Origin of the sequence: uncultured Succiniclasticum sp. (genome assembly GCF_902793885.1) — a bacterium.
GTDB lineage: Bacteria > Bacillota > Negativicutes > Acidaminococcales > Acidaminococcaceae > Succiniclasticum.
In genome coordinates, this window is sequence record NZ_CADBFF010000008.1 from 1 (window position 1) to 57,671 (window position 57,671).

General features: G+C 48.6%; 55 protein-coding genes and 3 tRNA genes (1 of these 58 running past the window's edge). 20 read left to right on the forward strand and 38 right to left on the reverse strand.

Translation table 11 applies throughout. The features are described from left to right. Window positions 1-185 precede the first annotated feature (185 nt). On the forward strand, window positions 186-1,919 hold the full coding sequence (locus QZV31_RS05375) for a diguanylate cyclase (RefSeq protein WP_295358828.1): 1,734 nt from the start codon (window positions 186-188) through the stop codon (window positions 1,917-1,919). Window positions 1,920-2,024: 105 nt separating this feature from the next. On the opposite strand, the gene QZV31_RS05380 is transcribed toward QZV31_RS05375, so the two are convergent. Then, window positions 2,025-2,999 carry a peptidoglycan DD-metalloendopeptidase family protein gene (locus tag QZV31_RS05380; RefSeq protein WP_295358830.1) on the reverse strand — a complete coding sequence of 325 codons (975 nt, stop codon included), beginning with the start codon at window positions 2,997-2,999 and terminating at the stop codon, window positions 2,025-2,027. Between the two features lie 94 nt (window positions 3,000-3,093). Beyond that, window positions 3,094-4,692 (reverse strand): polysaccharide biosynthesis protein, encoded by a 1,599-nt coding sequence (locus QZV31_RS05385; protein WP_295358832.1) that lies wholly within the window; start codon window positions 4,690-4,692, stop codon window positions 3,094-3,096. 332 nt (window positions 4,693-5,024) lie between these two features. On the opposite strand from QZV31_RS05385, the gene QZV31_RS05390 reads away from it, so the two are divergent. Continuing rightward, window positions 5,025-5,567, forward strand: a complete 543-nt coding sequence (locus QZV31_RS05390; protein ID WP_093729828.1) for an NADH peroxidase — start codon at window positions 5,025-5,027, stop codon at window positions 5,565-5,567. A gap of 162 nt (window positions 5,568-5,729) precedes the next feature. Then, window positions 5,730-5,806: transfer RNA gene (locus QZV31_RS05395), tRNA-Pro, on the forward strand. 167 nt (window positions 5,807-5,973) lie between these two features. On the opposite strand, the gene QZV31_RS05400 is transcribed toward QZV31_RS05395, so the two are convergent. Next, the gene (locus QZV31_RS05400; RefSeq protein WP_093729827.1) at window positions 5,974-6,384 is read right to left on the reverse strand and encodes a C-GCAxxG-C-C family protein; all 411 of its coding nucleotides are present in this window, start codon (window positions 6,382-6,384) and stop codon (window positions 5,974-5,976) included. A 196-nt stretch (window positions 6,385-6,580) separates the two neighbouring features. On the opposite strand from QZV31_RS05400, the gene QZV31_RS05405 reads away from it, so the two are divergent. Next, a tRNA-Gly gene (locus QZV31_RS05405) sits at window positions 6,581-6,654 on the forward strand. 127 nt (window positions 6,655-6,781) lie between these two features. Here QZV31_RS05405 and QZV31_RS05410 read toward each other — a convergent pair. The 3 genes from QZV31_RS05410 to QZV31_RS05420 form a co-directional block, all read right to left on the reverse strand. Further along, the gene (locus QZV31_RS05410) at window positions 6,782-7,765 is read right to left on the reverse strand and encodes a glycosyltransferase family 2 protein (RefSeq protein ID WP_295358834.1); all 984 of its coding nucleotides are present in this window, start codon (window positions 7,763-7,765) and stop codon (window positions 6,782-6,784) included. A 24-nt stretch (window positions 7,766-7,789) separates the two neighbouring features. Further along, complete coding sequence (locus tag QZV31_RS05415; protein ID WP_295358836.1) at window positions 7,790-9,349, reverse strand: glycosyltransferase family 39 protein; 1,560 nt, start codon at window positions 9,347-9,349, stop codon at window positions 7,790-7,792. A gap of 122 nt (window positions 9,350-9,471) precedes the next feature. Then, window positions 9,472-10,275, reverse strand: coding sequence for a hypothetical protein (locus QZV31_RS05420; protein ID WP_295358838.1), 804 nt, complete (start codon window positions 10,273-10,275; stop codon window positions 9,472-9,474). Window positions 10,276-10,552: 277 nt separating this feature from the next. Here QZV31_RS05420 and QZV31_RS05425 point away from each other — a divergent pair. After that, a tRNA-Arg gene (locus QZV31_RS05425) sits at window positions 10,553-10,629 on the forward strand. A 540-nt stretch (window positions 10,630-11,169) separates the two neighbouring features. On the opposite strand, the gene QZV31_RS05430 is transcribed toward QZV31_RS05425, so the two are convergent. From QZV31_RS05430 to QZV31_RS05470, 9 genes are all read right to left on the reverse strand, one after another. Then, window positions 11,170-11,505, reverse strand: coding sequence for a hypothetical protein (locus QZV31_RS05430; RefSeq protein WP_295358840.1), 336 nt, complete (start codon window positions 11,503-11,505; stop codon window positions 11,170-11,172). 21 nt (window positions 11,506-11,526) lie between these two features. Next, window positions 11,527-11,679 (reverse strand): hypothetical protein, encoded by a 153-nt coding sequence (locus tag QZV31_RS05435; RefSeq protein WP_295358841.1) that lies wholly within the window; start codon window positions 11,677-11,679, stop codon window positions 11,527-11,529. A gap of 130 nt (window positions 11,680-11,809) precedes the next feature. Continuing rightward, a complete protein-coding gene (locus QZV31_RS05440) occupies window positions 11,810-12,025 on the reverse strand; it encodes a hypothetical protein (RefSeq protein WP_295358843.1) in 216 nt (71 codons plus the stop codon). Window positions 12,026-12,156: 131 nt separating this feature from the next. Next, window positions 12,157-12,351, reverse strand: coding sequence for a hypothetical protein (locus tag QZV31_RS05445; protein WP_295358845.1), 195 nt, complete (start codon window positions 12,349-12,351; stop codon window positions 12,157-12,159). A gap of 186 nt (window positions 12,352-12,537) precedes the next feature. Continuing rightward, the gene (locus QZV31_RS05450) at window positions 12,538-12,996 is read right to left on the reverse strand and encodes a hypothetical protein (protein ID WP_295358846.1); all 459 of its coding nucleotides are present in this window, start codon (window positions 12,994-12,996) and stop codon (window positions 12,538-12,540) included. Window positions 12,997-13,265: 269 nt separating this feature from the next. Beyond that, window positions 13,266-15,014: a VapE domain-containing protein gene (locus tag QZV31_RS05455; protein WP_295358848.1), complete on the reverse strand. Its 1,749-nt coding sequence runs from the start codon at window positions 15,012-15,014 to the stop codon at window positions 13,266-13,268. After that, window positions 15,007-15,483 carry a hypothetical protein gene (locus QZV31_RS05460; protein WP_295358850.1) on the reverse strand — a complete coding sequence of 159 codons (477 nt, stop codon included), beginning with the start codon at window positions 15,481-15,483 and terminating at the stop codon, window positions 15,007-15,009. The genes QZV31_RS05455 and QZV31_RS05460 overlap by 8 nt, the downstream gene beginning before the upstream one ends. 95 nt (window positions 15,484-15,578) lie before the next feature. After that, on the reverse strand, window positions 15,579-15,875 hold the full coding sequence (locus tag QZV31_RS05465; protein WP_295358852.1) for a hypothetical protein: 297 nt from the start codon (window positions 15,873-15,875) through the stop codon (window positions 15,579-15,581). Between the two features lie 2 nt (window positions 15,876-15,877). Then, window positions 15,878-16,075 carry a helix-turn-helix transcriptional regulator gene (locus tag QZV31_RS05470; protein ID WP_295358854.1) on the reverse strand — a complete coding sequence of 66 codons (198 nt, stop codon included), beginning with the start codon at window positions 16,073-16,075 and terminating at the stop codon, window positions 15,878-15,880. 167 nt (window positions 16,076-16,242) lie between these two features. On the opposite strand from QZV31_RS05470, the gene QZV31_RS05475 reads away from it, so the two are divergent. From QZV31_RS05475 to QZV31_RS05495, 5 genes are all read left to right on the forward strand, one after another. Next, a complete protein-coding gene (locus tag QZV31_RS05475) occupies window positions 16,243-16,872 on the forward strand; it encodes a helix-turn-helix transcriptional regulator (RefSeq protein ID WP_295358856.1) in 630 nt (209 codons plus the stop codon). After that, window positions 16,869-18,140, forward strand: coding sequence for a site-specific integrase (locus QZV31_RS05480; protein WP_295358857.1), 1,272 nt, complete (start codon window positions 16,869-16,871; stop codon window positions 18,138-18,140). Before QZV31_RS05475 ends, QZV31_RS05480 begins: the two co-directional genes overlap by 4 nt. Before the next feature lie 232 nt (window positions 18,141-18,372). Beyond that, a complete protein-coding gene (locus tag QZV31_RS05485; RefSeq protein WP_295358860.1) occupies window positions 18,373-18,591 on the forward strand; it encodes a BrnA antitoxin family protein in 219 nt (72 codons plus the stop codon). A gap of 236 nt (window positions 18,592-18,827) precedes the next feature. Continuing rightward, window positions 18,828-19,127 (forward strand): STAS domain-containing protein, encoded by a 300-nt coding sequence (locus QZV31_RS05490; RefSeq protein ID WP_295358862.1) that lies wholly within the window; start codon window positions 18,828-18,830, stop codon window positions 19,125-19,127. Between the two features lie 69 nt (window positions 19,128-19,196). Continuing rightward, window positions 19,197-21,413, forward strand: coding sequence for a SpoIIE family protein phosphatase (locus tag QZV31_RS05495; RefSeq protein ID WP_295358864.1), 2,217 nt, complete (start codon window positions 19,197-19,199; stop codon window positions 21,411-21,413). Between the two features lie 130 nt (window positions 21,414-21,543). Here QZV31_RS05495 and QZV31_RS05500 read toward each other — a convergent pair whose 3' ends face one another. After that, window positions 21,544-22,392 carry an SH3 domain-containing protein gene (locus QZV31_RS05500; protein WP_295358866.1) on the reverse strand — a complete coding sequence of 283 codons (849 nt, stop codon included), beginning with the start codon at window positions 22,390-22,392 and terminating at the stop codon, window positions 21,544-21,546. A 198-nt stretch (window positions 22,393-22,590) separates the two neighbouring features. Continuing rightward, the gene (gene alr, locus QZV31_RS05505) at window positions 22,591-23,712 is read right to left on the reverse strand and encodes an alanine racemase (RefSeq protein WP_295358868.1); all 1,122 of its coding nucleotides are present in this window, start codon (window positions 23,710-23,712) and stop codon (window positions 22,591-22,593) included. Between the two features lie 369 nt (window positions 23,713-24,081). Here alr and QZV31_RS05510 point away from each other — a divergent pair, with 369 nt between their 5' ends. Beyond that, window positions 24,082-25,032 carry an ATP-binding protein gene (locus QZV31_RS05510; RefSeq protein WP_295358870.1) on the forward strand — a complete coding sequence of 317 codons (951 nt, stop codon included), beginning with the start codon at window positions 24,082-24,084 and terminating at the stop codon, window positions 25,030-25,032. Window positions 25,033-25,189: 157 nt separating this feature from the next. Beyond that, window positions 25,190-26,065, forward strand: a complete 876-nt coding sequence (locus QZV31_RS05515) for an EamA family transporter (RefSeq protein WP_295358872.1) — start codon at window positions 25,190-25,192, stop codon at window positions 26,063-26,065. Window positions 26,066-26,360: 295 nt separating this feature from the next. Here the strand turns inward: QZV31_RS05515 and QZV31_RS05520 are convergent, their stop codons facing one another. Next, a complete protein-coding gene (locus QZV31_RS05520; RefSeq protein ID WP_295358874.1) occupies window positions 26,361-27,371 on the reverse strand; it encodes a DUF6765 family protein in 1,011 nt (336 codons plus the stop codon). A 318-nt stretch (window positions 27,372-27,689) separates the two neighbouring features. On the opposite strand from QZV31_RS05520, the gene QZV31_RS05525 reads away from it, so the two are divergent. The 3 genes from QZV31_RS05525 to thpR (QZV31_RS05535) all read left to right on the forward strand — a co-directional run bounded on the left by QZV31_RS05525 (window position 27,690) and on the right by thpR (QZV31_RS05535) (window position 29,844). Beyond that, window positions 27,690-28,670, forward strand: coding sequence for a diaminopimelate dehydrogenase (locus QZV31_RS05525; protein ID WP_295358876.1), 981 nt, complete (start codon window positions 27,690-27,692; stop codon window positions 28,668-28,670). 114 nt (window positions 28,671-28,784) lie between these two features. Continuing rightward, a complete protein-coding gene (locus QZV31_RS05530) occupies window positions 28,785-29,153 on the forward strand; it encodes a YegP family protein (protein ID WP_093729814.1) in 369 nt (122 codons plus the stop codon). A 190-nt stretch (window positions 29,154-29,343) separates the two neighbouring features. Then, window positions 29,344-29,844: an RNA 2',3'-cyclic phosphodiesterase gene (gene thpR / locus QZV31_RS05535; protein ID WP_295358879.1), complete on the forward strand. Its 501-nt coding sequence runs from the start codon at window positions 29,344-29,346 to the stop codon at window positions 29,842-29,844. 76 nt (window positions 29,845-29,920) lie between these two features. Here the strand turns inward: thpR (QZV31_RS05535) and QZV31_RS05540 are convergent, their stop codons facing one another. The 7 genes from QZV31_RS05540 to QZV31_RS05570 form a co-directional block, all read right to left on the reverse strand. Further along, complete coding sequence (locus tag QZV31_RS05540; RefSeq protein ID WP_295358881.1) at window positions 29,921-31,033, reverse strand: alkaline phosphatase family protein; 1,113 nt, start codon at window positions 31,031-31,033, stop codon at window positions 29,921-29,923. A gap of 41 nt (window positions 31,034-31,074) precedes the next feature. Beyond that, on the reverse strand, window positions 31,075-31,236 hold the full coding sequence (locus QZV31_RS05545; RefSeq protein WP_295358882.1) for a hypothetical protein: 162 nt from the start codon (window positions 31,234-31,236) through the stop codon (window positions 31,075-31,077). Between the two features lie 218 nt (window positions 31,237-31,454). Then, window positions 31,455-31,622, reverse strand: coding sequence for a YvrJ family protein (locus tag QZV31_RS05550; RefSeq protein WP_295358884.1), 168 nt, complete (start codon window positions 31,620-31,622; stop codon window positions 31,455-31,457). 18 nt (window positions 31,623-31,640) lie between these two features. Further along, window positions 31,641-31,862, reverse strand: coding sequence for a DUF2922 domain-containing protein (locus QZV31_RS05555; RefSeq protein WP_295358886.1), 222 nt, complete (start codon window positions 31,860-31,862; stop codon window positions 31,641-31,643). 178 nt (window positions 31,863-32,040) lie between these two features. Next, window positions 32,041-32,265 (reverse strand): DUF1659 domain-containing protein, encoded by a 225-nt coding sequence (locus QZV31_RS05560; RefSeq protein WP_295358888.1) that lies wholly within the window; start codon window positions 32,263-32,265, stop codon window positions 32,041-32,043. Window positions 32,266-32,488: 223 nt separating this feature from the next. Further along, window positions 32,489-33,121 carry an N-acetylmuramoyl-L-alanine amidase gene (locus tag QZV31_RS05565; protein WP_295358890.1) on the reverse strand — a complete coding sequence of 211 codons (633 nt, stop codon included), beginning with the start codon at window positions 33,119-33,121 and terminating at the stop codon, window positions 32,489-32,491. A gap of 306 nt (window positions 33,122-33,427) precedes the next feature. Next, window positions 33,428-33,757 carry a helix-turn-helix transcriptional regulator gene (locus tag QZV31_RS05570; RefSeq protein WP_295359035.1) on the reverse strand — a complete coding sequence of 110 codons (330 nt, stop codon included), beginning with the start codon at window positions 33,755-33,757 and terminating at the stop codon, window positions 33,428-33,430. 484 nt (window positions 33,758-34,241) lie between these two features. Between QZV31_RS05570 and QZV31_RS05575 the strand changes: the two genes are divergently transcribed. The 4 genes from QZV31_RS05575 (at window position 34,242) to QZV31_RS05590 (ending at window position 37,748) form a co-directional block, all read left to right on the forward strand. Continuing rightward, window positions 34,242-35,024: a sigma-70 family RNA polymerase sigma factor gene (locus tag QZV31_RS05575; protein WP_295358892.1), complete on the forward strand. Its 783-nt coding sequence runs from the start codon at window positions 34,242-34,244 to the stop codon at window positions 35,022-35,024. A gap of 49 nt (window positions 35,025-35,073) precedes the next feature. Further along, complete coding sequence (locus QZV31_RS05580) at window positions 35,074-36,111, forward strand: hypothetical protein (protein WP_295358894.1); 1,038 nt, start codon at window positions 35,074-35,076, stop codon at window positions 36,109-36,111. Window positions 36,112-36,113: 2 nt separating this feature from the next. Further along, window positions 36,114-37,307 (forward strand): ATP-binding protein, encoded by a 1,194-nt coding sequence (locus tag QZV31_RS05585; RefSeq protein ID WP_295358896.1) that lies wholly within the window; start codon window positions 36,114-36,116, stop codon window positions 37,305-37,307. 93 nt (window positions 37,308-37,400) lie between these two features. Next, window positions 37,401-37,748, forward strand: a complete 348-nt coding sequence (locus QZV31_RS05590) for a hypothetical protein (protein WP_295358898.1) — start codon at window positions 37,401-37,403, stop codon at window positions 37,746-37,748. Between the two features lie 96 nt (window positions 37,749-37,844). Here the strand turns inward: QZV31_RS05590 and QZV31_RS05595 are convergent, their stop codons facing one another. The 7 genes from QZV31_RS05595 to QZV31_RS05625 all read right to left on the reverse strand — a co-directional run bounded on the left by QZV31_RS05595 (window position 37,845) and on the right by QZV31_RS05625 (window position 48,052). Then, entirely contained in the window at window positions 37,845-38,240 is a 396-nt protein-coding gene (locus QZV31_RS05595; RefSeq protein WP_295358899.1) for a PIN domain-containing protein, read from the reverse strand. Further along, the gene (vapB, locus tag QZV31_RS05600; RefSeq protein ID WP_295358901.1) at window positions 38,240-38,470 is read right to left on the reverse strand and encodes a type II toxin-antitoxin system VapB family antitoxin; all 231 of its coding nucleotides are present in this window, start codon (window positions 38,468-38,470) and stop codon (window positions 38,240-38,242) included. The genes QZV31_RS05595 and vapB overlap by 1 nt, the downstream gene beginning before the upstream one ends. Before the next feature lie 491 nt (window positions 38,471-38,961). Beyond that, a complete protein-coding gene (locus tag QZV31_RS05605; protein WP_295358903.1) occupies window positions 38,962-39,891 on the reverse strand; it encodes a site-specific integrase in 930 nt (309 codons plus the stop codon). A gap of 24 nt (window positions 39,892-39,915) precedes the next feature. Beyond that, entirely contained in the window at window positions 39,916-40,992 is a 1,077-nt protein-coding gene (locus QZV31_RS05610; RefSeq protein WP_366508692.1) for a restriction endonuclease subunit S, read from the reverse strand. A gap of 51 nt (window positions 40,993-41,043) precedes the next feature. Next, on the reverse strand, window positions 41,044-44,205 hold the full coding sequence (locus QZV31_RS05615) for an HsdR family type I site-specific deoxyribonuclease (RefSeq protein WP_295358905.1): 3,162 nt from the start codon (window positions 44,203-44,205) through the stop codon (window positions 41,044-41,046). Window positions 44,206-44,250: 45 nt separating this feature from the next. Beyond that, a complete protein-coding gene (locus QZV31_RS05620; protein ID WP_295358907.1) occupies window positions 44,251-45,498 on the reverse strand; it encodes a restriction endonuclease subunit S in 1,248 nt (415 codons plus the stop codon). Beyond that, window positions 45,446-48,052, reverse strand: a complete 2,607-nt coding sequence (locus QZV31_RS05625; protein WP_295358909.1) for a type I restriction-modification system subunit M — start codon at window positions 48,050-48,052, stop codon at window positions 45,446-45,448. The genes QZV31_RS05620 and QZV31_RS05625 overlap by 53 nt, the downstream gene beginning before the upstream one ends. A gap of 670 nt (window positions 48,053-48,722) precedes the next feature. Here QZV31_RS05625 and thpR (QZV31_RS05630) point away from each other — a divergent pair. After that, complete coding sequence (gene thpR, locus QZV31_RS05630) at window positions 48,723-49,223, forward strand: RNA 2',3'-cyclic phosphodiesterase (RefSeq protein WP_295358910.1); 501 nt, start codon at window positions 48,723-48,725, stop codon at window positions 49,221-49,223. 458 nt (window positions 49,224-49,681) lie between these two features. On the opposite strand, the gene QZV31_RS05635 is transcribed toward thpR (QZV31_RS05630), so the two are convergent. The 6 genes from QZV31_RS05635 to QZV31_RS05660 all read right to left on the reverse strand — a co-directional run. Beyond that, entirely contained in the window at window positions 49,682-50,848 is a 1,167-nt protein-coding gene (locus QZV31_RS05635) for an acetylornithine/succinylornithine family transaminase (RefSeq protein WP_295358912.1), read from the reverse strand. Window positions 50,849-50,852: 4 nt separating this feature from the next. Continuing rightward, on the reverse strand, window positions 50,853-51,716 hold the full coding sequence (gene argB, locus QZV31_RS05640; protein ID WP_093729797.1) for an acetylglutamate kinase: 864 nt from the start codon (window positions 51,714-51,716) through the stop codon (window positions 50,853-50,855). Between the two features lie 136 nt (window positions 51,717-51,852). Next, entirely contained in the window at window positions 51,853-53,070 is a 1,218-nt protein-coding gene (gene argJ, locus QZV31_RS05645) for a bifunctional ornithine acetyltransferase/N-acetylglutamate synthase (protein WP_295358915.1), read from the reverse strand. A gap of 88 nt (window positions 53,071-53,158) precedes the next feature. Next, complete coding sequence (argC, locus tag QZV31_RS05650) at window positions 53,159-54,082, reverse strand: N-acetyl-gamma-glutamyl-phosphate reductase (RefSeq protein ID WP_295358917.1); 924 nt, start codon at window positions 54,080-54,082, stop codon at window positions 53,159-53,161. A 286-nt stretch (window positions 54,083-54,368) separates the two neighbouring features. Continuing rightward, window positions 54,369-57,005, reverse strand: a complete 2,637-nt coding sequence (ppdK, locus tag QZV31_RS05655) for a pyruvate, phosphate dikinase (protein WP_295358919.1) — start codon at window positions 57,003-57,005, stop codon at window positions 54,369-54,371. Window positions 57,006-57,239: 234 nt separating this feature from the next. Next, window positions 57,240-57,671 carry the 3' portion of an SPFH domain-containing protein gene (locus QZV31_RS05660; protein ID WP_295358921.1) on the reverse strand. The gene runs 1,038 nt beyond the window's last position, so only the last 432 of its 1,470 coding nucleotides appear in the window; its start codon lies beyond the right edge, outside the window; its stop codon occupies window positions 57,240-57,242.

Below are 57,671 nucleotides of genomic sequence, written 5' to 3' on the forward strand. Positions count from 1 at the left end.
CACACACCAAACCAACTGTTTGAAAAAGAGTTAGACCGAATTTATATGGTTTGATGGGATTTTTTAAGAAGTGTGCAACTTCTTATTGCAATTTACGAAAATTAAAGATTTATAATGTAATAGAATAAATGTGATATAAAATTGAGTAATTTCAAACGTTACCAACCTGTCAAGGGGCAAATGAAATGCATTCCATCCGTATGAAAATTACCGCAATGACCATCGCGGCAATTCTGACCAGTCTGCTAACTTTTATCGTCATCGGCTTTTTCACCCTCGGAAAAGAAAACGACCAGAACTCGGTAGAAAAAATGAATCTGCTGAGCCAGAACGCAGCGCAAACAGCCGACGCACGTCTCCACAGCCTTAAAACAGCAGTAGATATTACCGCTCATATTGCCGAACATTCGCTGGATACCGTTAATCTGAAAAACTACGGCGTATCACTGGCGTCTCTTGATATAACCTGGCGTACGCCGGAGCAGAGAAAACAGCTGGATACTTTTATGCAAAAACACTTGCGGGAAGTGCAGCAGGCTTTCGGCAATGTCGCCGATTATACCAGCGGTATCGTCAGCTATTATTACTATATCAACCCGGAGATCGGCACATCGGAACAGGGTTTTTTCTATTCAAAGATCGGCAAGCCGTCTTTTGTAAAAAACGATTCGATGATTTCCGCCCGGCCTGACCCCGCCGACAAGGAAAACAGCGCCTGGTATTTCGAACCGGTAACAAAAGGCAGAGCCTGCTGGGTCGGTCCCTATAAGGCCCATCTTTTGGGAAAACTGCCCACGGTCTCCTATGTGATGCCGATTTATAATTACGGCGTGCTGATCGGTGTACTGGGCATGGATACCCTGTTCTACAGCATCACATCCCCGGTACAGGCCATGCGGGTCTACGATACCGGCTTCGCGTTCCTGCTGAACGACAAAGGCCGGATCATTTTCCATCCTTCCATATCGGCAGGCAAAACGCCGGAAGAAATCAGCATCGGCCTCAGTGCCAACATGTTTCAGGAACCAAACAACGGTAATCACCTGATCCGTTATAAAATGAATGGGGAGGAGCGGCAGCTTTCTTTTTCCACCCTGTCCAACGGAATGAAACTGGTGGTGACGGCGCCGGTGGCTGAAATCTTTTCTACCTGGCGGCAGACGGCCCGCTTCATCCTGCTGGCAGCCATTGCGATTCTTGCCGTGTTTATCGTGGCCACCCTGTTCATTGCCGGCGCTTTAACCAAACCGTTGCTGCAGCTTGCCCAGGCATCCCAGAAACTGGCCTCCGGCAATTTCAACGCGAAACTGGATTATGACGGCGAAGATGAACTGGGTATCCTAACCAGATCCTTCCGGCAGATGCGGGACCATCTGCAGATGTATATCAGCGACCTGAACAGCCGGGCCTATTCTGACGCCCTGACCGGAATCAAGAACAAGGGAGCCTTTGATATTTATGCCGGTCGCCTGAACAACAGCATAAAACTGAGTGCGGAACAGGACGGCCCGGAATTTGCCGTTGTCATGTTCGACTGCAATTGGCTGAAAGAGATCAACGATGCCTACGGACACGAACGGGGCGATATCTACCTGCGGGCAACCAGCCATGCAATCTGCGAGACTTTCACCCACAGCCCCGTGTTCCGGCTGGGTGGCGATGAATTTGCTACCCTGCTCCAGGGAAGCGATTATAAACACCGTGACGAACTGCTGCAGGCCTTTGACAAAAAGACGGAAGAAGTCGCCGCGACCGTTTCCCATCCCTGGGAAAAAGTGGATGTGGCCAGGGGGATCGCCGTGTTCCGACCGGGAGAGGACGCCGGTGTGGAACAGGTGCTGCGCCGCGCGGACGAGCAAATGTACGAAAACAAAAGGCAGCTTAAACTTGTGGAAACACCGACTCAACCTGCGTATTAGCCTTTTCCTGTTTCTCCGGTATACACAAACTGAATCAGCAAAGAGCCGAAGCATATCCCAACAGGATACACCCCGGCTCTTTTTATTTGTGATATTGTATCTGTTCTATTTTGCTTTCTTCAGCATATACAGCGGATCGATATTCTCCCCGTCCACGAACACTTCGAAATGCAGATGAGGACCGGTGCTGTATCCGGTGCTTCCCACAAAACCGATGATTTCGCCCTTGCGTACCTGCTGCCCCGCGGAAACGGCGATACCGCTCATATGTCCGTAAGCGCTTTCATAACCGTTACCGTGACGGATCTTCACAAACTGCCCGTACCCGCCGTTCCAGCCTGCCATATCCACTGTTCCCATGGCCGCGGCATACACCGGCGTGCCGATGTCCACCGCAATATCCAGGCCGGGATGCCAGTCGAAACCGCCGTTGATGGGACCCGTCCGGCCTCCGTAATAGGAACTGATGACACCGCCGTCGGTAGGCCAAAGATCCGGTAAGGTAGACAGACGATTGTTCCGTCCTTCAATCACTGTCAGCAGTTCATGCATGTTTTTCTTCTGCCGGTCGATTTGTGCCGTCAGGTTCTTATTCTGGGCCGCCGCCACGTCTAGCATGCTGATGTCCGCACCGGGACCGCCCTTGCCGCTGTACGACGGGTCTGTCGATTTTACGTCCGGTGTCGCCCCAATCGAATCAAGGCTGCTGGAAAATTCCCGGTCGCCGCTGTTCTGGATAACCGCACGGCGCAGTTTGGTCTCCAGCGTATGGATTTCGCTCATGTCCCGCAGCATTTTTTCATTATCTTCCAACAAAGACTGGAGCTTTGCTTCCTGCTCCGATTTATGGTCAAGATACTCCCGGTACGCCGCTTTATCAATAGGCGTGTGATGATACTGCCAGCCGTAAAACCCGGCCGCCCCTGCCAGACATACAAACACAACAGCCAAAAGACCCGCCAGCGTCATTCCTTTTTTCCGGGTTACGGAAAAAATTTTTTCCTGCCCGTTGTCCCGAGGAATGATCAGTTGAACCACCGGCTCCGTATTCATTTCTTCCAATTTGTTATTATCTTCCATGCTCTCACCAGTATGATTAAAATTATGCAGCGTTTCCATCCATTTTCAGCAAAACCAGTATACGCCAAACCTTTGACGATTTTATGTCAAAGAATCATTCCTTAAACGCGCCCAGCCTCTGCCCGATACGCAGGATACGGCTGCCCAGATACGGCAGGCTCTCCAGGTCTTCTTTCGTGAGGCCGCCGATGAACGTTAAGACTACGCCGTAAACAATGGCTGCAACAGGAATGCACAGCAGAAGAACCCAGCCTCCCAGTCCGGACGCCGCACACAGGACGCCCAGTATGGCAGCGCCCATGACGCCGGCCGCGACCAGCGGTTTCAGAAAAACAGGCAACGACATTTTATAACCTGTCAGCTTATAAATAAAGTACATATTAATCAGCGCCGCCACACCGAAATCCGCCACGGTAGCCATAGCGGAACCGCGAATACCCAGCCAGGGAATGGCGGTCAGCGTCCAGTTCAGCAGGACCTTTACCACGCAGGCAGCGACCATATTGAGAACCGGAATACTGGTACGCCCCATGCCCTGCAGTACCGCCGTACTGACCTGGTGCATACCCAGCAACACGATGCCGATGCTCATGGCCTGGATGGCCGGCGCGGCGCCGGGCGCATTGTAAATCAGCCCCGCCACCTTTTCCGCCAGAAAGAACAGCCCCATAAAACAGGGAAAGGTCACGATCATGGCAACGCGGAACGCCACGCCGGTCTTGTGGCGGATGCTTTCCTGCAGGCCCAGGGCGCGTGCTTCCGAAATGGCAGGCACCAGACTGATGGCCAGCGCCGCCGTAAAAATTGTAGACAAATTCACCAACGGTACGGCCATGCCGGTCAGGTAACCGAACAACTCTGTGGCGTGGCGCACATCAAAGCCGGCCACTTCCAGCCGCTGGGGCACAATAAGCAGATCCAGGTTGGCCACGATGGGCAGCATCAGGCTGGTAAGGGAAACCGGCAGCGCCAGCTTCAGGAGACGTGAAATAATGGACGAAGACGTTTCCGGAACCGCATCCATATTTTGCAGGGTCTGCTTTGCTTTCAGGTCTTTTTTCAGCCGCTGGTAGAAAAACATCAGCACCAGCAACGCGCAGAACGCGCCGGCGCCCGCCCCCATACTGGCCCCGCCTGCCGCTGCAGCCAACCCCTTGGGCAGGAAATAGGAAGCAAAAAACAGCATGGTGACAACCCGTACCAGCTGTTCCGTAATTTCGGAACAGGCGGTAGGCGTCATAATCTGCCAGCCCTGCAGATACCCGCGGAAGCTGGCCAGAAAAGTTACGAAAAATACCGCCGGCGCCAGGGCAATGATCGAGTAATAGGCCCGGGCGTCCCGTATAAACTGCCAGTCGATCAGTTTCTGGGCGCCAAAGAACAGCGCCAGCGAAAAGACCAGTCCGGTTACAAACAGCAGGCGCAGGGTAACGTGGAAAACCCGTTCCGCGCCTTTAAAATCATTTTTGGCTACCTTTTCCGCCGTCACGATGGAAATCGCCACCGGTATGCCCGCCGAGGAAACCGTGATCGCCATCAGATAAATAGGAAAACCCATCTGGTACAGACCGATGCCTTCCCCGCCCAGCACACGGCTCAACAATATCCAGTTCAGCGCGCCGATGACCTTCACCACGATACTGGATACGGTGAGGATCAGCGTGCCTTTCAGAAAACTGTTATCGCTTTTCATCAGCTTCTCCTTAAAAATACAAACAAAGATACATGATAATATTATCCTTTTTATCCGCTTTTGACAAGCATTTCATGGGGTTTTTTATAATTCGTTACCAAATTTGCCTGCGATACCGATGAAAAAACCGTGTACTTCTTTCGATGTACCGGGAACGATCCCCCTCTTTCTTTGGCATAATCCATCTGCAAAATACTACTTTGGTACAGATTAATTCACAAATTGTTTCGTTGACAGGGTTTCCCCGCAATGCTATACTTTTTTTACGAGGAACGGTAGTATCCGTACCATAGAGATATTTAATGTATTAAAAAGATACGGAGGTAATCATCATGAAAAAATTCGTTTGTTCTGTTTGCGGCTATGTGTATGAAGGAGCCGAACCCCCGGCAAAATGCCCCCAGTGCGGCGCTCCTGCTTCCAAATTTGTAGAGCAGGCCGGCGATATGACCTGGGCTGCTGAACATGTTGTAGGCGTAGCCGCTGATGTTCCCGAAGATATTAAAGCCGACCTGCGCGCCAACTTCAACGGCGAATGCACCGAAGTAGGCATGTACCTGGCCATGGCCCGCGTCGCATTCCGGGAAGGCTATCCGGAAATCGGCCTGTACTGGGAAAAAGCTGCGTACGAAGAAGCAGAACATGCCGCTAAGTTTGCGGAACTGCTGGGCGAAGTTATTACCGACAGCACCAAAAAGAATCTGGAAATGCGCGTAGAAGCTGAAAACGGCGCAACCGCCGGCAAGACCGACCTGGCAAAACGCGCCAAAGCGCTGAACCTGGACGCGATTCATGACACCGTTCATGAAATGGCGCGGGACGAAGCCCGTCACGGCAAAGCATTCAAGGGCCTGCTGGAAAGATATTTTAAATAATCCATAAGAGAATTTAATTACATTAGAGCGCAAAACCGGCTTTCTTTTTATAGGAAGCCGGTTTCTTCCGCTTGACAACAGTGTTGCAACTCATATATAATAGCAGTGCTGTAAAGCTATACGGAACGCTTCAGCATTATCGGAAACAGTTCCGGATCACGTCGGGGCATAGCGCAGGTTGGTAGCGCACCTGCCTTGGGAGCAGGGGGTCGCAGGTTCAAATCCTGCTGCTCCGACCATTTTATTTGTAAGAAAAATCTGATTGCAGAAAAATCGGTTCTGCACAACCGCACAATGACCGCACAATGAAACAGCAACAGCCGGATACGTTTTTGTACCCGGCTGCTTTGTTTTATAACACAATTCTTTTCCAATATACTCTCCGCACAGCGGCATAACAGGCAAATTATGCTTTCAGGTCCAGCACTTCTTCCGCGATGCGGGCCGCATTCATGATGCAGTCCGGACAAGGCGTTAATACCTTCCCAGTATCCAGGCCTTTCAGTTCTTTGCAAACCAGGGAATGGCACTGCTCCTGGAATTTATTCACGATTTCTTCCGCCAGCTTGTAGGTTTCCAGCTTGCTGTCCGGTGCTTCCAAATTCCCCGTGCTGCGTTTCATGCCGGCCAGTACGCAGGCCCCGCTTAATGCGCCGCAGGTCGCCAGCGTGCCGCCCATGCCTTTCCCCAGGCCTTCCGTCACTTTAAACATGGTAGCTTCATCCAGACCTACCAGGTCGGCATAGGTGCAGGCTACAGACTGGGCGCAGTTGTACCCTTTGTCGTGGCGTGCGATGGTCTCTTTTACTCTTGTCATGATACCCCTCCTCAAATACGTTAATACTATAATTTTGTCCCCTTTTTTGTCCCATAATCAGATTTAGCGCAAAAAATTTGACAAATCATCATATATCAATTATAATGTTTTTGTCGCAAAAAAGGACTATTTACAGTCCTGAAGCACTGCGACCGCAAGGTTATGCGATAACTGAAAACAGTTCAAACGTTAAAATGCGGGTGTAGTTTAGTGGTAAAACTCCAGCCTTCCAAGCTGATGTTGTGGGTTCGATTCCCATCGCCCGCTCCATTTTTTTGTCTAAAAAGACTTTCTGTAACGCAGGATGTAAATCTGGCGATTCCGACGCAGAAGGTCTTTTTTATTTTGCATACAGGCGTTTTCCTTTTTAAAGCGGGACAGTTCCCTGCCTTCCTGCTTAATTTTTCAGCACGCCGCTGTTTTTCTGATTTGCGTCTATAAACTCCTGCACCAGATACCGGGGACGGCGCTTCACTTCCAGATAAATCTTTCCCACATATTCGCCGATGATGCCGATGGCCAGCAGAATCAGCCCGCCCAGCAGCCACAGGGAAATAATCAGACTGGTCCAGCCCGCGATGGTCTGGCCGGTAAAATGCCGGAACAGCGACCAGAGCAATACCAGCCCGCTGATCACCGAGATACCAAGTCCCAAATTCACAATAAATTTAATCGGCTTGGACGACAGAGAGGTAATGCCCTGCCAGGCAAAGGCAAACATTTTTTTCAGGGGATATTTGCTCTCCCCCGCCAGCCGTTCTTTACGCTTATAGTACACACAGTCGTGTTTCAGCCCGATCATGGGAACGATGCCGCGGAGGAACAGGTTGACTTCCTGATATTCCCCGAAAGCCGCCAGGGCCTTTTTGTCCATGAGGCGGAAATCCGCATGGTTAAAAATCACTTCGGCCCCCATGCTCTTCATAAAACGGTAGAAACCTTCCGCCGTAAAACGCTTAAACCATGTATCCGATTCCCGGTTATCCCGGACGCCGTACACGATATTGCAGCCTTCGTCATATTTGTCCACCATGGCGTCTATGGCATCAATGTCGTCCTGCAAATCCGCATCGATGCTGATGGCCGCGTCACAGTAGGGCTGCACCGTCATAAGGCCGGCCAGCACCGCATTCTGATGCCCTTCGTTGTGAGCTAGGCAAATGCCGGAATATACCGGATCCTTTTGACAAAGCTCCTGGATCATTTCCCATGTACGGTCCCGGCTTCCGTCATTCACAAAACAGATTTTACTGTTTTTGCCGATCTTTTTCCGCGCAATTAAATCTGAAATTTTATTCTTTAGTTTTTCCGCCGAATCCGGCAACACTTCCTGCTCATTGTAACAGGGGATCACCATATACAGCACAGTTTCTGAAAACATACTCCGACCTGACCTCACCGTAAACTATCTGCTTCTGTAAATGCAGATTCCCGACTTATTTTCCAGCAGCTCCCAGTTTTCGCCGCCCATCTTTTCTTTCATTTTCTCATACATGTGCTCGCGCATGACGATGTATTTCTGACGCGGATCCTGTTTCACCGCATCCAGGGATTTTTCACTGTTGACATCCGCCTCAATGCCCGGGATATCTGTGTAAAGCATAAAGCCCGGACGCAGGAATCTGTCCACATACAGCACGCGCGACGCGTCATTTTCCGCAGCCATATAGGCCGCGGCAATAGTCTTCACACTGAAGCGGTCCTGGATCTGCGGCATCAGCACGCCGAAGGCCATGACCATCGTCACCAGTCCGGTTACCACATGGAGCCAGGCAGCGCTTTCCACATTGCAGTACTTTTTCAGCGCCAAAAGATTCAGCGCGCCCAGCACAAGAGTGGCAACGCCCAGAATCATACCGCCCATGGCCAGTTCCGGCATCTGGCGTCCGCCGACGATCCAGCCCACGCCCATCAGCAAATACATGACGAAGGTGCCTATCACCCAGCCCGTCTGGCATTTCCCGTTTTCGCAGGTCATCCGCTCAATGTTCCAGCCGATGATCATGGACAGGGCCGGCAGCAGTACCAGCATGTAAGAAACCTGTTTCGTTTTGGCAATGGAAAAGAAAATGAATACAAAAATCCACCAGATCTGCAGGAACAGCAGCCGGGTACTTTCCCTGCCCACGCTTTTCGTAACAGCGTCTTTAATGGATTTCAGCAACACGCCGGTCCAGGGGAACAGGCCCAGGATAATGACAGGGAGATAAAACCACCAGTGTACCCTGTTGGGATGCAGCGGCGCGGAAAAACGGCTTATGTTATGGAAGCCGATAAACTCATAGATAAAATCCATGCCGTGATTCTGGTACATAAACACATACCAGGGCATTCCCACCGCCGCCACCAGAATCAGGCCGGGAATCACGTGCATACGAAGCATCCGGCCCAGATTGCGGGTTACCAGCAGGTACAGGAACACGATGGCGCCGGGAAAGACAACTCCGATGGGGCCTTTCGTCATTACCGCAAACCCGCAGAACAGATACATCAGCCAGTATTTTTCATGCATAAAGCAAAGCAGCGCGCCTGTCATAAAAAACAGCAGCGTCGTGTCCGTCACCGAAGCCTTGCCCATATACATGATCATAACCGTGGTGCCCATGACCAGACCGGACCAGAACCCTGCCCTGGCGCTAAACTGCCGGGCAGCGGAAACCGTTGTCATCAGAACCGCGCCGATAGCCATCAGGGACGCCGGCAGACGGGCGGCCAGTTCGGAAAAACCGCCGAACAGTTTCAGCGAGCCTACCAGCAGCCAGTAAAAAATCGGTGGCTTGTCATACCAGTATTCATTGTAAATACGGGGGGAAAGATATTCGTTAAAACGGATCATTTCCTTGGCCGTTTCCGCGTATACCGGTTCGTCCGGGTCCAACAGCGCCACCCCGTCGATACCGAACAAAATATTAAAGCCTACAATAACCAGTAACAGAACGATTGCTTTGACAGGTAATTGATTCATTGCAGCATCTCCAACTATTTCCGAACATTATTATAGTACGTCAGCATATTTGATTTATTATAACACATAAGGGCGTAGAAAACACAGGTTTTCCTATGTTTTCCCTCCATGCATCCGCCTGCTTATTTTTTATAGGTGTAAATCATCTTCAGCGCTTCCACTGCATCTGCGCACTTCAGGTAAGGCGGGTACGTTTTCTGTTCACCGGAAGCACTGCGCAGAGAGTTGTTATAATAATAGTAACCGGCTTTATCTTTTGCCTGCGTTTCTTCTGCAGAAAGGCTGTAATATGTTCCGTATTTAAATAGAAGGGCATGACTGACAATATGCTCCGGGTCGGAATAGACCGCCAGCCGGAACGCATTTTTCTTTGCTATATCGAATTCAATTTCAACGGTTTCTGCATTTACATCCTGCTTACCCAGCGTAATGTCCGTGGTTTTGGCTATTTTATAATAGTTGATGTTGGCCGTATCGGAGTTCACTGCTTTATCTATCCGGAAAAAGTGCAATTTGTGCTTTTGCGCTAACGCTTCTACGTTTTGCGGTGTCATGTCAGGATGCAGTTCTGTAAAAAACCGGTGCAAATCTGTTTTCGGTACGATGTCCCGGGGGGCTTCTTTATCGAAAAAGAAATTAAAGGCCAGCCCTATAATAAGGAACAGGGCTACAATCAAAAAGTCACGGGAACCGGATTTCTTTTGTCGTTTCGAATCACCGGCGGTGCCGACTTCTTCGGCTGTGCGCTCCGTCAGCACAGTCGGAGTTTTCTTGCCCTCCTCCTGATTATCAAGGCCGGCAGACGTTTCCGTTTCGTCGGAAATATGAAATTCGTTGCCGCAGTATTCACACCGGGCATGATGGCTTTTTACATCGGTTGTCAGCGTAGCGCCGCAGTTTGGGCATTTAAAATTATATAGTCTCAAGGGATGCTCCTTTGTCTTATGTCAATATCAGAATCGAAAAAATAACTTTATCTTGTTTTCGCTTTTGATGAAAATATTATACCAAAAAAATCAGACCTGGCACAATCGCCGTCTTTTCTTTTTAGGTATTGCAAGTGATATTTTGTTGTGGTATAATGTATTGTCAGTTTGAGAAGGATTGCCACAGGTTTCATTTACTGCGGACAGTGTTCATTCAGAATTAAATGGTACAGCAACCACCCCGGTAAACGACTGTCACCCTTCGCAAACCCTATATGGTCCAGTAGCCCAGTTGGATAGAGCAACGGCCTTCTAAGCCGTGGGTCGGGGGTTCGAATCCCTCCTGGATCACCAAAAAAACAAGCCCTGAAAGCCAGTATTTAAGCGGTTTTCAGGGCTTTCTTTTTATAATCTCTCACTTTAGTTTGTAAAAGAGAAAACGCCCGAAAAACACCTTAATTTCACACAAACAAGGCAAACAACAAGGCAAACAAACCGGCCCAAAAACCGCATAAAACCTGCATCCCTAAAAGTCGCTAAAGACAAAACAAGGCAAACACTAAAAACTACCTAAAAAAAAAACAGAACCCACCCCCGCCAGGCGTCCGCCGTGGCTCGGGAAGGCCCCTATCTGTTCCGGCACGATAAATTATATAGGCCCGGCCATTTAAATTGATTCTGAGCCATTTTACGGCCTCGAATTTTATAGACCGTCAACCTGTAGGCATTTTTCGGCCTGATTTCCCCCTTTTTTTATAGAGGGTCGAAAAATGGCCCCCTGGACGCTGCCAGGCTTCCGGAAAAGTGAAAAATGCCTTGCGGATTATAAAAGGGTATGCCCTCCGATTCGTTTTCGTTTTCCCTGATCAGCAACACCTGGGGGGAAGGGTAAAGTCACCATCCCTGCTCCCTGAGTTTAATTTCCCGGCGCTTCAGTTCCAGCATATCTTTCTGCAGCTGATACCTCGGACTCTCTCCGAGAATATCCAGCAGCAGCATGATAGCCTTCAGGTTACCATGTTCGGCCATCTGTATGAGGCGCTTGGCGATAGCCTCAAGCGCATCCGGTGTGCATAACTCCGCCACATTTTCTCTAATCGTTTTGTTAAAAGCCCTTGCCCTGCCTGAGGCTATACCAGCTTTGCGGCAGAGTTCTCTTTGTTCTTTCTTTGTTCGCCTGGTCACCGGTATTAAATTTGCCCTGCTGTTCGGGTTGTCACCACGTGGCATAAATATCACCCCAGTTAATGTTTAGACACGGTGGTCACCTATAAAGTCCTCAACATCCTGCACCAGCCGAGCCATCTCCAGCCGATCATATTCCATTGCATCCTTCACGGCGTTCTCGACTTCCTGCCGGATAAACTCCTGCAGCTCTTCCTTTTCCTTTTTCGTCAGCGCCATACCTTTTCCCTCCATTCGCTCCTTTTTATATAACACCGCAAAACTATCCACCGAAACGAGTATACCATGCCCACAGGTAAAAGAAAAGGCCACCAGTTTACGCTGGCAGCCTTGTGGTCATTACCGGTTGTTATTCCTGATGGCCGCTATCCATACTTAGAATTTCGGTGAAAGCATCTGCCACAGCTGGATATGAAGGACGCAATTCAACCAGGAGCCTTGACTTTTGTTCCGGTGTCATTTCATCGAATAGATCCAGCATTTCCTTTAAGCGCTTTACTTTCTGCAGCAGTGCCGGATCCTCCTGCAACATGATAGCAATTTCATTTTCCTTCTTTTCAAACATGATTTATCCCTCCTGTGAATATTGATATTTTTCAGCAGGGCATGTACAATAATGTTGGTGGAGCATCGTGCATGCACATGCCCGGCCAGGGCCGCTTGTCAGGACCGGTGACAGGTGGCCCTCCTTTAATCTCATTTACGAAGTGCAGCCGCTTTCCGTTCCAGCTCCTGCTGTTGCCTGTGCAGCTCCAGCAGTTCTGCCCGGCGTTCTGCCTCATCCTGCACCAGCGCCGCAAACAGTTCCGTCTTATTCATTTTCCGGGCGCTGGCCAGTTCTGCAAACAATTTGCTGATGCTATCACTGACAACAAAGTTTTCTCTGCCCATCTTTTCACCTCCCACTTTACAAGATTCCAAAAATATGATAACATAAAACCATGGATTTTGCAATTATATTTTCTTTGTATGTAAATTAAATGATTTTACATAATGTGTATTATCGGACGTAAAATAATTATTATTACGCAAAGTGTCGGAAAGCCCGTAAAGACAGGGCCTCCGGCACTTTTATTTTTAGTCCGGGTTCTGCTGCATGACGTTACTGTATTCCTTCAGTTTCTTTTTCGCTTTGTCGAGAACGGCATCCGCCTGGAAGGCAGTGCCCTCTTCATTCAGGGCATCCAGCAGGTCAGCAAGGTCGTCCCTTGCATAATCATAGCCGCCTCTATACAAGGCCCTGCCAATCTTTACGGCCTCGCTAAAGTATTCGATCGGTGCAGGAACCTGCAGCGTTTTTCCGGACAGGGCCGCCATCAGTCTTTCCCGGAAATCCTCTTCCATAATGGCCTTTACACGGCGATACCTGCCGGACGTTTGCTTGCCCTGATGGCGCATAACATAATCATACCCTCCGATAAACAGCTTCCGGCAAAACGCATAACACTCCGGCACATCCTTCAGATGTAAACTATCCTCAGTCGATAGAATAATAGTGATCCTATCGTCCATATCAAAAACAGTTAGTTGTCTCATATTTTTCATTACCTCCATTCAATTTCCACAGTAAGTTCCGGGGACGGCGGGACGGCGGGACGGACGGGACAGCAAAAAGCGGCAAAACTTTCAAAAACTTTTTTGTGTGTACTCGCGTATATAATATATTATTATTATTATTATTATTATTATTGATATGTATCTGTCCCATCTGTCCCCAGCGCAGTATTCATGCGTTTTTGCGCCACTTTTTGTATCTGTCCCCTGCCGTCCTCATGGTGTCCCCGTGGCATCCCCTGCTGTCCCCGTCACCATAAAAGCTTTGCAATTTCACCGTCATCTGGGCATATCTCCGGGCCGCCGTCAGCTTTTCGCGGTGGCGGCAGCAGATACATCCGCCCTCCATGATGGCCGGATGGCAGACCGATCCGTCCGTCCTTCCGCTTCATGGCCGTGACAGTCCTGCCCAGGGATGCGCTTTGATTCGCCCGTACGCCCGGCAGCTCATAACACAGGTCAGTCATTGTGACAAGCCGCCACGCCTCGACCGGCGTGTCCCAGGCCAGCTCATCCAGGAGCAGCTGTTCCATTTCGGAAACTCTCTCGTAGTTTTCGTTTTGCGCTGCCAATGTGGAAATTTCCTCGCGTGTCAGGTAAGCCGGTTCTTTTTTCTCAAAGGCCCGGTGCATCACTTCGCCCCACAACTGATCCCTGGGGAATTTGTCGTCAATATCGATCGCGTCCACAGCAATAGGCCAGTACCTTCTATTGCCAGTGTGATCCTGCAGAAAACTCAGGCCGTTCACTGTGCCAATAAAGACGGTAGTCCTGGGATATTCCCTCGTAGCCCTTGCATACGGTGGCCTGACGGCATCCTTGCTTTGCGTTATGTATTGCTTCAGGCGGTCAATACTTTGATACCTCATAGTCTCGCGAAACTCTGCCAGTTCCACAAGCCAGTAATGGGCCGCGTCCAGTACGTCGTCCTTTATGGCCGGATCGATCGTCCGGTCACAGCTCCAGGAAGGGTCCGGCAGGAGCATGTTTTTAAACCTTGTCTTTCCAATGCCCTGCTCCCCTGCCAATATCAGCAGTCCCTGTGCCGTGAATTCGCCCTTATTGAAAGCAGCGCGTGCTGCCGTAATCAGCCAAACGGTCAAAAGCTTTTTACAAAAGGCGGAATCCTGCGCCGGTGTTTTGCTTAAATGTAAACAGCTGAAAAGCCGGTCAATGTAAATCCGCTGGCCGTCCCATTCACTTTGGCAGCGCTGCAGGTAGTCACAAACCGGTGAATACGCATTAAGCTCTGCGATCAGGCCTATGAGATTTATGAAATCATCTTTACCGGTTTTCAGACCGCAGCTATCAGCAGCATCAGCCAGCGCCGCGATGGAGGCCTCGAAAGTCAGCTTATTATTTCCACACAGCAGCTTGTCCAGGCCACTGAATTCAGGCAGCTTTGATACACGGTTAAACCTGACTGTCACGCCCAGCCAGGCCAGCAAGTAATCGACATTAAGCCGCGATTTTCTGCGCGGTGTGGGTTTTCCTTTTTTGCTTGTAATTTCCGTCTCGGGCCACTGGAGGCGGCCAAAGTTTTCAGGATCGTAATATTTGCGTCCGCTTTCCTTCCATCCCTGCAGCGCCTTGTCGAGCGTAAGGTCCCGGTACTGCTTATATTTATCCTCGGTCCACTTGTCGCGCGTGGCCAGCGCGGAAAGCATGAACATGGCAAGCATACGCTCCCGGATGTCACCGCCCATGGTGTACACCCAAAACGGGATCTGATCCATCAGCGCAAGGTCCGCTTCGGACGGGGAAGGATACCCGGAAACATTGCCCCGGTCGAATAAATCAACGAATTTTTCCGCGTTCTTGCTGCACCTGGCCGCCTGGATCCGCAGCGCGAGCTCCAGCGCCTCCGCCTCCGGATCCTCCGGCCCTGCTGCCGAAGCTGCAAACCGTGGCTCCGTTCCTGGTTGTTCCGGTACCGCTGCCGGTGGCCCGAACACCTTCGCATAAAGCCGGTCAATGCGTTCCTGGTCGTCTCTAATCATGGCCTTCACCTTCCTGATCTGCACGTTCCAGCACGCTGCCCGTCATAACGAAAAACCTATTTTTATCATACATCTCGACACCATCCTTGCGGTTCCGGTCGCCGGGAACATAGCCCTTCATTATGATGTGCAGCCCGGTACCCGATGTGGATATTTCCGTATAACTGTCCAGCATTTCCACAATGTCCCGGGCTTTTTCGGTCAGCTTGCCATCAATAACGCATTTATCAATATCAATGCCAACGAGCCCGCTGTTGCTGAACATAAAGCCCACGCCTGTATAACGCGGCTTTCCGTTTCCGTCCGTCTCCTGCAACGCCTGGACAGCTTCGGCAAACGTGCACCAGGTCGCCGGAACGTTCACCTTTGCAGCCCTTCCGGTTTTGGCATCGTATGGGATTTTTCCTTTTGCTACCACCCAGTGTGGCAGCGCCTTCATTTCTTCAGGGATATTTTTTAATCTATTCATTTTTCATGCTCCTGTGTTATAATAACAATGCAGGGAATTAAGCCTTGCCCGGTTTTGTTCCCCGTTCCAGGCCCTGCCGTCCCACCGGCACGGGCCTATTTCTTTTTCCCGAGTAATAAAGCTTTCATTCGCTCGGCCCTGCTGCTGTACCCATCAAAACCGGCGTCCGGCAGCGCCGTGATCCTGCACTTGCGCTGCCTGGGCAGGTCCGAAACCTGGGCCGGAATATTTTGATTTTTGAACAGCTCCAGCCGGACAAGTGTCTCGTCTTTATTCAGCAGATAAACGCGGCCTCGCTGCCAGTGCTCCAGCTGCCCCGTCCGACACATTCGCCGGATGGTTTTCAGGGGCCAGCCAGTTTCCGCGCAAAATTGTTTTGCAGAAATTACCACGATTAGCCCTCCTTCAGCAGCGCCTTCGGCGAAACACCCAACGCCGCCGCAAGTTTCCCTATAGTGGGAATCGTTGGGACCGTTCCAGCGTTCAGGATCCGCGTGAGCGCAACATAATTTACACCAGCTTTTTCAGACAACTGCCGGATGCTTACACCCTTCGAAGCCATGATACTTTTCAACGCGATGACATCAAACATTTTTTAATCCTCCATTCTAAATTTTTTAGACAGCAATATTGAATTGCTATCTTTACACTGATTTTAACTTGTGATATAATACCATTGCAATAGCTTAAAGGTTATTCAGATTTATGTTTTAACCTTTTTCAGGTCAATTAATAATCAGAAATCATGGAGGAAGCAAAATGCTACAAGAAAACCTGAAGAAACTCCGGAAAAAACGCGGGTTCGAAAGCATAGAGGATTTTTCCAAAGCGATCGGCATCCCGCCCACCACCCTGCGCGGTTACGAAAGCCCGACAAAACGCGCCTGGCCTAAAGAGGAAACACTGTTCAAAATCTGTGAAGTGCTGGGCTGCAGCTTCGACGATCTGCTGGGCTCCGTCCCGGTGGCGTCAATATCCACAGCTAAAACTGTCCTGGCCGATGCTGGCGTCAAATTTGCCGATACCGGGGAAAGCATTGAAATTCCCTTTGCGCAGTTTTTCGGGCTGGATGAGCTGCAGATCACGCCCGGCAGCGACGGCTCCACGTTCCAGGCCGATTATGAGGACGTTGTGCGTTGTGTCAATTTTGCACAGCAAAAAGCTAAAGGCCGAATCAAAGACTTCCTGCCGCGAGAATTCCGGGCCAGCTTGTTCAGGGCCCTGCAGTTTGAAGTCCAATATGGCCACTGGCGCGAGACACTCCAGGCCCTGCCTAAAGCCGTAAAGGACGGCCACCCTGTGGAAATAGAGCCCGGCAGCAAGTTTAACCCTGATTATTTACCGGCATTACCGAAACTTAAAGCAGAAAAGGACGGTGAAAAACAATGAAGCGTGAAGGCACCGTGTCAAAAGTCACCCTGAAAAACAAAAAAGGCGCTGCCTATGAGTACTGGCAGTGCCGGTACTATGACAACACCGGAAAACAAAAGCGCAAACTGTTTCCGCCCACCCAGGAAGGCCAGCGCGAGGCCAAACGGTTCCAGGCCTCCATGTCAAAACAGAAAAGCGACGGCGAATTAGTAAGCACTACTCAGACCGTCGCCTCATGGTTAGACGAGTATGTTACAACGTATAAAGGCGCAGGAAACCTGCGGCCCCGTTCCCTGCAGCGCCTCATTCAGACCTTTTCCCTGATAGAGGCCGGACCGCTGGCCAGCGTTCCCCTGGACAAGCTGAACGGCGCTGCCGTGCAGAAATTTTATAACCAGCTGGCCGCCGGTGGCTGGAAGGACCGCGAGGGAAAAGAACACAAGAAGCTATCCTCCAGCACCATCGGGAAGGTCCACAAGCTGCTTGTGGCAGCGTACAAACGGGCCAAACAGCTGAACATGATAGGCCGTAATCCCATGGATGCCGTGGACGGTGTGAAGGTCACCTATAAAAAAATGAGTGTTTTCACCGCTGAGGAAATTGGCCGGATATTCCAGGCCCTGAAGGATATAGAAACCAACAAATACAACTGCACCCAGCGTTATGACTACACCCTGCTTTTCCTGATGCTGCTGGAAACCGGTTGCCGTGTGTCAGAACTGCTGGCCCTGCGCTGGGAGGACGTAGACCTGAAAAAGCGTGAAATATTTATCCACACCAGCAAGGCCCGGGACGGTCAGTCCTTCAGCGACCCAAAGACATCTGCCGGTCGCCGCTCCATCCCTATCATCTCTAACGATCTGCTGGCAAAGCTGAAGGCCTACCGGAATCGGGACGGCATAACACGTATGGCCGGGTATTTATTCGAGACACAGAACGCTGGCGCGATCTGTTATAACCGGGTCCACCTCATGTGGAAACACGTCTGCAGCCTGGCAGCGATCGAAGGGAAAACCATCCACTGTTTTAGGCACACATTCGCGACGCAGCTGCTGGAAAAAGGAATACCCACAGCGGAGGTCAGTCGAATCCTGGGCCACGCTGACAGCGCGATCACTTACCGGATGTATGTGCACTCCATACCAAATTATAATCAGACAATCATTAAGCAGTTAAAAGGAAAAAGCCTTGCAGGTGACACCAGCAAAAAAACACGCCAGCAACGCAAACAAGGCAAACAACAAGGCAAACAAAATTCAGAAATGCGTCAACCACAGGCCCTGTGAGCATTTCATCCCCCGGCCTTCTAAGCCGTGGGTCGGGGGTTCGAATCCCTCCTGGATCACCAAAAGAATGCAGTCCCCATGCGTTTTTGAGCCACATGGGGACTGCTTGTATTTTTAAACATTTCTAATAACTTTTCACTGGCTTCTTGCATAGTAATCATTTTTTTCATCCTTTTGACATATAATTATTTAATACTTATAATATAAATAAAAAAATGTAATGGTGATAAGAATGAGAGAAGAGTACGATTTTTCCAAAGGCCGCAAAAATCCGTATATTAAACGATTGAAAAAACAGGTTACTATGAATATTGATTGCAGCACGATTGAATACTTTAAAGATCAGTCAGAGGAATCCGGTATCCCCTATCAGGTTCTTATCAACTTATACCTTGCTGACTGCGTGAAGCAAAAGAAGAAATTCCAGCCCAGCTGGGTAAAGGATGCCTGAAACTCCATAGAAAAAACTCCGGTGAACGTACCCGAAATGCGTTCCCGGAGTTATTTTTTTGCAAAGAATCGGGCCAAATTTTGTGGCTTAGATTTTCAGCGGAGACCTCTTTTCAATTATAATAAAGTAAAACTTACCTTTTTTACGAAGCAAAAACATGATATAATATTATTTATAATTATAATGTAATTATTAAAGTAGGAAGATGTTCCCTTTTGTGCGGAGGCATACAGGTTATGGAAATCAGAAAAGAAAAAAACGGAAATGCGCTCATCCTTCATTTGTCCGGAAAGCTGGCCATAAAGGAAGCCCAGGCCCTTGATCAGGTGGTGCGTTCAGAACTGTCCGGCATTACGGATCTGACCTTGGACATGACGGAAGTGCCCTATATTTCTTCGGCCGGACTGCGTGTGCTGATCATTGCCCAGAATATGATGGACGAAGCCGGCGGTACCCTGACGATTACCCATGTGAGCGAAATGGTGGGCAGCGTCCTGCAATTGACGGGGTTCAGCGATTTCATGAAGATTGAGTAAAATGACAGTTTCGGAACGTAACAGAACGGCGATTCCTGTTTATTTAGAGTTTTTGGGGAACGTGACAGTATGAAATTCGGGAATTTTAAGATGAACCTGCAAAAGAAGATTTTTGTACTGATGTTGTCGGTCGGCGTGGCAGCTTTCATTTTTATGGGGATCGTGGCCATAACCGGCATGTACATGGTCAACAATAAAATCAATAACGCCGGTCAGCAGATGTCTGAAAACACCTCGGGATTTACCGAGCAGTTTGCAGAAGACCAGATCAAAACGAGCCTTTCGATCCAGGCAATGGAAAAGGCGGAGCTGGTACAGCAAAAACTGGAAAAAGCCATGGAAGACGTGGTGTACATGGCCGACGTCATGATGCGGATCATGAAACATCCCGGGAATTACCAGCCCCGCAGCCTGCCCAATCCCCATGAGAGCGAGGTCAAATCAGGGCAGGCTTACCTGAATTTCAGTACGGATATGGCGCAGCGTTACGGCTATGGCGCATCGGCCCGGGAAAGAGGCCTGGCCTCCAATATTGCCGATACGCTGGAACCTCTGGCAAATTTATACCCTGCTTTGTTTTTCGGTTCAAAAAACGGGTATCTGATTGCGGCAGACGTAACCAAGAACGGGGAAGCCAAACAATTCAGCCAACAATTTCTGGATCACTATGATCCCCGGGAGATGGGCTGGTACAAACTGGCCGCGGAAAAACGGGAACCGGCTTTCACCAGTTTTTATGTTGATTCTAACGGCAACGGCTGCGTCACCTGCGTGGCGCCCTGCTATGACGGCGGCGAACTGGTGGGCGTAATCGGGCTGGACTGTAATCCGGAAGCCATTTTCCAGTTAGCGGACCGCCGCGGCGTCAAAACGCAGGAGCGCAATAAACTGTACCGGCGCAGCTTTGTTATGGAGCAGGCTACAGGAAAAGTGCTGTTCTCGTCGTATGACGAAAACAGTATACTGGCTGTAAAGAAAGAAGCCACCGATCTGCGCAACTGTGCGGAACCAAGCATAGCCAGAGCCGCTCAGGAAATGGCGGACGGCAGGGAAAGCGTGATGCCGGTAACGGTGGACGGGACCGACTGCTATCTGGCCTTTGCGCCCATTTCCAAAGTTGGCTGGAGTTACGGTATTTTGAGCAAAAAATCGGAAACCGTTTATCCGGCCCTTTATGCAAAAGAAAATGTTCTGAGGCAAATGAAGGATTTTGCCGAATCCATTCACGATTCCTTTTTCTCAATCCTGAAAGGTATGGTTCTGCTCCTCCTCCTGCTGCTGGGCGCCCTTTTCTTAATCAGCAGCAAGGTAGCCCGGCGGTTTGTGGAGCCGATTCTGGAAGTCGTGAGCGGCGTACGGGAAATTGCCCAGGGCAACCTGGACAAGAAGATTGAAATGAAGCGGGACGATGAAATTGCGATCCTGGTCGACAGTATCAACGATATGACCGCCAAGATGAAGGACTACATAGACAACCTCTCCACGGTTACGGCGGAGAAGGAACGCATTTCCACCGAACTGGATCTGGCGAAAAACATCCAGGAAGGCATGCTTCCCTCCATCTTCCCGACCTTTTCCAACTGGAAGGAGTTTGATCTGTACGCCACGATGGATACGGCTAAGGAAGTAGGCGGCGATTACTACGACTTCTATAAGTTAGACGAAAACCACATTGCTATCACGATCGCCGATGTTTCCGGAAAAGGAATTCCGGCAGCTCTCTTCATGGTAATTGCCAAGACCGTTCTCAAAAACATTGCCATAGGTGCGGCTTCCGCTTATGCAAACGGCAGCGAACCGGATTTTGCCGCCGTAGTTGCGCAGGCGAACCGGCAGCTTTGCGAAAACAACAAAGAAACCATGTTCGTCACGCAGTTCTTCGGTGTGCTGGACATTCGCACAGGGGTCTTCTGCTATGTGAACGGCGGTCATAACACGCCTCTTGTGGGGCGTAAATCTGCGGACGGGATTACCTGGGACTATATGCAGATTGCGCATCGTGGTGTTATCGTGGGCGTGCGGAAGAACGCAACGTTTGTCATGGAAAGCCTTACACTGGCGCCCGGCGACTTGCTGTATCTCTACACCGACGGTGTGACAGAGGCTATGGATGAGGAAGGAAACCTCTACGGTGAGGAACGGCTGAAGGACACGCTGAACCGGTTAGGAAACAAGGAAACGATAAAGGAAATCCTGACCGGTGTAAAGGAAGATGTGACAACGCACGTGGGTACGGCGGAACAGTCCGACGACATTACCATGCTGGGATTGCGTTACCTTGGATGAATCACTGTCTGAACCGCCTCACAAGGCGACAAACGATATTCGTAATGATTGTGTAAAAAAACAGTCCCCATGTGGTTTTAATCGCCACATGGGGGCTTCGTTTTTATTTATATGTTTTTTCAAAACCGGTTCAGAACCGTTTCCCTTCTCTGATGTAATTGCCGTTGACCCAGCCCTGAATCCAGCCATACTGTTTATTGTAGTATTTTACTTCGTACCATGAATCGCCGTCGGCCGCCGTAATTTTATTTAATAACGTTACATAATCGTCTTTGAAAAACACGCCGAGGCTTTCGTAAGTTTCGCCGGGGCCGATACGGATATTCACTTCGTTGGCCGTGATGTAGCCGGGCGCGTTAGCCGGCCATTCCGGCGTCATTTTCCCGACGAATCCGCCTTTTTGCACAAAAGGCAGGACTTCCTTCACGAAAAGGGCAGCCAGATCGATGTTTTTCTGTTCCGTGATATTTCCGTGATAATGACCGGGTGCGGCGCCTTCACCGCTGAAGAGCCGGTCCGCGGGAACCATGTTCCCGTTTGTGTCGTAATCCACAAGGATGTACATGGGAATCAGATGATGGCTGCCGCGCCATTCGCCAAACTGATGGTCTTTATCATAGCTGTCGTTATGGATCAGGAACTGTGTGATGAACAGCCCTTTCTTTTTACTGTTTTCCTTGTCCAGGTCTTTAAACACCGCCTCCGGGTTCTCAATGCTGGCAATGCGGTTGTTTTTGAGGTCAAGGATATACACCTTCCCGTTTACGTTCGCCATAAATCCGTTAGGATTATTGCCGTAGGTTGAACAGGCAACATTACCCCGGACGCCGAAACGTTGCAAGGCAGCGTCCGCGTTTTGGGCAGATGCCGCGCCGGCAGTACTGCTCAGGGCAAAAACGGCGAATACGGCAGTCATGCAAATCGTCATGGCCCATGCGGAAAGACGGTGTAACCGGCCGGTTTTATTTTTCTGTGTCATTGTCATACCCTCCCCTGTTGCGTTTTTAGAAATAGTTTTACTTTTGTCAGTGTAATTATACCACAAAAAGCGTATAGGGTTCGCAGGATTTATTACGATACAAAAACACGGCATCGTCTGCCCGAAGGTAAACAATGCCGAGTTAAATAATTCTATAAGAGTCATCATCCTGCAGCGCGCACCCTGGCACCACGCATGTTAGTCCCGCACATAGATCCGCGGAATGCGGGGGTGCAGCACGCAGAACATTTCATAGGAAATCGTGCCGACGGTGGCCGCCACTTCTTCGGCAGGCAGTTCCGGCCCGCCGTAAACGATCACGTCATCCCCCACAGTCACGTCCGGGATATCCGTAACATCCAGCATGATCTGGTCCATGCAGACGCGGCCCACAATAGGAGCCCGTTTGCCCCGGACCACCATGCAGCCTTTATTGGACAGATGCCGGCTGACGCCGTCCGCATACCCTATGGGAACCGTAGCGATGCGGCTTTCTCTTTCCGTGGTAAAAGTTCTGCCGTAGCCGATATCCCGCCCGGCAGGCAGTGTTTTCACAAAGGCCACCTGGGTCTTTAATTTCATAACCGGACGATAGTCCTTGTACGGTTCTGTAATGTCTGCCGGTCGCGAACCGTACAGGGTGATGCCCAGTCGAACCATGTCCAGCTGGTATTGGGGCAGTTCCGCAATGGCCGCGCTGTTGGCGATATGCTTGATAGGAATCTGCAGTCCCGCAGCTTCCAGCGCTTCCACGCCTTTCATGAACTGCCCGTACTGATAATCCGCATAGCTTTTATCTTCCACATCTGCCGCGGAAAAATGGGAAAAAGCGCCCACCACTTCAATCCCCTGCATGGATTTCACTTTTTCCGCAAACGCAGCCGCTTCGTCAATCTTTATGCCAATCCGGTGCATGCCCGTGTCCAGGGCGATATGGATTTTGGCTTTTTTACCGCGCCGCAGCCCGGCTTCATTCAGCAGGGTCAGGCGTTCTTCATCAAAGACGGCATGGGCGATGTTAAACCGCACGCAAAGGTCTGCCATAGACGGACGGACAGGCATAGCCCCCAGTACGAGGATCGGTTTGGTGATGCCCGCTTCCCGCAGCTCCACCGCTTCCTGTACCAGCGCCACCGCAAAATAATCCACGCCGGCCTCTATGCAGGCGATGGCCACCGGAATCGCGCCGTGGCCGTAGGCATTGGCTTTTACCACCGCGCAGAGTTTTGTGCCCACGTTCAGATTTCTCTTGGCCACTTTAATATTATTCACGATAGCGTCCAAATTCACTACTGCCCTTGTTCCCCGGTCAGGTTGCATGAGTTTCTCCTCCCGTATTGAAAAAGTCTGTGCTGTTACGACCGGTTGCGCTTTAGCAAAACCACGGGCGGACAGCTAGTCTTTCCTGTATTTTTTACCGATTGTTCTCCCCAAGGGGCAAAACAACAAACAACAGTAGTATTATAGCATACTTTTTACCGTTGTATGTAACATTTTTTTATAAAAACAAAATTTTTTAATTATTTTTTGCTTCTTTTCCGATAAAGAGCGGATGTGTGGTATAATGAATCGTGCCTCGCGGTTACGATTGACTATGTAACATAACATTCCTATATAACGTTATTATATAACATTACCATATTAAATTACATGACTATGTAACGCAGAACCACAAAGAAGGATAACAACATGTGCAACACCGACATCAAAAAGCAACAGCAGGAAGGCGCGGTCACGGATTCGGATTACGCAGACCGCAACCGCCTGAAACACATTGAAGCGTCCCTGCGGACAAAATACAAACATAAAATTTTTAATAAATTCGTCCAGGCGATCTGCGACTTTGATTTAGTGCGCCCCGATGACAAAATCGCCGTCTGCATTTCCGGCGGCAAAGACTCCATGCTCATGGCAAAACTGTTTCAGGAACTGAAGCGAAGAAACAAAATCCCCTTTGAAGTAAAGTTCCTCAGCATGGATCCGGGCTATGCGGAACGAAACCGGCAGCAAATCGAACATAACGCCGCGCTGCTGAACATTCCCATCACGTTTTTTAACACCAAAGTGTTCGATGCGGTGTTTCACGTGGAACAAAATCCCTGCTACCTGTGCGCCAAAATGCGCCGAGGTTTTCTGTACCGCCACGCACAGGAGGCGGGCTGCAATAAAATCGCGCTGGGCCATCACTTCAACGACATCATTGAAACCAGTCTCATGAGCATGATCTACGGTGGTGAAATACGCACCATGATGCCCAAGGTGAAAAGTGCCAACTGGGCCGGCATGGAACTGATCCGCCCCATGTACTATGTGCGGGAAGCCGATATCAAACACTGGCGGGACGAAAACCGTCTGGAATTCTTGCAATGCGCCTGCCGCTTCACCGAACGGATCGCCGCCGCCAATCCGGACGATCCCGCCCCATCCAAACGGCAGGAGATCAAACAGCTGATTGCCAGGTTGTCGGCGGAGAACCCCCAGGTGCCCGACAACATCTTTCATGCCATGGAAAACGTAAATCTTTCCGTTGTATTAAAATATAAATTAAACGGCACTCTTCATAATGTATTAGACGCATATGATAATGAAGAACAGGAAAAGCAGGAGCAAAACATCGGGAGTGTTTGCGATATTCCATGAGGTGAAATGCGTCGTAGTGGCGAGACTGTCCGAGGGGCGAAGCCCCGAGTTTCGAAGCTACCGACGCATGAGTCCATGGAATAGCAAACAGGAGCGGTTTTGCACCGCCTTTTCCTGTTGCAATAGTAACCATTCTATTTAAAGGACGTTCCCTGACATGAAACACTCTGCGGCACTTTCCATAGCAGGCGCCGGAACCCTTTGGGGCCTGATCGGCCTCTTTGTCAACCTACTGGCGGCCAAAGGTTTTGCCCCGTTGCAGATCACTACACTGCGCGTGACCATCGCCCTGCTGTTTACCGCCCTGATCATCTGGCGTACGGACATACGCCAGTTTTTTATCCGCCCCAAAGACTGGTGGATGTTTTTCGGCAACGGCGTAATCGGACTGGTCTTTTTCAACTGGTGTTACTTCAACGCCATCGCAGGCGGCAGCCTGGCCATCGCGGCCCTGCTGCTTTATACGGCGCCGGTGTTTGTGATGCTGATGTCCGTGATCCTGTTCCACGAAAAACTCACAAAAGAAAAAATCGTGGCCCTGATCCTCACCTTTGTCGGCTGCGGCTGTATCACCGGAGCCTTTGCCGGCAATCTGTCCGTCAGCCGGGAAACCTTTCTGTACGGTTTGGCCAGCGGTTTCGGCTATGCGCTGTACAGCATTTTCGGCAAGCCCGCCACCAAGCAATATTCAGCCCTCACGGTCAGCCTCTGGTGTTTTCTCTTTGCCGCCGCTTTTACCCTGCCCCTTTCCGGCCTGGCCGGTAAAGCGGCTTTGTTCAGCGACAGGATGGTTTGGGGCGGTATCCTTGGTATCGGACTGATCAGCTGTGTATTTCCCAACATATTATATATGCGGGGCCTGCAACAACTGGAAGCCGGCCACGCCGCCATCCTGGCAACCATCGAGCCGGTAGTGGCCGCCATCGTCAGCTATCTCTTTTTAGGAGAAGCCTTTACGTGGCAAAAGGTACTCGGCATCGTGTTAATTTTGTCCGCGGTACCGATACTAAACCGGAACGCCGGAAAATCGTAGATTATGTGCAGCAGATTAAATACATATTACTATTTGAATAAAACGGAACGAATGAAGGAGACGCTGATTAAACATAAAGGAACAAAAAAAGCAAACGTGCAAGGTTTCGCAAAACCGCTCCTGTTTGCTATTCCATGGACTCATGCGCCTGTGGCTTCGAAACTCGGGGCTTCGCCCCTCAAACAGTCTCGCCACGACGGCACATTTCGTCTCATGGAATGTCGCAAACACTCCCGATGTTTTGCTTAAACCTTGCACGCTTGCTTTTTATTTTTGATTTTAATTTATTGTTTCATCAATACCCTTTGTACTTTTTCCCCAGCCGGTCAATGCCGTTTTCTTCCAGCTTCTGTTTCACCCAGAAGAAGTGGTCGTTGATTTCGTCATAGAACTGCTTACGCCAGTTCATGTCATCTAAAATCAGGCCGATACTGTATTCCACATTTTTATCGCCGTCATCAAAATCCTTAAACTCAAAGAAATTTTCCCGGATGCGGTCGATCCAGAACCCGTAGCGCCGGTCGATATCATCTGTCTGGAAGCCCTTGAAACATTCGGACAGCTTATCCCGCTGCTCCATGGTCAGCCCCGTTTCCGGCACGCCGCTGACATGCTGCAGGATTGCGTACAACTCTTCCGAAGCGTCCATGAACTCGTCCCAGTTCTTGCGCCCGCCGGTAAAGCGTTCCCCGCTCTTCCACCACAGGTACGGCATATCCGGACAGTGCACCGCCGCCGCATGCCCCAGCGGCATCACCAGATCCAGCACCTTACTGAGGAACGTGGAATCCAGCATTTCGTCCAGCATCTTTTCCACCATACTGCCCTGGGTGGAAAACAGCAGATCCTTCACCTGGTTCACCGCATTGTTAATGCCCGCAAACTCCTGATGAGCCCAGGTATCGGCCAGCACATGCATGCCCACGCCTAAACGGAACACATAATTGGAATTATCCAGTGTGGTATCATACAGCCTGTATTTCAGCCGTTTGGCCATGACGCTGTGCTTTTTGCAGACCAGCTTCTCGGCCTCGGTTTCCCCCTGCAGCCCCGGCAGAAAATGGAACGGGATCCAGATATCCTCGTTGCCCTTCCCGGAAATGTTCCCCCACACGTTCTGACAGGAATACCGCACCTGTATGCCCCGGGCAATATTTTTTTCCTCTTCGGCGTCAGAAAACGGCGTCGAATCGAAATTATCATCCACCAGCTGGGACGCGGCGGCAATCGTCCGCGCATTGAAGCTGCCAAAATCAGCCCAGCGGGAAAGAACATACACTGTACCAAAATGATAATCCAAATCCATGATCATACCTCTTATGCAATCCGCATTGCAAATGTTTTTATAATAAAAATAGGAAAAAAGAATCCGGACATCCGCCCGGTTGCTGTAACATGTAAAATACCGTGGAATTATTATATCACAGTCATACTTTTTTGGTAAATTTTTTATAAAAATGTTCACAAAATCGCCCAAATTTGATACATTAGTAAAGGGAATTACTGCTTTGCCCGTCCGAACGCAAAAAACCGTTTTCAGTATTCCCTTGTATTAGATAGGTAAGAAACCTGCGGGCAACAGACAATGCATCTGAATATTTACACAGAGGGGAGTTTTACAACTATGGAAAAAAAGATTCGCATCGGCATCTGCGGTTACGGTAACCTGGGCCACGGCGTGGAACTGGCGGTGAACCGGGCGGAAGACATGGAACTGGTGGGCGTTTTCTCCCGCCGCGATCTTCCCGGCACGGCCAGCGGGGTTCCCGCCATCAACTTAAAGCATGTGCTGGAATATAAAGACAAAATCGACGTCATGATCCTGTGCGGCGGTTCCGCTACGGACCTGATCGACCAGGGACCGGAGCTGGCGCAGCATTTTGTCACGGTAGACAGCTTCGACACCCATCCCCGCATTCCGGAACATTTCGCCAACATGGAAGCGGTCACCAAAGCGAACAACACCGCCGCCATCATTTCCGTGGGCTGGGATCCGGGCCTGTTCTCCCTGCTGCGGGTACTGGGCGACAGCGTGCTGCCGGAAGGAAAATCCTACACCTTCTGGGGCAAGGGCGTAAGCCAGGGCCACTCCGACGCTATCCGCCGCATCCCCGGCGTGAAGAACGGCAAACAGTACACCATTCCCAAGGAAGAATATCTGGAAGCCGTCCGCAGCGGCAAGGGCACCGACGCCCCGGGCAACGAGATGCACCTGCGGGAATGCTTTGTGGTGCCGGAAGAAGGCGCGGACCTTAAGGCCATTGAAACGGCCATCAAGACCATGCCCAACTACTTTGTGGGTTATGAAACCACCGTTCATTTTATCTCGGAAGAAGAGTTCGCGAAAAACCACAGCGGCATCCCCCACGGCGGCTTTGTATTCCGCAACGGGAAAACAGACGATACTACCGGCCATGTGATGGAATTCTCCCTGAAGCTGGACAGCAACCCGCAGTTCACCTCCAGCGTGCTGACCGCCTTTGCCCGGGCCATGTACCGCCTGCATTTCGAGCAGGGAAAATGCGGTGCTTTCACCGTGCTGGACATTCCGTTCGCGCTGCTTTCCCCCAAATCCCCCGCCGATTTGCGGAAATCCATGCTGTAATTCACTGCAACTCTTGTTAAATTCTAATTTCCTTACAGATTTTTCTTGAAATTTAACGTAAATCGTGGTATCTTGAGCATAGGGACTATATATTTTGTAAGGGAGGCAATTCAAATGGGAAAATTTTTGGTAAAAGAGTCCAAAGCCGGCTTGCGTTTCAATCTCGTAGCCAATAACGGCGAAGTGATCGCAGCATCTCAGGTTTACAAATCTGCTTCCGGCTGCAAAAACGGCATTGCCAGCGTAGCAAAGAATGCGCCGGTTGCCGCCATCGAAGACCAGACCGTAGAAGGCTTCAAAGTGGAAAAGAATCCGAAATTTGAAGTGTACACGGACAAGGCCGGCGAATTCCGTTTCCGCCTGAAAGCAACCAACGGCCAGATCATCGCCGTAAGCGAAGGCTACAAAGCCATGAAGAGCTGCCTGAACGGCATTGCTTCCGTAAAAAAGAATGCAGCGGATGCAAAAATCGTAAAAGAATAAGCTAAATATCGATAATCTACTCTTATTTTTTGGCGGACGCCTTCATCGGCGCCCGTCTTTTTCGTATAAGATTTCAGATACGGATAAGCGCAGGCCCCACTAATACTTTTCATTTTTCCTGCAAACTTTTCAGTAGAATTGCCAAAAAGCGACTTCTATATCATTATCATTCAAAATTGAGGAGAAACGTATGAGACTGTTTATCGCCATTCCATTATCTGATGCCATGAAAGACGCACTCACTGCCGTACAGGACGAGATGTACGACAACGGCGTCCGCGGTAATTTTACGTCCAGGGAAAATATGCACCTTACCCTGGCCTTTATCGGGGAATACCCGGATAAAGACCAAGTGATGGACGCTCTTTCGACCGTGTCCTTTTCCGCGTTTTCCCTTTCGCTTTCGGGTATGGGCTGTTTCCGCGACCTGTGGTGGGCCGGTATGGATGAATCGGCGCCCTTGCACGCCGTGGTCCGCCGCATCCGCCATGCGCTGGCCGACCATAATATTCCTTTTGACCGGAAACGTTTTTCACCCCACATCACGCTGATCCGCAAAGCCACAGGAACAATGCCCGGAATCCAGATTGAAAAGGTTTCTATGCCAGTGGAACGCATCTTGCTCATGCGGTCTGACCGTGACAAACACGGCATGATTTATACCGAGGTGGGAGAAATTGTGAAAAAGTAAACGGCCCCTGTATAAAAAACAGAAGCCGTTTCTTTTACCATTCTGTCCATTGTTTGCAGATCGCGTATCCAACAAATTATAACGACTTAAGCAACACCGCCGCAATGTCCTTGCTGTACTGATAAATCTCCTCAGGCGCAGCCGGATGGATGGCCAGCAGCGGCACTTCCTGTTCGTACAGGGAACCGTGGGTGCGGCTTGCGTCCGTCACCAGTGTGGCAGTTCCCCCCAGTTCGCCGAACGCACAGTCCGGCGCCGCAAAAATCACATAATTCCCTATCCCATGCAGCGGCAGATGCAGTTTTTCTGCCGCTTCTTTATTTGTCATCACGGCTTCAATCTCCGGTCTGGACTGAATCAGAGCCAAAAGCGCGTCTTTCTCTTCCGGTTTTTTAAGGAACAGATACAAAATGCCGCCTTCCTGATAGACATGATTTTCCCTGTACCGGTCTTTCAACGGAGCCAGGCAGAAAATGTGCAGCCCCGCTTCGTCTGCCAGCTGCTGAAAATCCAGCAGGTAATGTTTCTGGTTCATGCCGTGGTCAGCAGTAATATAAATCTGCCGTTCTTTGTCCGCTTCGTGGATGGCTGCCACTGTCTCATCAATTTGCCGGATCTGCAGCTGCGCTTCAGTCACTTCCGGCCCGAAATGATGGAATCCGTAATCATTGGTGGTACAATACACCAGCGCCGGGTCTTCTTTTTTAATCACAGCCAGCGCAGCGTTCACGATCCACCCGGAACTTTCCAGGCTGCTGACCGCCGGCGGCGCGGGCAACCCATATTCTTTCAGCAGCGAAGCATCCGGCGTCTGCACACTGATACCGATATCCGCCGCATGACCATACACGCCCAGCAGTTTTCCCTTTACCGTTAGAAAAGCTGTCTTCAGCCCACGCTTCCGGTAAGCCTGCAGAAGCGTCTCCGCTTTCATGAAACCTTTTTCTTCAATATAGCCTTCTTCGCCCGTAATTGGATTGTAATAATAATTACCCACCATGCCGGTTTCCGAAGGAAATTTCCCTGACAAAATTGATGCATGGTTCACGTTGGTAACGGTAGGTACCACAGCCTTCACTGTTTTGACAAAACCGTACTGCTTTGCCAACCTGTGAATATTCGGCGCAAACTCCGGCGTAATGTATTCCGGCGCGCATCCATCAATGACAAGAATTAAGACTTTGTTCATGATAAACGGACTCCTTCGTTGCATTACCCGCCTCCTGTTTTTTATCGTTCTTTCATAAACAGCATTCCTTTTGTAAATATAATCTGACGGTACAGGGAATTAATAATCACAGAAACCGGAATACCGAGTTTCTGTAAAATATCTTCTGCTTCCTGTTTAATATCGGTTTCAACGTGTGCACTGACCGTAGAATCTTTTAACATGGCAAACGTCACCTCCTAAATTTATTGTACTTCATTGTCTTGCAATTTGCAAAACACCGAATAAAAAATGTCCGCGTGCCGGAATTTAATTTCTTCCGCTTTCTGTATGCAGCCTTTGGTATTCATGCCGGGCGCACCTAACAAAAAACGCTCACACCTTTCGATGTAAGCGTTTTTCCCGAGCGACACGCAATCATTTGCACGCCGTTCTCTTTTTTCTACTTTTTGGCAACGTCGCCGCGCATGGCGGCGATGTTGCAGCTCAGCTCCCCAATCACGTCCGTGAGGCCGGCCAGTTTGTTTTCCATGCGTACCAACAAAAACCAGCTCAGCACTACCGGGAAGCCGAAATCTTTAATGAAGCTGAACACTTCCGCGGTTTCCATGTCGCGACCCCCGTTTCATCACTCGGAAACAGGATCCAGCGTGGTAGTACGCAGACGTCCGCCTACGGCTTCCACAATGTCGCCGCCGGTGGTAGCGAAGATGTTGCTGTCAACAATTACCTGCATGGCGGCGTCGATTTCCGCCTTCGTTACGCCGGACTTGGGTTCTTCAATGTTGAGTACCACTTTCTTGCCCGCCGCATTTTTAAAAATCAAATCCAGATCGGTATCAGAAGTCATAGTCTTCTCCTCCTTCTTCACTTATTCATTCACTTTCTTCACACGTTTTTTGTTGAGGAAATCGTTAACCCCGGAAGGGTTTGCCCCATCGCGAATCTTTTAGGCGGTGACTGCAAGTGATCTTGCAGGATGCCGCCGTAGACTTCGCGGGGGAAGGAGGGGTTAACGATTTCCGTCATCAGTCTTCGGCCAGAGTTGCCCGTTCCACGATGTTCAGTCCGGTAATGTCATTATCGAACAGACCGCCCAGTGCTTTGCCCACCGCCAGCAGTTTTTCCGGTTCTACGTCCGGTTTCACGTTGCTGTAGGTGTAGCTTTTGGTTACGGGGTTGCCATCCACGTCCTGCCCGCGCAGGATGGAAATGGATAAGGTACGTTTCACTACGTTCATAATCGCTGCCATGTTGTTTCACCTCCCTTCTGCTATTATTTGTGAGAGCGTTACAGCTTTTCTGTTACAGCTGTCCACTCCCCCGTGCGGGTCTTACCGCTCACCCGGCTTACATCTGCAGGCCATACGATTCTGCCGCATGCCGCTTTGCGCGCCCGCTTATCTGAACTGCGGCTACTCAGGGCAAATTCTTTTCGCCGCAGGCCAAATCATACTGTCTCCGCCAATTCCATCACTACGCGGCATTCTCCATATGCTGCAAATAATAATTCGCCTTGCCACGAAGCAGCGGGCCGCCCGGTTCCAGTTCCCCGTACAGGTTGGTCTGGGGCAGGAACCACAAATCCCAGCGCATATCGGCGTCCCCGTCGCCGGGGCCGTAGCAGTCCGCAAACGCCGCCTCGCAGTGGGTCATTACCGTTTGCGGCGTAATGGGCAGACACAGTTCCTCGCAAAGGATCGCCACTACCCTTGCCATTGCCTCGATCTGTACAACCGTAGGCGGTTCCGGGCCGAAGTCAACCAGGGCGCATTCTGTCCTTGCGCAGTGGGGCATTTCAAAGGCCTGCTCCACGTCAAAGCCGGAACAGCCGTCCGGCAGCCAGCAGCAGGCGTCCACGCCGCAGCACAGGGCGATGCCGATGGAACTGTGGTTCCGCCCGTATGTGTGTTGCTTAAACTCCAGCAGGCTCTGGCAATTCACATAGACGGTTCCGTCCTTATCAATACACAGGTGGTAGTCGTCGTAGTCCTGGCCGTAATACCCGGCGGTCCAGTGCAGGTAAATATCCTTGATGCCGTTCTTAGCGTTGCGAGCCATAGCCCGCAGCCGATTTTCATGAATCACTTCAGGGTTAGGTACGAACATTTTCATCACACTCCTTTTCGTTTTGGGTTTCGTATTTTGTCCCCCACTTGTATAAACAGGATACCCCCCTAAAATGCAAGTCGCTTTTTAAAAAAATTTTAATTTTTTTTTGCTGCCGCTTTGCGGGAAAAAAGAAAACAGGAGAACACACACCCTCTCCTGCGCAAAATATAAATGGAAGCAAAATAAAAACGCGCCGCAGCGATTCCCAACGGAACCGCTGCGGCGCTGTCATATGCGACGCTCGCAACACTCATGAAAATATCGAATTTTATTCAGGTTTTTTGGTAAGTATCACTTAACCATTCAATTTGTCTCCGGATCCATATGTCCCAAAAATTGAGACAGCAACTGTATATGGGTATTCAGGGCTTCCACTTCTGCTTTTACACTGCAAAGCAGCCCCGTATTCATTACCACTTGCGGCGCATCCTGGCGCATGTCCAGGCTGTCCGGGTCATAATACCCCGGACGGATAGACACCCCAAGCGCCTTCTCCAGTTTTTCCAGGTTTGCAGCCGACGGTTTTGAAGTATCCGTCTCCCATCTTGAAAATGTAGTTTCCGATACATCAATTTCCGCCGCCAGCCCACGCTGGGACTTTCCAGCCATGATTCTGAAATGTTTGATTAACATGCCAGTTGTATAATAACAGGTTTTACTAAGCAAATGAACCTCTCTTCCTCAATAGTTTTCCATGAAACGTGCGTAGTATGTAGCCGCCGCACAGTTATGTATTATAGCGCAGGGAAAAATAATTTGCAAGTATTCTCTAAAAAATCATATAATTAAATTTTATGCCTTTTTAAATTTCATTATCATGATCCACTGTACCCCGTTTCACCGACCTTTCACAAATCTTTCACAATTGCAAAATGTAAAGAAACCTGTGGGGAAAACTTCAGGAAAATGTAAGATCATGTCAAGTTTCTTAAACTTTTCTTTCACTCTTTACATCAAACCTGGCATTTCTTTACATCTTCCCCAACTTTTCCTTACAACCTTCTGTAACTTGTATTTTGCCGGGTTTTCCCTTACTCTGAAATAGCCGCTTGCGGTAAAAACAAAATATGGATCCGCTGCAACAGTTGCAGCAAAGGATCCGGAAAGAAGGGAAACCATGAAACAAGAACTTTGCAACGAAGCAAACCTCTTTGGCTCCGCTATGCCTGGCCGGACTGCGCAGCAGCCCGGGGCAACCCGCACCGGCGCAAAAGCGCCGAAAGAAACGCCGCCAAACAACGATGGCGCTGCCAGGCGGCAGATTATACCGCCGAAGGCCCCCCCGTGGAACGAATGGCTGCGCCTGGCAAGGCAGGGCAACGAGCACGCAAAGCTGCGCTTCTGCACCCAGGCGGAACCGTTCATCGAATTGTTTTGCCGTATCAGGTACTTCCGGCGCTTCCTGGGAGAAGAAGAAATCCGGGGCATCGCCGCACTGAAGGTGATGGAGTTCCTGATGGAATACCCGGATCCTCCGGAAGACAAAGAGATACCCGTCCTGTTAAAACGCGTGATCCGTAACGCGCTCCTGTACCCTACAGAAAAAGCGGAAGTACGAAGCCGCCGGGAACAACGGCCGGCCACGTTGCAAGGCGACGGCGAAAAGGATGGCGAAGTCAATGCCATCGAGGGTTTTCCTGCAAAGCGCAGGGAAGAACCGGAAGCAAAGCTGCTGTCCAAGGAGCTGCAGAATGCCACAGCAGAAGCCATGCAACAGCTGCTGCCCAGCGAACAGAACGTGATTCGCGCCCTGTTCTTCCGGAACAAAACGATAGCTGCTATTGCCAAGGAACTGCAGTGCACCCGCCAGAACGTGGAGCAGATGCGGGACAGGGCGCTGCGCCGTCTGCGCGAGTTTTTTGAGGGACAGGGTTTTAACAGCGGCGTGTTCTGTCACTGAGCCTATGCGTCAATGTTTTAAAAATTTTTACAAAGGAGTTTGCTACGTTATGGAAATAAAATTTATTAACCAGCTTCTGAAGCTGATGGAAAAAGCAATGGAATGGTTGCAGGAATTATACGAGGCCGCCCGGCAGGGCGGCTTCCCTCTCTTTTCCCTGCTGCCGCAGAAAACGGCCATGGAACTAACCACGGCCCACACCGGCCTGCCCGCCTGGGACGACGAGGCCATCAAACGGGAATACCAGCGGATGCTGAACCGTAACCGGGTTCGCCGCTGCCGGGAGCGGAAAAAACTGAAAGCAACATCCACCACTGCCGGCGAGCCGCAAGCCGCTACGGGTAACGAAAATCCCAATGCATGTAACGCCGAGACCATTACCGGTAACGCAAAAAACGTTACTTGTAACGGGGAAACCGTTACCGGTAACGGCGTAACGGCCTTGGCGGAAACCGTGCAAGCCCGCATGGAACCCGCCGCCGCACCTGCCGCCGTAACGGAAAACGGCAACGCTGCCGTTACGGCTTGTAACGCTCCGGTAACGCCCGGTAACGTTTTTGCAAAAAAAGAAAAAGAAACAGAGAAAAGAAAGAACCAAAGAAAAGAGATAAATAAAAATAAAAAAATTAAAACCAATATCGCTGACGCGATGCCAAAAAGCGCGCGCGCATGTACGCATGAGGAAGGAGCGGAAAAGAAAATGCAGGTACTGATCCCCACCGCCGAACTGCCGGACGTATACCGCAAAATCGTCAGCGCCTGGAACCAGCTGCCCCTGCCGAAAAAGTTAAGCGGCTTGTTCCCTTCGCTGGTAAAACGCCTGCGCTTTTTGCTGGAAAACTACGGAGAAGAACAGGTACACAACGCCATCGCCAGTATCTCCGACAGCCCGTTTTTGCTTGGCAATTCCAAAAACAACCGGGGATGGGTGGTTTCCCTCCACTGGTTCCTGGATCCGGAACACTTTGAAAAGATTCTGGGCGGCGAATATCACGACAAAAAGAACAGCGGCGGCTCAGGCTTTTTTGAGATGGGCGACGAGCTGAAGCCGTTGCCGGAAGGGTTTATGGGAACGGTGGTGTATTAAGCGTGTGCGAACATAACGAAGGCAGAAAAAATCACGAGCCGAAAGCGGTCAGCGATATTATAACCGACACGCCGCTCTTCGCAGGCATGCAGGACAACGGGGGAACAACTGCCCGCGCCGCGACAGGCGACGCCGCAGCGGTTGAACCGCAAAACAATTTCGGTGCGTCCGTCCCCGACAACATCCCCGGCACGCCGGAATACAACTGGCAAAAGTACGGCTACACCCTTATCACGGAAGAAACCATGAGCGGCGGCCCCCATCCCGGGGACTACGAAAAGGACGGGGTGCTGCACTGCGGCTACTGCCACAAACCGAAATATATTCTGCACAATCTCTTCGGGAAAGTAAAAGCCTTTCCCGTTGACTGCGACTGCCTGAAGGAATGCCTCGCCCGCATCGCCGGGGAACGCAGGCGACGGGAAGAATTAATCAAGGCGGAAAACTGCCGCAGCCACGCCCTTCCCTACGCCCACATGCGCCAGTGGAACTTTGCCAACGACGACGGGGGCAGCCCTGTCATTACCGGCTACGCCAAACACTACGCGGAGCATTTCGCGGAATTCAGGCCCCGGGGGGAAGGCCTGCTCCTGTTCGGCATCAGCGGTACCGGCAAAACCTATACCGCCGTGCAGATCGTCAACGCCTTGTGCGACAAAGGCTACCGCTGCCTTGTCACCAGTTTCCTGGATATTGTCACAGACCTGCTTTCTCTGAACCGGGAAAAGCGGCAGGAATATATCAACGACATCTGCCGTCACGACCTGGTGGTGTTCGACAATTACGGCACGGAACCCGGAACCTACTTCAGCGACATGAACGTGCTGGAAATCGTCAATATCTGCTACGACAAATTCGTGCCCGTCATCGTCGCCACATCCCTGTCGCCGGAAATCCTGGACAAAGAGACCAACATCACCCGCAAATCGGCCCTGACGCGGTTAAAGGAACGCTGTTACTGCCTGACACTGGCCAACGTGCAGCGGAAAAATAATCAGGCGAAAGAACGCAACGACCGTTACCGCAAATTGCTGGGCATCGCGGAAGACGATGCTTCCTCACAAAACTGGCCGAAACCGGACAAGGCAGGTTGCAGCAAACAGCCTGTCCATACCAGCGGCAAAACCAAAACGACCGAAATGCCCAATCTGTACGAAGACATGGCGCCGGCGGACGGCGCGGAAGAGGAAGATTGAACCGCAAAAACGGGAACCCCATAAAATACAAAAAACCTGCTGTGCAGCCGCACAGCAGGAACATAATCGAAAAGAAAGAGGAGAAAAGCCATTATGACCATACAAGAAGCCATCGAACTTGGCAAAACAAAAATCGATCCCCGCAACAACGATTTAGGCGAAAACCCGGAACGTATTTACGAAATCCTGGGCTTTACCAACGCCAAATTTTTCGGTTGGAATACCATCCGCCGCATCCGGCACTTTGAGTACCACGGCCAGACCCACGGCTATTTCCAGTATGTGTGCCATAAGCTGGTGAAGTGCAGTTTCAAACAGGCGCTGATTACGCCGGACTACAAAAACTACGGCATTTTTATTTTCAGCTTTCAGGAAGAAGATGACTTCTGGGACTATTCCGAGTATTACAACACGCCCAGGGTGGTACTGATTTACAAATAAGCAGGGAATTCCATCGTAAAAGCCTCACTTCTTGTAAAAGTTGTACGTTATTATACCCTTTTTGCCTACGTATGGCAACACGTGAAGAAAACCCATTTATTTCCAGGCTTCATATAAAAGTCCTTCCACACGGGAGAATTCACGCACATTATTGGTAACCAGGGCATAACCGAGCGACCGGGCATGACCCGCAATAAGCATATCGCGGTCACCAATGCGCATATGCTTTTTATCCAAATCCGCAAAGATGTCTCCAAAATGCTCTGCCGCAAGCTGGTCAAAATTTAATACCTTGATACCGAGCAGGATACGGGTAATTGCTACCCGATTCTTTTCGGGTGAAGAACTTTTATTGATTCCATAAACCAACTCGCCATAGGTTATAGATGAAATACACAGATCAACCCCCAAATGCGCTTTCACCTTTTCACAAATCGGCCAGTCCGGATGCCGCACTGCCATAATGATGGCATTCGTGTCCAGCATATACATTACAATGCCTCCCTAACGGAAGGAACGCTGTTCGGCAACCCTTCAGCCAGAAAATCTTCTGAAAGCATGGCGGCGCCCTTTTCAAACTCTGACGCTAAATCTGCTTTGGGAACAAGAACCAGCACATTGCCGATTTTATTAATATAAACTTCATCAACGTCAAAACGGTACTCTTTTGGAATGCGGACAGCCTGACTTCGTCCATTGCTGAATATTCGTGCAGTACCCATGATACATGCCTCCTATTTCTTTTAATTCTTTCACAAACAGTATATATCATGTTATATATCAACGTCAAGAATTATTATATTGCATTCCATGTTACAAAAGATCCAAACACCCGCAAACAGGTCCGGGAAGATTTTGCTTCGCGACCTGTGGCGGGAATACATGAATGAATCGGCGCAGCTGGTCGTCCTGGTTCATACACAGATGGGACTTAGTGTAACTAACGGTTCGGATCCATATTTTTTGCATTTTTCTATTCTGTTCAGGTCTGACGCCTTACATGATAAAAGCCGGGAACAGAGAATCTTCTCTCTATTCCCGGCAATCAGTATATTGTGTATCAGCCACCTTCCCCGTCCATTGTACTTTTAATACATACGCAGGAATATTCACTTTAAAAATTCCCATAACATTTTTATTATCGTAAGTCAATTCTTTATGAATCTTCCATATATTATTTATAAATTACCATCAGCGTGAGTATTTCAAATAATTAGCTTAAATTAGAAATCGAGCGCATAACTAAATCTATATCCTGATTTTCCAACTCCTGAATGATGTGAAGATACGTTTTCTGAGTCGTTGTCATGCTTGCATGCCCCAACCGTCTTGCAACACTGGCAATAGAAACCCCTGCAAATAATAACAGCGATGCATGTGTATGGCGCAATCCGTGAACCGAGATAGTTGGAATCTTCGCCAATTTGCAATGCCGCTCCAAAATATCATTGACAGTGGAATTGTAAATTTTTTCTTTCTGAATAAAAATTGGCTGTTCGCTTGGTAGTCCACGCACCAATTCAGAAAATTGGATAACGGTCTGCCAGTCTATTTGTATTTTTCTAACAGAAGAACGATTTTTTGTAGGCAAGAAACCACCATTTCCCTTATAATCCCATGTTTTACTTATTGTCAGGGACTGGTGTGCGAAATCAAAATCTTTAGGCGTCAACGCAAGTGCCTCTGAAAACCGCATACCTGTTTTTGCAACAAGTAAAATAAACCAGTCCCAATTAATTTTTTGCGTCAATTTTAAATTAATCAGCAGTGTATGTAATTCAAACTGATTTAAAAACTTAATCTTTTTTGTTGTTGGCGTTTTACCTTTAATAATTACTTTGCGGGTTGGATCTTTTTCAATCAAACCCTCGTCCACTGCATCAAGAATAGCGCCTTTAAGCTGATGGTGAAAGTCCATAGTGGTTTGTCGCTCATGATTCAATGCATAATCATTGATAAGTTGCTGATAAGTGATTCTTGTAATATCACATAAACGGAGGGACGGAACTAATTTTTCAAGCCAAGTTTGCGTCATATAGTATTTATCCAGTGTTACTTTTCGTATCGCTCCTTCCTTATAAATCTTTACCCATTGTTCATAATACATGGTTAATAAATCTGTATTTTTGATTTGGCTTAACATTTTTACCTCCTGTTTTATAATATTTTACTCACGCTGATGAAGGGTGATAAGGTTGTCAAGTTTATTTAAAAAATATCCAATTTTTCTTTGCTCACTGATATCGGGGTATAAAATTGGCATACTAAAAAAAACAATATCTTTTATTGAAAACCTATCTGATCTCGCACCAGAGTCACCATTGAAAAACATAAAAGAATGCCAGCAATTGCTTTTAAAAAACCATTCAAGGTATGTATTATCAACATTATAAGTTCTAAAAACTGTATAAAGTGGCGACATTATTCCACTTCTATTTAATTTATTCCTATTGATTGGACCCACTGGAGCAGTTACTGAAATGCGAGGATTATAAACAAAATCATTATACTTAACAACATAATATCCATTAATATTTGCAGAATTCGAAATGCTGTGATCAAAAAAATCTCTTTGGCTAAGCACTCCGAATTCAGCAGAATTTGTAAAAGTTTCTTGAATAGTTAAATTAGTGTTCTTTTCAGTAACTTTATCAGCAATCGTATTCAACTTACGCTGTTCCCAAGGGTAAGCATGCCGATTTATGTTTTCAAATTGGGAAAAATATTCTCGCTGATGAAGGGTGATAAGGTTATCAAGTTTATCTAAACAAGCGCCTATTCGTTTTTGTTCTTCAAGCGTAGGTAAGTCAATTTTTCCCATACATAATTTGTCATAGTAAAAGTAAAGGCGTACTCCACCTTCTTGAAGTTGAAGAATAAGTTTTTGAAAATCATTTGATTTGAACCAATGCCAAAGGAAATGATCATCAACTTTTTCCGTAGTTTTAAAAACTTCATAAAGCGAGCTTACAATCACAGATTTGGTAAGATTTTGATAGCCAATTGAGCCAACATTAATACGCGCAGGATTATATGCAAATGTGTTTGGCGGAACTATATAATACATTTTTTTATCCGCTTCCCGCATAGTCCCACCTTTCTCAAATTTTTCATTCTGCGGAATAAATCCATCTTCATTTGTAATTGAATAGCTCTCATAAGGAAGATTGTATTTATTTTTTTCACCGGCAGAAAAAGTAATATCTGAAAACCCACGCTGTTCCCAAGAAGCAAAAAGAGCCAGGGACGAACCCCAGCTCTTATAAACTTACTCTGTAGTTGATAATTATTAGTACTATAGCATTTCGATGTCAAACCCGCCTTCCAAAATAAAATCACGCAAAAGTTTGTCTGTTTTTATGTTTACCAAAGGCGGCGGCAATTTTGCGCCCGTTGCTTTTTCAAAATATATTTTTGCTTTCACTTTATCAACGGTTTTACGTAATGAATCAAACCGGCCAAATTCATTAATGTTTTGTTCCGTCAAATCCAGCTCCATTAAACTTCGTAAAAGCGATTCATCTAAACCTAATGTAACTGCGAAACGGTGTTTCTGATCATCTTTGGCTTTCACTATATATTCCGTTATATAATCCCGTAAACTCTTCCCTTCCGCCACATCTACATCGCCACTCTGAATATCGTGCAAAAAAATGTTGGCATATTTTTGTTCTTCCTGCGAAAGAGTTGCAAATGTTTTGTGAAGTTCATCTTCTGCCTTTTGCAATTCTTCTGCCGTTGTTCCATCCTGCTGCAACAATTTCAAAAATTTATCAAAGCGGGAATTCATGTAATCGGAATCAATCTTATCCGTATCAATGGTTGTCAGGTAACCGTCAATATCATATGGCACCTCTTCCCCTATGCCACCTCCACCGCTACCGGAAATTTCTTTGTAGCGCTTGGCAAGAATCAGGTAAGTAGTTTCATCAAAATCTACATGTATTGTAGTTTTTTTCTTAGTCGTTTCATCGGTAAAAATATAATCTGCTTTTTTCCAGCTAAATCCCTGTACTTTGGCAGCTTCCAGATAATTGTTCAACTGTTTAAACAATACGGCAAATTTTTTAATTTCCGGTATTTCCTGTGGCAATTTTTCAAAATTCGCAATGCCTGCATCTTCAAACAACTTTTTTATTTTGCCAAAAGCTTCATTCATGTTGTTCAAATTTTCCGGCAGACGTTGCACAAATAATCCAAAAGGCTTATCGCCGGAATAAAGTTTGATAGCAGCCTCAATGTGTTTTTCCATAGTATGGGGCCGCCTGTAATATTTTATGGTACCAAAAGGTTTATCATTTCCAAAAAGCCGGTTTGTACGGGAAAAAGCCTGAATGATATTCTCATATCGTAACATCTTATCTATGTACAAAGTATTCAGCCACTTGGAATCAAAACCGGTAAGCATCTGGTCAACTACTATCAAAAGATCAATCTCTTTTTCTGGTTCTTTGATAATTCGTTCATAAGGCTTCTTGTGGGCAAGCCGGGCCGCAATATCCTTTTTCATTTTGGCATAGGTTGGAATGGTAAAACTCTGACCAAACAATGCATTATAATCTTCCACTATTTCCTTCAGCCCGTCTTCTTTAACTTTGGCACCATCATTATTATCTATGCTGGGATCAAAGAGAGCTGTAACTTTCAATTTTTTCACTGCATTCTTAAAACGCCTGTAATATTCCAGCGCTTCCGGAATACTGCTGGTAGCAAAAATAGCATGGAACTTACTGCCCTGGCTTAGCACATCCCAGTTTTCCAAAATATCTTTAACCACCATGCGCTGATGTTCTTCCGTACGGTATTGTGAATTGGACAGATTATCTTCAATTCCTTCCACGTAATCACCAGCAGCCGTAAAATAGCCAGCCATAGGTACTTCCTGCATATACTTATTAAAAATCGCGGTTTTTTCCGGGTTGGCAAACACTTCCGCAACTGTTTTGGCTTTCGCCTTTTCCAATGCCACAACCTGCCTTACATCTTTATCCTTAAAAGTCAAAACTTTATAGGGGTCAAAGCCTAATACATTTTTGTCGCGGATACCATCTGCAATACTGTAACGATGCAGTTCATTTCCAAATACCGTAGTAGTGGTATTCATTTTTTTCTGATTTTCTTTATGTATGGGCGTACCGGTAAAGCCAAAGAAAATAGCTCTTGGAAACGTTTGCTTAATGTTCAGCAGCATATCGCCAAAGGTAGAACGGTGGCATTCATCCACGATAATTACAATCCGTTTGCCATTGATTATTTTAAGATCTGCTTCTTTTAAGTTTGCGTATTCATCGTTAATGTTACTCATCTTCTGGATAGAAGTAACAATCAAAGTATCGGCAGGATCAGTACTTTTTAATTTTGATATCAGTACCTGTGTATCCTCCGTTTCCTGCACCGTGTTCTTTTTCTGTTCTTCTGTAAGCCCGGCTCCTGCAAAATTTCTATATTCTTTTAGGGATTGTGTACCTAATTCAATACGATCCATCAGGAACACAACCTTATCCGCATCTTTGGAGGTAGCAATCAGTTGTGCAGATTTAAAGGAAGTCATAGTCTTGCCAGAGCCCGTCGTGTGCCAGATAAAACCGCCTAACTGGTTATTCGCTTCCCATTTTGTTTTGGCAACCCTGTCAGAAATAGCATTGGAAGCATAATACTGGTAACTGCGCATAACCTTCAGCACACCGTCTGCATCGTCCGCTACAGTGTAAAAACCAATCAACTGATGAGCCATCGGTATTGAAAGCAACGTGGAACCTATCTTTTTCCAGTCATTGATTGGCTCATTATTGAAATCTGCCCAGTGAAAATAATAATTTGAATTAAACGCACCTTCAGGGCCTGGGTTTGCAAAATACAAGGTTTCTTCCGGGTTCATGGCGACAAAAATCTGTATCAGCGAAAACAGTCCGGTAAAAATACCTTCCCCTGCATACTTTTCAATTTGGAAAGCCGCCTGGCTAACGGGCACACCGCTCTTTTTCAATTCGATGTGTATAACAGGCATACCGTTGATCAAGAGCATTAAGTCGCCTCGCCTGTCATTTAATATTTTTGATTTTGTAGGGAATTGCGGTTGCTGTACAATCTGATAACGGCTTTGCCCGGCTGCAATTTCACGACGCTCGTAAATTTTCAAAGAAACTTCTTTACCAAAATGCGCTTTATCATCTGGGTTATCGCGAGTGATAGCCACGCTGCCGCCGTTAATAAATCCATTCAACAACAACGGCGTTTGCAGATTCTTAACCTGTTCCAAAATCTGTTGCATTTCATCATTTGTGAGCGGGAAATCATTTAAGCGGTCAATACTGCGGTTATTTTCAAACAGAATCGTTGCCCAATTTTGGATCAGTTGTTCTTCCGTGTAATTTTTCAGTATTTTCTTTTCCCAGCCTTTTTCCGTTAAAACATTAATCAACGCCTGTTCAAAGTCCGCTTCTTTCTCAAATGCCATAATCAGTTCCTCGCAGCCGGTAATTATAAAAAAGCATATTGATTATCAAACAAACATCTTTTCCAACATGGATTTCTTTATATTTTTCAATTTTTCCAGCTTACGCTGATGAAGGGTGATAAGGTTGTCAAGTTTAGCAAACATACTTGAAATTATGGTTTGTTCATATAACCCAGGAAAAACAACTATTCCCTTTAAAGCATTTTCAGAACTAACTTTCATATCGTTCTTTGCGCCCTTATTTACCAATGGGTGCAAGTAATTATTTACCCTCGCATTTTGTTCAAAATAGTTTTGAATAAAATTAGACACAACATTATTCTTAGGATGATAAATAGCGTATAAAGTTGAGACAATACCTGCTTTTCCCTTATTTGCTTTAATTATTCCAAAAGGATTTGAGTTCAATGGCGACTTTGTATAAACCACATCACCAGATTTTACAATTCCATAATTTGAAACAGATTCACCAGCAAAAGATCTTCCCTTAAATTCTATCTGGTTAACAATGCCATAATCACCAGATACAGACAATACATCATCTTTGGTATAATTATTATCAACATTCTTTTCCGTTGAAACATCAAGGTAATGTGACAACTTACGCTGTTCCCAAGCATCAGTAAATCCTCGAAAACGTATTTCTGGAAATTTGCTGTCATTTTTTGGAAACATTTTTTCCAACATAGATTTTTTTATGTTAAGTAACTTGTCATACTTACGCTGATGAAGGGTGATAAGGTTATCGAGTTTGTTCATATAAGTGCTGACTTTATCTTGTTCAAGCCTGCTAGGCACCATGATTTCATACTGAGCATACTCTTGCGCATTAACTCCTGGTTGTCCAGAGCGAATTGAAGTAACTTTAATAAACCTTTCATAATCTGTTTTAAGCGTATTTTGAAATACAAATTCCGGATTAAAAAAATTTTTTATTCTCGCCTTAATGAGGAAGCCTGCGTAATATACTAACCCATCAGAAATCCTATAAATATAGCTTTTACCGACACTTGCACCTGTACGTGCAAACAAAATATCCCCTTCAGAAAGCCTATAATTCTCTGCGTTTGATAAATCAGTATCCGGTGAAGAAAGATCTGTCCGAACAAATTCACGACTATCATCATCAATATCTGTAATCCTAATATATTTGTTTTCGCCATCATACTTTTTAGCCGCTGCATTAAGCCCATATTCAAAAGATGAAGATAAGTCACCCAACTTACGCTGTTCCCAATCGTCAGTGAATCCTCGGAATCTTATAGAGGGTTTCCTTCTGTTTGTTTTCATCATGCTTTCCTCCAAGCATTGCTTTCAGTTCACAGATGCCTTGCATATCGTATTCGTTGCCGACCAGTTCATCCAACATAGAAACAAGTTCTTCTTCCGTTTCCCGTATCTGGTGTTCCACTTCGGATAAAGTGGTACTGTATTTTGCAGATAAGGTTTCAACTTTGGAAATCAGGGTGTTGACAATGCTCACCGGCATTTTATGTAAATCGGCTGTCAGTGGTATAATCCATTTTTTATTTAACAGTTCATACACCTGATCATCCGTAAGGTTTTCAATCGTTTCTTTGGTTTTTATATGCAAAGCTGCACTGTTTTCCTTAATGCGTTTTCTGATTTTCTTTTCTTCCTCATTAAGAGCGGCGGCTTTTTTTAATATAGCTAATATTTCAAGTTCTGCCTCTTTGGCCTTCACTGTCTTTTTTATTTCAGCCCACACAAATGCAGTTTTGTCTTCATTAATAAAATTCTTTTCTTTTTCTTCCTCCGGCAGTTCCTCCAACAGTTCTTCGTACTGTGCGGTAATTTCATTTACCCGGCCTTCATCATTCTTTATGACATCAAGCTCTGCGGCAAGATATGTTTCCTGTACAAGAGAGAACGGAAGCACGTGTCCTTTCCATCCTTCCTGTACTTCTTTATCTTTGCCGTCTTTCTTTTTGATGACCATGTTCGGATCAACCTGCTTTGTAGCGGCAAAGCCCTCCGTCTGTGCAATTTCCAAATCTGTAGCAATCGCGTTCCAGTTATTGTCTAAAATCTGATACGCTTCATATTTATCTGCCAGAGGAATTGCTTCAAGTCGTTGGAAAATGTTCTCACTGATTATCGTTTCTTCTTTTGATACATTGATATCCTGCATGCAATCCAGTAGTTGCTGTTTTAGGTAATTATCAAAGCCTGAAAAAACAGATCTGTAATTATTATAAAACGCAAGCACCGCAGGATTCCGGTTAACGGAGTCTTTTATATTCTCTGTCCGTAACTTATAATAAGAATCATTCGTTGCTTCAAACAATGCTTCCTTTAAACCGGGCAGCGCAAGCCAGAACGGTGTCAATTCATCAAGCTCCTGCCTCGGAACACCTCCAAACATGGAAGCATATATATCCCAGCTTTCCGGTTTTTCAGAGGAATCCACATAGCGGGGAATATTCATGTTATAATCGTTGGCACGAATTTCATCTCTGGATACAATACGTGAAAATTTGTTAACAGAGAGCCGTTGCGTAACCACATCTGCAATCTTTTTAATATCACAGGCACGTAATTTATTATTCTTGCCAACTTTTTCAAATCCTTTGGAAGCATCTACAATCATAACATCTGTATTCTTGCGTTTTTGTTTTAACACCATGATGATTGTAGGAATACCGGTTCCGAAAAAAATATTAGCAGGCAATCCGATAATGGTATCAATATGGTTATTTTCGATTAAGTTTTTACGGATTATCCCTTCTTCACCGCCACGGAACAACACTCCGTGAGGCAATACGATGGTCATAATGCCGTTGCTTTTTAAGTGAAACAGGTCATGAAGCAAAAAAGCATAATCCGCTTTACCTTTTGGCGCTACGCCAAAACGAGAGAACCGCGGGTCAGTTTCTTTGTCTGCAGGGTTCCAGTTCTGAGAATACGGTGGATTGGAAACAACGGCATCCACATACAGGGGTTCATAGGTGCCAACCGGGTCGTTATCTTCAAAGTAAGGCCAGTCTTCTTCTAATGTATCACCGTTACGGGTTACAATATTATCCGGAAGTATTCCCCGCATAACCAGATTCATACGCGTCAGATTGTAAGTATTTTGTTTCAATTCCTGCGCATAGTATTTGATCCGGTTTGCTTGTCCCATAAATTTGGTAGCGGACTTACCGATGTTAATCAGCAGGGAACCGGATCCGCTAGTCGGGTCATATATTTTTATTTCTTCCCTGTCCTTCAAATGGTTGGCCACAATTTCTGACATCAAAAGAGAAACTTCATGGGGTGTATAGAATTCACCGGCCTTTTTTCCGGCGTTGGCAGCAAAATTGGAAATCAAATATTCATAAATAAAACCAAGTACATCATAATCCTGTTTGCCATCCATGGGAATATCTTTGATTAGGTTAATCAAATCGCTGATGGCTTTAGTCTGCGAATTGGCAGTATCTCCAAGCTTTGACAAACCGGTCTGCAGTGTATCGAATACGCCTTTAAACACCTTTTTATGAGTATCGCTGATTAACCGGCTGAAAGCAGAAAGCGCATCCCTCACATCCGACACATTAAAATCGCTGCCTTTTGACAACCAGGTTGAAAACAGGTCATTGTATGCAATAAAATATCCGTTCCGATTTTGCAGATTTTGCACAACTTCCGGATATTCTTCCGTTACAGTATCCATATATTCATCAGTGTAACCAATTTCTTTCAGGTATTTTACTTCCTTGTCGGAAAGAAATTTATAAAAAATGAAGCCCAGAATATAGTCTTTATATTCATTGGCTTCAATTTTAGAGCGCATTTTATTTGCAGATTCCCAAATTTTAGCTGCTAACTGCTGTTTGTTCATAATTCTTTGCTCCTTATACGGAAAAAGATTTCTTATTTCTATTATATCATATTTATGACATTGTCCAAACTTATCCAATACATTATTTCTGCTTTTCTGCTTTTCATAATATTCGCATGGCCCGCCGTCAAACAAAACTGCATTTGGTTTACCATTCTCAAAAAACATGTAATTCCTGTTTTCTGACAAGTGACCAAATGGTTCACGCCACAAATCAAACATACAAGTTTCACACTGTTAGATTGTTAGCGGACACCTGCCAAACACTTCATCTTCTGAATCCAATATTTTAAATTCGTAACTTTAGATTTTCCAAATGATAAACTTTAGATTAACGTAAATGAAAATCAATTGTTGCCTAAGGAGGGCTCCGGATGATAGAACGAATTGCCAAAAAAGCATTGCTTCATCTCGCTTCCCAATGCCCAATAGTAGGCGTTACCGGACCGCGGTGAAGTTGAAAGTCAACACTGGCAATTATAAATGACCAAATCTTGTTTGTCTGAAATATTTTTCAGTACCTTAAAATGTTTCAACCTTACACACTATATCTTACCCGCTTGTGAGAGCTCTACTGAAGATTTTGCTTGACCCCCTGCAAACTTTTCAGTAGAATTGCCTGAAAAAGACGATCATTTTATTCAAATGATTTAAAACTGAGGAGAAAACTATGAAACTGTTTATTGCTATTACATTATCCGACGCCATGAAAGACGCACTCACTGCCGCACAGGACGAAATGTACGCCAACGGCGTCCGCGGTAATTTTACACCCAGGGAAAATATGCACCTTACTTTGGCCTTTATCGGGGATTATCCGGATAAAGAACCCGTGATGGACGCCCTTGCGACCGTATCCTTTTCCGCATTTCCCCTTTCGCTTTCGGGTATGGGCTGTTTCCGGGACCTGTGGTGGGCCGGTATGGATGAATCGGCGCCCTTGCACGCCGTGGTCCGTCGTATCCGCCATGCGCTGGACGAAAACAATATTCCGTTTGACCGGAAACGTTTTTCACCCCACATCACGCTGATTCGAAAAGCCACTGGAACAATGCCCGGAATTCAAATCGAAAAGGTTTCCATGCCAGTGGAACGCATCTTGCTCATGCGGTCTGACCGTGGCAAGCGCGGTATGATTTATACCGAGGTGGGAGTAATTGTGAAAAAGTAAAGTTCGTATAGTTATTTTTTTACACGAAACATTCCTACTGAAAGCTTCGCAGATGTATTGCAAAGTTCTCACTATTACTGAAAACTTTGTTCGACCTGTTGCAAACTTTTCAGTACAATGAACTTTAGAACAAAAAATCACCAGAAAGAATAATCTCGTCCAGGTTGCGTATTCCATTGCGGAAGAAAAAACTTATCAAAGAGAATTAGCCTTGTTCAATACGCTGGATCAGTCACGCAGAAAGATCATGATCACAACAGATGAATTTGACTATTAACAAGTACAGTCAGGCTTATTAGCCTTACAAGAATTTTGGAACTAAACAGTTTGGAGTGCTGATTTACAAATAGAATATATTATACCGTCTTTACTGTCAGCCTCTCACAAACACAGAAAAAACGAACACAAATTAAAAAACGGCCTGCAGTTCATCTGCAAGCCGTTCTTTATTTTGCACCTTATTCCGCGCAGGCCTCTTTAATAATATTCACTGCCTTCACCAGAACTTCTTCCGGCATATTCAGCGCCGGCAGCAACCGGACCTTGTCCTTGGCCGTCAGGCAGAGCACACCTTTTTCAATACATTTTTTCACCACATCCGCGGCCGGCTTCACCGGTTTCACACCGCACATCATGCCCAGGCCGGTAACTTTTTCGATACCGGGTGCTCCTTCCAGCGCGCTGAAAAGGATTTTTCCTTTCCGCTGTACTTCCGCCAAAAACGCATCGTCCAGCCGGTTGATAATGCTCACCGCCCCCGCGCAGGCCACCGGGTTGCCCCCGAACGTAGAGCCGTGGTCCCCATGTCCCAGCACGTGTTCCACTTTTTCGCCCATCAGGCAGGCGCCCAGCGGCAGGCCGCCGCCGATGCCTTTGGCCGTTGTTACCACGTCCGGGTTCACGCCGAAGTTCATATACGAATACAGTTTACCCGTGCGGCCGTTGCCGGTCTGCACTTCGTCCACCATGAACACGATATCTTTTTCGTGACAGATGGCGTCCACACCCTGAATGAATTCTGCGGTCAGCGGGTTCACGCCGCCTTCGCCCTGGATGCACTCGATCAGGATGCCCGCCACTTTATGGGCTTCCACCAGTTTTTGCACACTCACCAGATCGTTAGCCGTGGCATGGACAAAACCGGGCGTCAGGGGTTGGAACAGTTCGTGGTAATGATCCTGTCCGGTTGCGGCCAGGGTGGTGAGGGTACGCCCGTGGAAACTGTTCCACAGGGTGAGGATGGTATAATACTCCGGCCCTTTTTTCTCCGCCGCGTATTTCCGCGCCACCTTGATGGCGCATTCGTTGGCTTCCCCGCCGGAATTGCTGAAGAACACTTTTTTCATGCCTGTCTTCTCGCAGAGCAGCTCCGCCAGTTTCACGCAGGGCTCTGTGTAATACAGGTTGGACATGTGCTGCACCTTGCCCAGCTGGTCGATGACCGCCTGTTTCCAGACGTCGTCGGCGATGCCGAAGCTGGTAACCCCGATGCCGGAGCCCATGTCGATGTATTCTTTACCGTCCGTATCTTTGGCAATGCTTCCCTTGCCGCTGACGATTTCCACCGGAAACCGCGCGTAGGTATTGGCTACGTATTTGTTGTCCAGTTCCTGCAGCTTGCTCATGTTCTCACTCCCCTGTCACCATGGTGCCCGCGCCTTCATCCGTCAGCAGTTCCATCAGGATGGAATGGGGCACGCGCCCGTCCATAATAATTACATTATTTACGCCTTTTTCAATGGCGTCTTCGCAGCATTTTACCTTGGGCAGCATGCCGCCGGCAATAATGCCTTCTTCTTTCAGCTGTTTCGTTTCCGCAACGGTGACCGCCGGAATCAGCGTTTTGTCATCGTCCTTGTCCCGCAAAATGCCCGGCACGTCCGTCATAAGAATAAAGGTTTCGGCTTTCAGGGCCCCCGCGATGCAGGCCGCCGCCGTATCGCCGTTGATGTTGTAGGCATTTCCCTGATCGTCGCAGCCTACGGTGGAAACTACCGGGATGTACCCTTTTTCCAGCAAATCCAGAACGGGTTTTTCGTTGACTTCGGTCACTTCCCCTACAAAACCCAGGCGCGGGTCTTTAATCTTGCACTTGATCAAGTGCCCGTCCGCGCCGGAAAGTCCCAGTGCATTGCCGCCCTGCATCTGCAGCAGGTTCACCAGGGTGTTGTTTACCTTCCCTGCCAGCACCATCTGCACGATGTCGATGGTTTCTTTGTCGGTGACCCGGAGACCGTCCACAAATTCCGCTTTTTTGCCAAGGCGTTTCATCAGGTCGTTGATTTCCGGCCCGCCCCCGTGCACCAGCACGATTTTTACGCCTACGTGCCACAGCAGCACGATATCTTCCATGACCTGCTGTTTCAGGGTTTCGTTGATCATGGCGTTGCCGCCGTATTTGATGACCACGATCTTGCCGCTGTGTTTTTTTATGTATGGCAGCGCTTCCACCAGAATCTGGGCGCGTTCTGCATTGGAATAGGAATATGGCATGTTATGACACCTCTGCTAACTTATTACTTTGCTTGCGAGGAGATTTATGCGAAGGGCAAGGAAATGGCCCGCAGGCGCAGCGGTACTACGCCGAGGGACATTGACGCCGCCATTCACAAAAAGAAACCGCAAGCACTTAGGAACGGTAATCGCCGTTGATCTTTACATAATCATAGGTCAGGTCGCAGCCCCAGGCCGTAGCGCAGGCACTGCCGCTGTTCAGTTCCACCAGAATCGTGATTTCTTTCTCCAGCAGGACTTCTTTGGCAAACTCTTCGGAAAAATCTACCCCGGCTCCGTTTTTGCACACCGGCAGAACTCCTTTTGCCGATTTAAACGCCACGTCCACTTTGTTCACGTCCAGCTCCGCGCCGCTGTAACCGATGGCGCAGAGCACGCGGCCCCAGTTGGCGTCGGCGCCGAACATGGCGGCTTTCAGCAGGCTGCTGGTGATTACGCTCTTGGCTACCACGGCCGCCGTTTTTTCATCGGCGGCGCCGGTGACGTCGCATTCCAGCAGTTTGGTGGCGCCTTCCCCGTCGCCGGCAATGGAACGGCACAACGCGATGGTGATGGTGTTCAGCGCTTTCATAAAGGTATCAAAGGCGGGTCCTTCTTCCGTAATTTCCTCATTGCCTGCCAGCCCGTTGGCCAGGATCGCCACCATGTCGTTGGTGGATGTATCCCCGTCCACGCTGAGCATGTTGAAGGTCTTCTGCACGTCGTGGCTCAGGGCTTTTTGCAGCATGGCTGCGGAAATGGCCGCATCCGTGGTGAGGAACACCAGCATGGTAGCCATGTTGGGATGGATCATGCCGCTGCCTTTGGCAATACCGCCCATACGGCAGGTCTTGCCGTCAATTTCAAATTCCACCGCCACTTTTTTCATGACCGTGTCCGTGGTCATGATGGCTTTGGCCGCTTCGTCTTCCCCGGTTTCCGATAAGAGGCTTACCAGCTTGTCCATGCCGTTGGCGATGGGCGTAATGTTCAGCTTCTGGCCGATAACGCCGGTAGAGGCGATCACCATATCGTCTTTGCTGATGCCCAGCTTTTCCGCAGCCAGGCTGCTCATCTTCTCCGCGATTTCAATGCCGTCGCTGTTGCAGGTATTGGCATTGCCGCTGTTGCAGAGCACCGCCTGGGCGATGCCGTCGGCAATATGGTTTTTGGTTACGGTTAAGGGCGCGCCTTTTACCAGGTTTGTTGTGTAAACGGCGGCCGCATGAGCCGGAACCTTACTGAAGATCAAGGCCAGATCGTTTTTATTGTTCTTCTTCCGGATGCCGCAGTACATGCCGCTGGCGGTAAATCCTTTTGCAGCGCAGACGCCGCCTTCTATCTGTTTTATCATTTGTTCCTCCGATACTGCTTTATTTGTGGAAACACTGTTTGCATGAGCTTGTGCCGACAAGCGTGTAGGCGCATGCAGAAGTGTTTCCTTACACTTCCAGTCCTGTCGTTTCCGGCAGTCCCAGCACAATGTTCATATTCTGGATGGCCGCGCCGGACGCCCCTTTGCCCAGATTGTCGAAACGGGACACCAGCAGGATCCGGTCTTCGTTGCCTGTCACAGTGATCTCCATGTCGTCCCGTCCGGTAAAGGCCGCTGCGGACAGGAACCCGTTTTCGTCCGCCGTTTCTTTAAAATGAATCAGGGGGCCCGTGTAATAGGATGCATACGTTCGTCGGACATCTGCCAGGGAACCCTGCAGATCTTTTTTGAACAGGGACACCGTCACTTCCATGCCGCTGTAAAAATCCGCCACGATGGGACAGAACACCGGGGCGTTTTCCAGCCCGCAGATGGCGTTCATCTCTTTCAGGTGTTTATGCGTCTGGCCCAGCGCATATTGCCTGGGGGCATTCAGCAGCGGGCTTCGCTGCGGATCTTCGTACTCGGCGATCATGTTTTTCCCGCCGCCGGAATACCCGGTGAGGGAAAAGCAGGTCAGCATTGCGTCCCTGGCCAGCAGACCCTGTTCCACCAGCGGCGCCACCAGGGCGATAAATCCGCTGGCGTGGCAGCCGGGGTTGGCGATCCGTTTCGCTTTTGCAATTTTTTCTTTGTATCCGGTCAGTTCCGGCATGCCGTAAGTCCAGCCTGCCGCCGTCCGGTGGGCCGTGGACGTATCGATGACGACGGCCCCGCTGTCCGCTGCCAGTTCCACCGCTTCGACAGCCGCCGCGTCAGGCAGACAGAGGAACGCCACGTCCGCTTTTTGGAACGCGTCCCGCCGCGCCTCCGCATCCTTGCGGTGCGCTTCATCCAGCGCAATCAGTTCTATATCCTTACGAGTGCATAATCTTTCACGAATCCGTAATCCGGTGGTCCCGGAACTTCCGTCGATAAATACTTTTGTCATGATGGACCTCGGTTTTTACATAATAAAATACTAAACGTATGATTAAGCATATAATAGATGAAATTGCGCTTCCTGTCAAGTTATTTTTTGCATAATTATTAAATCTTTATGCATTTTAATAAATCAAAACAGGCGGCTCGGTTTTCCGCAAAGCCGCCTGTAATGATTCGTCACCGGGCCGGCGTCTGCACCGGCCCGTTTTTTGTTTAATTTTTCAGTGTAACCGGATGCTGAAAGGTTTATTCATTCAGCATTTTTCTTTTGGCAACTTACAAACTGCGCCGCCTTATTTTTTCTTCAGGTTAATGGCTGCCTGGGCTGCTGCCAGCCGGGCAATCGGTACGCGGAAAGGCGAGCAGGACACGTAGTCCAGACCCAGTTCCTGGCAGAACGCAACCGAAGAAGGATCGCCGCCGTGTTCGCCGCAGATGCCGCAGTGCAGCATCGGGTTTTCCTGACGGCCTTTCTTTACGGCCATCTGCATCAGCTGGCCGACGCCGGTCTGGTCCAGTTTGCTGAAGGGATCAAACTCATAAATTTTCTGATCGTAATAGCTTTCCAGGAATTTGCCCGCATCGTCCCGGGAGAAGCCAAAGGTCATCTGGGTCAGGTCGTTGGTGCCAAAGCTGAAGAAGTCGGCTTCCTTCGCCACGTCATCCGCTGTCAGCGCGGCTCTCGGGATTTCGATCATGGTGCCGACCTGGTAATTCAGGAAGTAGCCCTGTTCTTTCATAACCTGTTCCGCGGTTTCCACGATGATATTCTTTACGAACAGCAATTCTTTGCGTTCCCCGGTCAGCGGTACCATGATCTCGGGAACGATATCGTAATTCATTTCTTTCTTGACCGCAATGGCCGCTTCGATCACGGCGCGGGTCTGCATACGGGAAATTTCCGGATAAATGACGCTGAGGCGGCAGCCGCGCAGGCCCATCATGGGGTTGAACTCGTGCATGGCGTCGCAGCGGGCTTTCACTTCTTCGTAGGTCAGGCCCATGCTGTCCCCCAGTTCCCGCATTTCCGCTTCCGTCTTGGGCAGGAACTCATGCAGCGGCGGATCCAGGAAACGAACCGTCATGGGACGGCCCCGCAGCGCTTTGTACATGCCGATAAAGTCTTCGCGCTGATACGGAAGCAGTTCGGCCAGCGCCGCTTCCCGCTGTTCCACGGTATCCGACAGGATCATGCGGCGGAACTTGGGAATGCGTTCCGCTTCAAAGAACATGTGCTCCGTACGGCACAGACCGATGCCTTCCGCGCCTAACCGAACCGCGTTTTCCGCGTCGGCCGGCGTATCCGCGTTGGTCCGTACTTTCATCTTGCGGAACTGGTCGGCCCAGCGCATAATGCAGCCGAAGTTGCCGCTGATCTGCGCTTCTACCGTGGGGATATCCCCTTCGTAAATGGTGCCGGTAGAACCGTCCAGGGAAATATAATCCCCTTCATGGTAAACCGTACCGTTCAGTTCAAATTCTTTTCCTTCTTCGTTGACTTTTAAATCATTGCAGCCGGATACGCAGCAGGTGCCCATGCCTCTGGCTACTACTGCCGCGTGGCTGGTCATGCCGCCCCGGGCGGTCAGGATGCCTTCCGCCGCGTGCATGCCTTCAATATCTTCCGGCGAGGTCTCCAGCCGTACGAGAATGACACGTTCGCCTTTGGCCGCCGCGTTTTTGGCATCTTCCGCCGTAAAGTACACTTTGCCCGCCGCACTGCCCGGAGAAGCCGGCAGCGCATGCCCGATTACCTTTCCTTCTTTCAGCGCTTTGGCGTCAAAGGTGGGATGCAGAAGCTGGTCCAGGGATTTCGCTTCGATACGCAGCAATGCTTCTTCCGGTGTGATCATGCCTTCTTCCACCAGGTCGCAGGCGATATTGATGGCCGCTTCCGCCGTACGCTTGCCGTTACGGGTCTGCAGGAAAAACAGTTTGCCTTCCTGAATGGTAAATTCCATATCCTGCATGTCGCGGTAGTGGCTTTCCAGTTTATGGGCCAGGTTGATAAATTCGCTGTAGCAGCCCGGCATATCTTCTTCCAGCTTGCTGATAGGCTGCGGTGTCCGTACGCCGGCCACCACGTCTTCGCCCTGGGCGTCGATCAGGTACTCGCCGTAAATTCCCTTGGCGCCGGTAGCCGGGTTCCGGGTAAAGGCCACGCCGGTTCCGGAGGTGTTGCCCATATTGCCGAATACCATGGTCTGAATATTAACCGCAGTGCCCCAGTCGCCGGGGATGTCGTTCATGCGGCGGTATACATTGGCCCGGGGGTTATCCCAGGAACGGAATACGGCCTTCACCGCTTCCATCAGCTGGACGTCCGGATCCTGGGGGAAGTCCTGGCCGATGGTTTCTTTATACAAGGCTTTGAAGCGTTTGATCAGTTTTTTCATGTCGTTGACATCCAGGTCGATATCAAACTTAACGCCTTTCTGCTCTTTGATCTCGTCAATAATTTTTTCAAATTTTGACTTGGGAACTTCCATGACCACGTCGGAAAACATCTGGATGAAACGACGGTAGGAGTCATAGGCAAAACGGGGATTATTTGTTTTCTGCGCAAAGCCTTTCACGGAAATATCGTTCATGCCCAGATTTAAAATCGTGTCCATCATGCCAGGCATGGAGACCCGTGCGCCGCTGCGGACGGAAACCAGCAGCGGGTCGCTGTTGTCGCCGAATTTCTTCCCGTTTTCTTTTTCCAGCCAGCGCAGCGCTTCGAAAATCTGCAGCTTGATCTCGTTGGAAATTTTGCGGCCGGATTTGTAATAATCCGTGCAGGCTTCCGTTGTAATCGTAAAGCCCATGGGAATCGGCAGTCCCAAATTCGTCATCTCCGCCAGATTAGCCCCTTTGCCGCCCAGCAGCTCGCGCATCTGTGCATTACCTTCGTTAAACTTATACACCCATTTTTTTTCTGTTACCATAAACACTAAGCCTCTTTCCTTTTTTTATTCCTTTTATAATTGCTGCAATTGTATTGCAATGACACTGCCTTCCGCAATGTCATGATAAAAGTTCTTGCCGGTTCCGGTCTGTTTCTGAAAAAGACCTGCCGCATGCATCAGCAGTCGGCAGGTCGATTCATCAGCCTTTATTAAATTGCTTCAGTCTGTATTACAACAAATTAGTATACAACCGGAACACTGTCAGCTACTGAATTATTTTACGATATCCCCTTCATTGAACGGGTCGCCGCACTGCGGGCAGAACTTAGGCGGATTATGCGGATCTTCCGGCTGCCAGCCGCACTTATCGCATTTATAGAGCGGTGCGTCTGCCGGTTTACGGGAACCGCAGTTCGGGCAGAACTGACCCTGGTTCACGCTGCCGCAGCTGCAGGTCCAGCCTGCCGGGGCTTCCGGCTGCGGTTTGCCGCAGTTAGCGCAGAACTTGCCGGTGTTGCCTTTGGCGCCGCAGGCACAATCCCAGCCGCCCGCCGGTTTGGGTTCCGGTTTCGGCTGTCCGCAGTTGGCGCAGAACTTACCGGTGTTGCCGGCATGTCCGCAGGCACAGGTCCAGCCTGCTGCCGCTGCGGGAGCTGCCGCCGGCTGCGGGGGCTGCTGCTGCGGATACGGCTGTTGCGGTTGTCC

Coding starts and splice junctions, on each gene's coding strand:
- QZV31_RS05375 (WP_295358828.1), top strand. CDS start 186: ATGCATTCCATCCGTATGAAAATTACCGCAATGACCATCGCGGCAATT.
- QZV31_RS05380 (WP_295358830.1), bottom strand. CDS start 2,999: ATGGAAGATAATAACAAATTGGAAGAAATGAATACGGAGCCGGTGGTT.
- QZV31_RS05385 (WP_295358832.1), bottom strand. CDS start 4,692: ATGAAAAGCGATAACAGTTTTCTGAAAGGCACGCTGATCCTCACCGTA.
- QZV31_RS05390 (WP_093729828.1), top strand. CDS start 5,025: ATGAAAAAATTCGTTTGTTCTGTTTGCGGCTATGTGTATGAAGGAGCC.
- QZV31_RS05400 (WP_093729827.1), bottom strand. CDS start 6,384: ATGACAAGAGTAAAAGAGACCATCGCACGCCACGACAAAGGGTACAAC.
- QZV31_RS05410 (WP_295358834.1), bottom strand. CDS start 7,765: ATGTTTTCAGAAACTGTGCTGTATATGGTGATCCCCTGTTACAATGAG.
- QZV31_RS05415 (WP_295358836.1), bottom strand. CDS start 9,349: ATGAATCAATTACCTGTCAAAGCAATCGTTCTGTTACTGGTTATTGTA.
- QZV31_RS05430 (WP_295358840.1), bottom strand. CDS start 11,505: ATGCCACGTGGTGACAACCCGAACAGCAGGGCAAATTTAATACCGGTG.
- QZV31_RS05435 (WP_295358841.1), bottom strand. CDS start 11,679: ATGGCGCTGACGAAAAAGGAAAAGGAAGAGCTGCAGGAGTTTATCCGG.
- QZV31_RS05440 (WP_295358843.1), bottom strand. CDS start 12,025: ATGTTTGAAAAGAAGGAAAATGAAATTGCTATCATGTTGCAGGAGGAT.
- QZV31_RS05445 (WP_295358845.1), bottom strand. CDS start 12,351: ATGGGCAGAGAAAACTTTGTTGTCAGTGATAGCATCAGCAAATTGTTT.
- QZV31_RS05450 (WP_295358846.1), bottom strand. CDS start 12,996: ATGAGACAACTAACTGTTTTTGATATGGACGATAGGATCACTATTATT.
- QZV31_RS05455 (WP_295358848.1), bottom strand. CDS start 15,014: ATGATTAGAGACGACCAGGAACGCATTGACCGGCTTTATGCGAAGGTG.
- QZV31_RS05460 (WP_295358850.1), bottom strand. CDS start 15,483: ATGAATAGATTAAAAAATATCCCTGAAGAAATGAAGGCGCTGCCACAC.
- QZV31_RS05470 (WP_295358854.1), bottom strand. CDS start 16,075: ATGTTTGATGTCATCGCGTTGAAAAGTATCATGGCTTCGAAGGGTGTA.
- QZV31_RS05475 (WP_295358856.1), top strand. CDS start 16,243: ATGCTACAAGAAAACCTGAAGAAACTCCGGAAAAAACGCGGGTTCGAA.
- QZV31_RS05480 (WP_295358857.1), top strand. CDS start 16,869: ATGAAGCGTGAAGGCACCGTGTCAAAAGTCACCCTGAAAAACAAAAAA.
- QZV31_RS05485 (WP_295358860.1), top strand. CDS start 18,373: ATGAGAGAAGAGTACGATTTTTCCAAAGGCCGCAAAAATCCGTATATT.
- QZV31_RS05490 (WP_295358862.1), top strand. CDS start 18,828: ATGGAAATCAGAAAAGAAAAAAACGGAAATGCGCTCATCCTTCATTTG.
- QZV31_RS05495 (WP_295358864.1), top strand. CDS start 19,197: ATGAAATTCGGGAATTTTAAGATGAACCTGCAAAAGAAGATTTTTGTA.
- QZV31_RS05500 (WP_295358866.1), bottom strand. CDS start 22,392: ATGACACAGAAAAATAAAACCGGCCGGTTACACCGTCTTTCCGCATGG.
- alr (WP_295358868.1), bottom strand. CDS start 23,712: ATGCAACCTGACCGGGGAACAAGGGCAGTAGTGAATTTGGACGCTATC.
- QZV31_RS05510 (WP_295358870.1), top strand. CDS start 24,082: ATGTGCAACACCGACATCAAAAAGCAACAGCAGGAAGGCGCGGTCACG.
- QZV31_RS05515 (WP_295358872.1), top strand. CDS start 25,190: ATGAAACACTCTGCGGCACTTTCCATAGCAGGCGCCGGAACCCTTTGG.
- QZV31_RS05520 (WP_295358874.1), bottom strand. CDS start 27,371: ATGGATTTGGATTATCATTTTGGTACAGTGTATGTTCTTTCCCGCTGG.
- QZV31_RS05525 (WP_295358876.1), top strand. CDS start 27,690: ATGGAAAAAAAGATTCGCATCGGCATCTGCGGTTACGGTAACCTGGGC.
- QZV31_RS05530 (WP_093729814.1), top strand. CDS start 28,785: ATGGGAAAATTTTTGGTAAAAGAGTCCAAAGCCGGCTTGCGTTTCAAT.
- thpR (WP_295358879.1), top strand. CDS start 29,344: ATGAGACTGTTTATCGCCATTCCATTATCTGATGCCATGAAAGACGCA.
- QZV31_RS05540 (WP_295358881.1), bottom strand. CDS start 31,033: ATGAACAAAGTCTTAATTCTTGTCATTGATGGATGCGCGCCGGAATAC.
- QZV31_RS05545 (WP_295358882.1), bottom strand. CDS start 31,236: ATGTTAAAAGATTCTACGGTCAGTGCACACGTTGAAACCGATATTAAA.
- QZV31_RS05550 (WP_295358884.1), bottom strand. CDS start 31,622: ATGGAAACCGCGGAAGTGTTCAGCTTCATTAAAGATTTCGGCTTCCCG.
- QZV31_RS05555 (WP_295358886.1), bottom strand. CDS start 31,862: ATGACTTCTGATACCGATCTGGATTTGATTTTTAAAAATGCGGCGGGC.
- QZV31_RS05560 (WP_295358888.1), bottom strand. CDS start 32,265: ATGGCAGCGATTATGAACGTAGTGAAACGTACCTTATCCATTTCCATC.
- QZV31_RS05565 (WP_295358890.1), bottom strand. CDS start 33,121: ATGTTCGTACCTAACCCTGAAGTGATTCATGAAAATCGGCTGCGGGCT.
- QZV31_RS05570 (WP_295359035.1), bottom strand. CDS start 33,757: ATGTTAATCAAACATTTCAGAATCATGGCTGGAAAGTCCCAGCGTGGG.
- QZV31_RS05575 (WP_295358892.1), top strand. CDS start 34,242: ATGAAACAAGAACTTTGCAACGAAGCAAACCTCTTTGGCTCCGCTATG.
- QZV31_RS05580 (WP_295358894.1), top strand. CDS start 35,074: ATGGAAATAAAATTTATTAACCAGCTTCTGAAGCTGATGGAAAAAGCA.
- QZV31_RS05590 (WP_295358898.1), top strand. CDS start 37,401: ATGACCATACAAGAAGCCATCGAACTTGGCAAAACAAAAATCGATCCC.
- QZV31_RS05595 (WP_295358899.1), bottom strand. CDS start 38,240: ATGTATATGCTGGACACGAATGCCATCATTATGGCAGTGCGGCATCCG.
- vapB (WP_295358901.1), bottom strand. CDS start 38,470: ATGGGTACTGCACGAATATTCAGCAATGGACGAAGTCAGGCTGTCCGC.
- QZV31_RS05605 (WP_295358903.1), bottom strand. CDS start 39,891: ATGTTAAGCCAAATCAAAAATACAGATTTATTAACCATGTATTATGAA.
- QZV31_RS05615 (WP_295358905.1), bottom strand. CDS start 44,205: ATGGCATTTGAGAAAGAAGCGGACTTTGAACAGGCGTTGATTAATGTT.
- QZV31_RS05620 (WP_295358907.1), bottom strand. CDS start 45,498: ATGATGAAAACAAACAGAAGGAAACCCTCTATAAGATTCCGAGGATTC.
- QZV31_RS05625 (WP_295358909.1), bottom strand. CDS start 48,052: ATGAACAAACAGCAGTTAGCAGCTAAAATTTGGGAATCTGCAAATAAA.
- thpR (WP_295358910.1), top strand. CDS start 48,723: ATGAAACTGTTTATTGCTATTACATTATCCGACGCCATGAAAGACGCA.
- QZV31_RS05635 (WP_295358912.1), bottom strand. CDS start 50,848: ATGAGCAAGCTGCAGGAACTGGACAACAAATACGTAGCCAATACCTAC.
- argB (WP_093729797.1), bottom strand. CDS start 51,716: ATGCCATATTCCTATTCCAATGCAGAACGCGCCCAGATTCTGGTGGAA.
- argJ (WP_295358915.1), bottom strand. CDS start 53,070: ATGATAAAACAGATAGAAGGCGGCGTCTGCGCTGCAAAAGGATTTACC.
- argC (WP_295358917.1), bottom strand. CDS start 54,082: ATGACAAAAGTATTTATCGACGGAAGTTCCGGGACCACCGGATTACGG.
- ppdK (WP_295358919.1), bottom strand. CDS start 57,005: ATGGTAACAGAAAAAAAATGGGTGTATAAGTTTAACGAAGGTAATGCA.